Source organism: Streptomyces sp. NPDC050549 (assembly GCF_040655035.1).
In the GTDB taxonomy this organism is placed as follows: Bacteria; Actinomycetota; Actinomycetes; order Streptomycetales; family Streptomycetaceae; genus Streptomyces.
Genome location: NZ_JBFAJD010000015.1, coordinates 1 through 57,671 on the forward strand (window position 1 = coordinate 1; position 57,671 = coordinate 57,671).

The window sequence follows — 57,671 nt, forward strand, 5'->3', positions numbered from 1 at the left end:
ACGACCCCAGCGCCTTGGCGGCCCTGTTGAAGCTGCCGAGGTCGGCAACGATGACGAAACTGCGCATGAGGAGCAGACGGTCCATGGCGTTCCTCCGGTCGTCCACGGCACCGGCGTCCTCCGGAGCCGTGTCGAAGATGGGGCGATGCGGTCGGGCGTGGCAGGTCGGCGTGACGTTTACGGTTACTAGATCGATTCAGTAACCGTCATATGGCCTCGCCGGCCAGACCGCCGCTCACGTCGTTGACCACACGCGCACCCGCCTCGACGGCGGCCCGGGCCACAGGTGCGTGCAGGGTGTCGATGCTCGTGCACACGCCGGCCCGGGCAAGTGCGCGCACCACCGGGACGGTCCGGGCGAGTTGCCCTCCAGTCCGACGGGGTGCGCCCCCGGACGGATGGATTCGCCGCCCACGTCCACGATGTCCGCGCCCTGAGCCGCGAGCCCCAGTCCCCGGTCGATGGCGCGCCGGGGGTCGGCGTACGGGCCCCGTCGGAGAACGAGTCGGGCGTGACGTTGAGGATCCCCATGACCAGGCATCGGCCGGGCCGGGGCAGCCCTTCGAGTTCGGTGCGCGTTCCCGCCCGCCCGGCGTAGACGTCCTGCATGGTTGGCATCGGTGACAACCTCCTTGATCCCGCGTCCCGCCGCGAGAAAGGAATCCTAAATCGATTAGGTCGTCAGGTTACAGAGGAAAGCTAAATCGCTCTAGTGCCTGCGGGTGACTGTCTTCGCGATCGTCGGCACGCTCTCCCACGGGTGAACCACTCGACCACCCGACCGTGCGACGCCTCGCCCCCGGCAGAGCCCCCGATCTGCCGCCCCGCTCGGCCACCGCGAGTCCGGCCGGCAACGAGCGGCCACCTCGCCCGAACACGGCTGGAGACGCTCGACTCGGGCCCGCTTTATTCGGTTGCCGCTTCCCGTGCCCACCCTGCACCATGGGCGAGCCACCGGGAGCTGCCCGGTGCTCCACGAGAGGAGGCACGACCGTGACCACGACTGTCCTCGGCCTGCCCGCAGACCACCTCTCACCCACTTCATGGAGCACCTCCAGCGATGTCTCACGACGATCTCCCGCAGCACTCTCAACTCCCGGCGTTTCCTGACGACTTCAGCACCGACGCCCGCCGATCCGTCCCGCCGCCGGACGGACTGGGCGATGTCGACGACCGGTTCGTCTTCGACTTCCGTGTCTACGACGACGACCTCGCCGACGGCCGGCGCTGGTCGACCTGGCTCAGCGTCGAACCCCTCTGCCGAGGACCCGAGCCGCTCCCGGACTGGGTGGTGACCTCGCAGGGCGCGATCGACACCGATCTCGGCGTCCTCAAGACCGGCAAGGAGGCCGACGTCCACCTGGTCGAGCGCGCCGACCCGCTCGCGCCCGACGCCGGCGTGGTGATGGCGGCCAAGCGGTACCGCTCCCCCGAACACCGGTCCTTCCACCGCGCCGCGTCCTACACCGAGGGCCGCTCGATGAAACGCTCACGTGACGAGCGGGCCGTCAAACGCAAGAGCACCTTCGGCAGGCAGGTCGCGGCCGGCGAGTGGGCGGTGTCCGAGTGGGGCGCGCTGGTGCGGTTCTGGAATCTCGGACTGCCGGTTCCCTACCCCGTCCAGATCGACGGCACCGAGATCCTGATGGAATGGATCACCGTCGCCGCCGAGGACGGCACCGCCCAGACCGCACCCCGGCTCGCCCAGACCCGGCCCGCACCCGAGCTGCTGGCGTCGTACTTCGAGCAGCTCACCGACGCGCTCGCGACCATGGTGCAGAACGGTCTCGTGCACGGTGACCTCTCGGCGTACAACATCCTGGCGGCGGGCGAGCGGCTGGTGATCATCGACCTGCCACAGATCGTCGACCTGGTCGGCAACCTCAACGGGATGACCTTTCTCGAGCGCGACTGCGCCAACATCTGCGGCTGGTTCCGCTCACGGGGCCTCGATGTCGACGAGCACGAGCTGTTCGCGGAACTGATGGCGCACGCCTTCTGACCGAACCGGGCGACCTGCCGGCCTTCTCCGCACCTGCGCGATGGTCACGGCTTGCCCTGATCGGCCGGTTCGGCTTCGGGACATGCCGGCATCCGGCAGATCGAGCAGGCACCGCCGATGGCGGAGTCGTTGTCGCCCGGCAGCCCGGGCTGGCCGCCGCAGCGAAGAGGCCGGGGGCGGGACGCGGGTGCGGTATGAGCAGCGGGCGTCAACCGTCGTTCGCGCTCAGACGGAACCTACCGCTGCACCCGCGCCCACTTCTCGCGCCTTGAATCGTTGTCGTTTCTCTTGACCTCAGTTCGGAGGGGGAAATACGGTTCCGGCACTTGCGGTGATTGAAACGATTCACCATCCAATATCTGCTCACCCGTGACCAGTTGGGGCTGAAGAACCATGCACGAGACCCACCCGCAGCGCGGCGGCACGACGCGTCGGTCGGTACTGACGGCCGGTCTGACGACGGGCGTGCTCGCGGCACTCGGTCCGGCGGCGGGCGCCGCAGCCTCCGAGGCGGCACGCTCCAACGCAGATGCGCCCACGCCGAGTTGGTTCGCCCAACCGGCCACGTCGGTCCGGCCCAGGTTCCGTTGGTGGTGGCCGGACGGCCTGGTGGACCCGGCGGAGATCGCACGGGAGATCGACCGGATGGCCGACGCGGGATTCGGCGGCGCGGAGATCGCGGCCGTCCACCACAGCATCACCGACGCCTCCGTGCTGGACACCGCCCACCACGGGTGGGGAAGCGCGGCCTGGCGCGACGGTGTGAAGGCCGCGCTGCGGCAGGCCGCGCGCCGCGGGCTGACCATCGACCTCACCCTTGGCCCGAGCTGGCCCGTCGCCGTACCGGGAGTGACTCCCGACGACGACGCCGCGGTGAAGGAACTCGCCTACGGCAAGGCCGCGTTGACCGGCGGCGCGCCCTACGACGGTCCGGTACCGGCGTCCGTCCACCCGGCCGCCTCCGGTGTCACCGTGCAGAAGCTCTTCGCCGTACAGGCCGCCCGCGTCAACACCGCCTACTCCAGCGGCAAGGCGACCGGCCTGGACGCCGACAGCGTCACCGATCTGACCGACCGGGTCTCGGGCGGCAATCTGAGCTGGACCCCGCCCGACTCGGGGACCTGGGTGATCCTGTCGTACTGGCAGCGCGGCTCGGGCCAGCAGCCTGAGGCGGGACCGCACTCCTCGCCCGCCGCGTACGTCGTCGACCACTTCAGCGCGGCCGGGACCGCGGCCGTCACCCGCTACTGGGACTCCACGATCCTCGACTCCACCCTCCGCGCACTCCTCGGATCGGCGGGCGGCACCTTTTTCGAGGACTCCGTGGAGCTGGAGACGAAGGGGTTGCAGTGGACGCCGGACCTGCCCGCCGCCTTCCGCGAACACACCGGGCGCGACCTGCTGCCGTATCTGCCGGCCGTCGTCCTCGACAACGGCAACCAGGTCTTCGCGTTCGAGGCCCTGCTCACCCAGGAGATCCGGCACGACTTCTGGGAGACCGTCTCCGGCCTGTTCAACGAGCACCACCTCGGTGCGCTCAAGTCATGGGCACACGGCCACGGCATGAAGCTCCGCTCCCAGCCGTACGGCCTCCAGACCGACGCCATCGCCTCGGCGGCCGTCCTCGACGTCCCCGAGGGCGAGTCACTCGGTTTCAAGAACCTCGACGACTACCGCTGTCTGGCCGGCGGACGTGACATGGCCGGAAGCCGCGTCCTGTCCTGCGAGGCGGGCGCGTACGCGGGCGGCGCCTACAACACCACGTGGGACAAGTTCCTGCGCACCATGGGCGGCGCGTACGCGGCGGGTGTCAACCAGACCGTGATCCACGGCTTCTCCTACGCCACCGCACCGGGCGTCGGCTGGCCCGGCTTCGCCGCGTTCAGCCCGTACAGCGGGGCCCCGGGATACGGCGAGTCATGGGGGCCGCGGCAGCCGACCTGGCGCCACGTGCCCGACATCGCCGCCTATCTCGGCCGCGTCCACGAGGTGCTCCAATCGGGCACCGCCCGCGTCGACATCGCCGTCTTCCGGCAGACCGGCTACACGGCGACCGGCATCGGGGCGTCCTGGCTGACCTCGACGGGCATTCCGCTCGGCTGGACCCACCAGTTCCTGAGCGGACCACTGCTCGACCTGCCCACGGCCAGAGTCTCCGGCCAGCGCCTGGCACCCGACGGACCCGCCTACAAGGCCCTGTTCCTGGAAGGCGACTTCTTCTACGGCTCCAACCCCACGCTCGCCGTCGCCGACGCCCGCAGACTCCTGAAGTTCGCGCGCGCCGGTCTGCCCACCGTGCTCCTCGGCGCCTTCGACCAGGCGCTCACCCCGGGTCTCCCCGACAACGGGGAGCAGGCCGAACTCCGTTCCCTCACAGCCCAGTTGCTCGCCCTGCCGAACGTCCGCCGGATCACCGACAAGACCCTGGTCGGCGCGGCGTTCGCGGAACTCGGCGTGACCTCCGACGCCGTCCACTCCGTGCCGTCGACCCTGCTGAACGCCCACCGGGTCACCGACGACGCCGACTTCTACTACCTGTGCAACGGCAAGCACGCCGAAACCGTCAAACCGGCCGTCGCCCTCATCGACCACGACGTCACGCTGCGCGCCACCCACCGCAATGCCTCCGGTGCCGTCCCCTACCTGCTGGACCCGTGGAGCGGACGGGTCAGCCGCCTCGCCCAATACGCCCAGGACGGCGACGTGTTCACCTTCCGGGTGACGCTCCAGCCGGGCGAGACCCTCGTCGTGGCGCTGAGCGCCCCGGGGCTGTTCGGCGACCGCTGCGGCAGCCGTCCGCACGCGGTCGCCACCGACGCGGACAGTGCACTCTTCGCGGACGGATCACTGGCTGTACGCGCCTTCACGGCCGGGACCCGCACCACCACCCTGTCGAACGGCCGCAAGGTCACCACGAAGATCCCCGAGGTCCCGGCGCCGGTCACCCTCGACCAGTGGACGCTCTCCGTCGACGACTGGCAGCCCGGCAACACCACGACCACCACCACGATCGTCACGCACACCCTCACGCTCGACGCCCTGCTGCCGTGGTCGCAGCTCCCCGAACTGGCCGACGTGGGCGGCATCGGCCGCTACCGCACGACGCTCACGCTGCCGGACACCTGGACCTCCGGCACGGGAGCCCTGCTGGAGCTGGGCAGTGTCAGCGACACCTGCCGTGTCACCGTCAACGGGACACGGCTCGACCCCGTCGACCGGCTCAACCCCGTGGTGGACCTCGGCGGACAGCTGCACCGCGGCGCCAACAACATCGAGATCGAGGTGGCCACCCCGCTGTTCAACCGGCTTCGGGTCAGCAACGCCGCAGTGTTCGGCACGTCCGCGAGGCAGAACTACGGTCTGGTCGGGCCGGTCCGGCTGACGCCGTACGTGCAGCGGACGGTGGCCTGATCCCCGGCGCGGACGCCGCCGACTGCGCTGACCCCGGCGGCGCGGCTCCCGGCAGCCGTCGTGGAAACAGACGGCTGCCGGGGAGAAGCCCACGGCGTCCACGACGCCGGGCCCGGCGCGGGAAATCTCGTGCGATCGGGGGTCAGGGAGCGATCCCCACGCCGTCGATCCGGCTCCACGCCCGCTCCTGCTTCGCAGTCATGGCGGGCCAGGCGAGCCCGCCCGGCCGGGGTCGGATCCGGGCGGCGTACGGCGCGGGGTGGTAGGCCGGGGCGTAGAAGCAGCCGCTGCCGTACGTTCGGTCGAAGTCCGCGCAGGCAGCCGCGATCGAGCGTGGGGTCGGCTTGCGTCCATGACGCACCCAAGTGTCCAGCGCGGCAATCGAGTCGGCGTACTCGGAGTCGCTCAGCGCGCTGTGCTCGGCCTCGGTCGTGAAGGTCTGGACGAGGTTGCCGCCCCGGCCGGCCCCCTGGAGAGTGGCGCGGTAGGCCGCCTCCTGCTCGACGAAGGCGATCGGGTCGTCGATCGCGTGCAGATTGAGGACGGGGATGGAGACCTTGCCGGTCAGGTCGCTGCCGTAGGAGAGGTCGCGGCGCGCGGTGGGGTCGGCAGAGAACCGTTCGACGCCCGCGATGAGCGCCTTGTCGTCGTGCGAACCCGAGTACCACACGCCCCGGTTGCTGAAGGGGTTACGGCCGCCGAGCCGGGTCGACACGATGTCCCGGAACGTGAAGGTCGCGAACCGCAGATGTGACTCCAGCGAGCGCTCCGGAGTGCGGGTGACGGCGAGGATGTCGTCGAGGTGGCGCTGTCGCAGCGCGGTCCGCTCCGCGGGGGCGGAGGCGAATCCGGTGCGCTCCTGAAGGCGGGCGCGGAGTCCGGCGCTCGTCATGGTGGAGTCCGCGCGCAGCCCCTGCCACAGCGGGTACTGCGGTTCGCTCGGGCGGGGGTGGTTGTGGCAGTAGTACTGGTAGACCACCCGCAGGTCGACGCGGTAGTCGTAGCCGCGCGAACCGCCGCCGAGGACGCCGCTCGTGAGCAGCGCGCCGTCGTGAGCGGCTCCTGTGGGTTCGCTGTGCGAATTTGCCCTGCGAACGGTGATGCTGGGAACCGCCCCACTCGGGGACTACCAGTCGATCATTGCGTTCATAGTGTTCGCCTGCTCCACGCGAGACGTCCCGTCCGACCGGCACCGCGCCGGGCCGGGTCCGGACCGGCGCTGTGCGGCGGCCGGTCGCCGCAGCGCACCGCTCAGTTGAACATGCGCCAGGTGTACGTCACGCGGTAGTGCCCGCCGAAGCCGCGGTAGTCGGCGGATGCCGCCGCCGTTTCTGGCTTGCCGTCCCAGCGGCCGGTCAGTGCCGGGATGATGGTGCTGAGGGTCACGGGCGCGAACACGTCGTCCTCGACGATGCCCTTGAGTTCGTCGAAGGCCCAGCCGACGGCAGCGCCGACCGCCATGCCGATGAGGACGCCGAGCACTCCGCCCGAGGCGCCGATCGCCCCGCCGACGGCAGCGGCGAGATAGGCGGCCACCTTCGTCCTGACCATGTCGAGCAGCCGGTCGACGTAGGTGGCTAGCCCGCCGAAGTCGATCTCCGCGAGCACCAGCGTGACGAAGTACGACTTCGGGTAAGTGGTGCCTCCCTCGTCGAGGTTGAACCAGTGGAACTGCTTCGGCGGCGCGTACGTCTTGACGTCTCCGTCGTCGAAACTGCGCACGTCGAACGGGCTGATCTTCAGGGCGTCGCCGCTCTCGTCCACGCTGGTCCCTGCGAGAGAGATCTCGTCGGAGCCCAGTTCCGACGTCTCTGCCAGGCACTTCACACTGTGGATGCGCAGTTCCAGCTTGTGCAGCGCGGACGGTACGGCCGCCGCCCCCGGGCCGGCCTGCGGTTCCTCGGGGAGGAGGAACGGCAGCTTCTTCAGTTCGTCGGCCGGGAACTTCAACCGCTCGGGGAAGGGCATCCGCTGGATCTGCGCGTCGACCGAGGCCGGCGAGCGCAGGTCGACCCGGGCCAGGTCGCCCAGGCGTCGGGCCCGGCCCGCCACGTCCTTGAGGTCGGCGACGACCGAGTCCGCCGCCCGCTTCTTCTTGTCGTCGGACAGCCGGTCGAAGCGCTGGGCCAGCAGGTGTTCCGCGGCGCCCTTGTCCTCGGGCATCGGATACCTGGCGGGCTCGGCGTGGTGCGCGGCGACCTTCTCGGCGGCGAGCCTCAGCTCTGCAACGACCCGTTCGGCCACCGCCTTCACTTTGGCGTTCGGTATGTCGGTCACTATCTGGCTGGTGTTGTCGGCCATGACAGTCGATCCCCCGGTTGATTTCGTGTGGTTGGGATTCCTTCGCATTCCTCCGCCACGGCCCTCGGGCTCACGAGGTGCGAAGTTCCACCGACGCTACGGCGCGCGCCGGACCCGGCACCCCGGGTACGGCACCGGGGGTATCCCTAGGAGCGGGGTTCGGGCGCGCCGGCCAGCCGGGCCGCGAGACGGGTGCGGGAGTCCACGCCCAGCTTCGGGAAGATCCGGCCCAGGTGGTACTCGACGGTCTTGACGCTGATGACGAGTTCGCGCGCCACCTGCCGGTTGGTCAGCCCGGACGCCACCAGGCGGGCGACGGCACGCTCCTGCGGGGTGAGCCCCGCCAGGTCCGGCGGCCGCTCGTGCCCGGCGGCGGGGCGCAGCCCGCACGCGGCCAACTCCCTGTCGCAGCGCTCCAGATCGGGCTTCGCCTGCAGGGGTACGAGGAGGTCGCGGGCGCTCTGCAACTGCTCGCCCGCCACGGTGCGCTTTCCCGTTCGCCGCAGAAAACCGCCGTAGGCGAGGTGCAGCAGGGCCCGGTCGAAGGGGGCCTCGACATGGGCGGAGTGCCTGAGGCCCAGCCGGAAGGCGCGTTCGGCGGCTTCGGTGTCGCCACGCGCGGCCTCCAGCGTGCCGCGGGCGCGGGCGGCGACGAGCAGCGCCTCGTGATGACCGCGCCGGGCGGCCAGCACTTCGTACGGGGCGAGTATCCCTGCGGCGCGCTTCTCCTCGCCGAGGGCGGACCACGCGTCGGAGAGAAGGTCGGCCCACGGCACGGTTCCGGGCTCTTCGAGGGAGCCGCGCGGGCCGAGGGCGAGCAGCGGATCGAGGGCCACGGCGACGCCCTCCGGATCGCCCTGGGCGCGGGCCAGATACCCCTCGGCGAGCGCTGCCGCCAGCGCCGGACTCACATGATTGCCTCCGGCGTAGGCGCGAACCACGCACGCGTGTGCCTGCGCCTTGGTGAACTCGCCGCGTGCCGCGCACAGTTGGGCTGCCAGTGTCCTGCTGTGCAGGGCGATGTGCGGCTGATCGGTGTCGGCGGCGAGCGACAGGGCGAACTCGGTGTGGACGAGTGCGTCGTCCCAGCGCCCCACGCGATATTCGGCGGAGGCGAGCCCTGTCGCGGCGACCACCCGGAAGGAGGCGGCCCGCCCGCGACAGGCGCCGAACACCCCGCTCAAGTCCCTTACGGCGCCGGTGAGATCGCCGACGAACGGGCGCAGGTTCCCACGGCCCAGGAGGTGCTCCAGCTGCGCGGGGGACGCGAGGACCGGATCGGGCAGCGGGCCGAGCTCCGCCAGGGTGTCCGCGGCCCGTCCGCTCATCGCGAGTCCGATCAGGCGCAGGTAGCGGATCATGTCGGTGGCGGTGTCGTCCGGCGCGAGACGCAGGGCCAGATCCGCCCATTCGGCCATCTCGGCTCCGTGCGACATGCTGCCGTGCAGTGCGGCGAACTGCCCCGCGATCCGCGCCCCCAGCAGAGGCTCGGCCTGCGGGTCGCAGCGGTGCCAGGCATCCGTGAGCAGTGCCTCGGCGCGCCCCACGTCGAACAGGCTGAGCCGCCCCAGCAGGTAGCTGCGCCATCCGCCGGGCGCGAACTGCCGTATCCGTTCGGCAACTTCGCCCACGTCCGGTACGTCCCCCGCGAGCAGTCGGCACTCCACGGCTTCGAGCCAGCACCGCTCCCGGACCTCGGCGTCCGCGCTCAGCCGGGCTGCCGCCTCAAGTTGTCCCGCCGCGCCGGCCCAGGCGCCCTCGGCGGCGAACTTCCGCCCCAGCGAGGCCAGTTCGGCGACCAGCTCCTCGTCGGGGCCGACCGCCGCGAGCGCCCGGTGCCGTAATCGCTGCGCCTCGTCCGTGACGACGGCGGCGGCCCGCAGATGCAGCGCGGCTCTGCGCGCGGGACCGAGCCAGTGGTACACGGCGGCGTGCACGAGGGGGTGCGGGAACCGGATGTCCGGATCACCGGCCGCCTCGGCCAACAAGCCTGCGCGCACTGCCTCTTCGAGAGCTGCAAGAGCATCACCGCCGTCGGCGGCTCTTCGCGGGTTCTCGTCGGCCACCGTCCATGCTTCGGCGAGCCCGCAGTGCGCGCCGAGCACCGCCGCCGCGCAGACCAGGGCCTCGGTCGGCGCGGCGATCGCATCGAACCGGGCCAGCACCAGCGCGGTGAACGACTTGGGTACGGGCGGCGCGACATCGGTCCGCGCCAGCGCCTCCAGCAGCCCGGGGCCCTCCTGCTCCAGCAGGGCCCTGACGTGGAGGGGGTTGCCCCCGGTGTGCGCGTACAGCCGGTCGGCGGCCCTGGCCGTCAGCGCGGTTGTGCCCAACTCGGTTCCCAGTCGCCGCAGTTCGGTGGGCGCGAGCCCGTCCAGCCGGACCCGCACGACGTCGTCAGCGGTGAAGCACCGCCGCAGTCCGTCCGGCAGTCGCGCGTCGTCGATGTCCCGCACGACCACCAGCACCAGCACCCGGTCGGCCCGCAGCCGCCGTACGGCGAAGGTGAGCGCCTGGAGAGACGCGTGGTCCGCCCACTGGGCGTCGTCCACCACCACGACGACCGGTTCGGCCGCTCCCTCGGGCTCCTGGTCCGTCTCCTGTGCCTCGTCCCACGCCTCCAGCAGTTCCGCCCCGGCCGCCGAGGCGTCCGTCCAGCGGATCCGGGGCCGCAGCAACTGTGCCAGCACGCCGAAGGCCAGTTCGGACTCGGCCTCCTCTCCGGCGGCCCGCAGCACCTGCCCGGCACCGCCCAGGAAGTGACGTACGAGGGCGGTCTTGCCGATCCCCGCCGGGCCCTCGACGAGAACACGTACGGGGACGCCGGCCCGTGCCCGCTTCAGGGCGCCGGCCAGCAGCGCGAGGCTCTCCGCGCGTCCGACGAACACGCCCTCCGGCCCTGGCCCAACAGTGGGACCCGTATGGTCCACCTCGGCTCACCCCTCTCGGCCGCCCCCTGCGAGCATCGTCCTCAGGAAGGCGCGGGCAGTCCAGGTGCCGGACTCCCTGAGCCCAACAGGCCTGCCGAATGGGTGAGTTCGGCCAGCCTCACCGCCGTTCTCCCGCCCGTCGCCCTCCCGACGTCACCGGGGTGCGGGCAGCGGTTGCGGAGGGGCGTCCGCCTGTTGGAGTTCGGCGAGGATCTGGTTCTGGCCGGTGAGGAGTTCGGTGAGGATACGGCGCGCGGCACGCAGGAGATCGGCGACGTCTCCGCCGGCGAGTTCGTAGCGGACGGTGGAGCCCTCCCGCGTGGAGACGACGATCCCGGAGCGTCGCAGGACGGCCAGTTGCTGCGACAGGCTGGAGGGTTCGATCTCGATGTCGGCGAGCAGGTCCCGCACGGACACCGGACCGTGCTGGAGGAGTTCCAGGACCCTGATGCGCACGGGGTGGCCGAGCATGCGGAAGAAGTCTGCCTTGACCTGGTAGAGGGGGACCTGCATGGATGCTCGCTCCTTGCCGGGTTGTTCGACTGCAGCCGCCGGGATGTGGCGGTACCCGAGAGTGCCGCCACATCGCAGGCCGCCCTCGGAAGCCGATCCTTCACGTCTCGGTCCCCGCACAACCGCACATTGCGACCATACAGATATGGCGAGTTGAAGAAGTCTTCACATCATGGGCGTACGTGATTCCCGCATGCCGGGACGGGCTAGATCTCGATCTGTGCCTCCACGCGTTTGAGTTGGTGGCGGGCCATGGCCAGGTTCGAGCGGGCCTTGTCGAGCACGAGGTACAGGAACAGGCCGTTGCCGTCACGTCCGGTGATCAGCCGGATCAGGTGGTACTGGCTGTCCAGCGTGATCAGGATGTCCTCGATCTGGCCCTTGAGGCCCAGCTGTTCCATGGTGCGCACCTTGGCCCGGATCACATCCGTGTTGCCGGCCGCGGCGACCGTCAGGTCCAGGGTCTTGCTGCCGCCCAGCGTGCCCAGCGCCATGCCGCTGGTGTAGTCGACGACCGCTGCCCCCATCGCCCCCTCGATGCCGGCCATCATCTCTTTCAGCGACACTTCGACACTCGCCACGATGCCTCCCCTTGCGTTCCGTTGACTGCGGCGGACCGGCGCTGCCGACCGCCTCTCCGTCCGGACCGTACGCACGCGGCCCTCCCCCGCGGACAGTCTGTTCGAGACCGACTCCAGACGATCGAACAACGGCGCGACAGGATCTGTTGATGGACCGGAACTGCCGTGCCCGGTACGAAAGTTGACGGATCCCCGGTACGGGCCGCGTGCCGCGATCGGGCGACCCGCGAGCTTGGAGGGACCTTGATGTGTCGCTGCTCCGGGGGCACGCCTGCGCCGCGGCCGGCGCGTCCGCCGGGGGCTGGAGCCGGTCTTCTCCGGCAAGGTGCGGCTGAGAACGCGGGAGACGGGCGACTGGACCGCGCCGGCGTGCGCAGCGTCGCGAGAGCAGTGTCCGAGGCAGTCACCGCCGAAAGGCCCGACCGGCCCGCATGGCCGCCACCCGCCGATGGGCGGCGGTGTACTCTCCGCCCTTGGGCGCGCACGGGATCACCCACGACTGGCTACCGGGCAACGCCACACCGTCTCCCCCGCCCGGCCGAGATCCGCAAGCACCTGCGCCGGTCCCGGCCTGCGGCTAGCTCTGACCACATAGGTTCACCGGGCTGACGGTTCCGGCGGTTGGATCGGCCGCGAGGCGTTACCGTGCCTGCTCGCCCGTCGCGGCGTCACCTTCCAGCCCACCAAGACCTGGAAGGGGTCACCCGGACCGCAACGCCAAGCTCGACCGCATCGAGTACGTCCTGGCGCCTTCCCCGACCGCGTCTTCGCGTTCGACGAGTCGTGGTCGACAACGTCGTACGGCAGGGCCAGGTCGCCGACGCCCACAGCACCTCGCCGGACGTGGTGGGCAGCCGGGCCGTGATCGAACTGATCGGCAGCCACGCGATGTTGACCGGCACGGCGCTGCAGACGGTGGGCAGCAAGGGCCACGACGGCTTCGCGCTGGCGCGCGTGCTGGCGCAGCCCCCGGCCGCTCAGCTCTTCGGGGTGAGGTCGAAGGCGGGGTAGGACGGCGTGGACAGCCCGAAGCCGGACGACGGGTAGCCGGACGGTGCGGGGGACGCCGTGGGGATGCCGTTGTCGTCGCAGAGCTGGGGCGCGGAGGGCGCGAACACGTGGTAATCGACCACGCGCTTGGTCGGGAAGGTGACGTCGTCGCCGACGATCGTGTTGCCCGTGCTGATCTTGGTCGGCAGTTCGCGGTTCTTGAGCGGTGTGCCGACGTAGATCGCCTCCAGGAAGCCGTCGCAGGGGCCGGCCTTGGCCGAGGCGAAGCCCTTCGGCGGCTTCACGTCGTGGACCTTGCGGCCGTCGATGTGCAGTTCGGTGCGCTTGAGGGACTGCAGGGCGTAGTCGTAGTTCACCTCCCTCGAAAGCGGATCGGCGGCCGACGTGGCGCTGGACGGGCGGTAGTTGACACGCCAGTACTGGACCTGGACGGTCACCCGGTCGCACAGGGGCCCGTCGAAGCCGGGCATGGACTTGGGGAACCGGACCTCTCCCGGGCCCAGGGCGGGCGTGCCGACCTGCCCCCAGTCGACCCAGTCCACCGCCTTCGCCGTACTCCACTTCGCGTTCGGATGGCAGCCGGCCGCGTTCGTGGGGTAGACGTCCGACGGTTTGACCGCAGGGGTGGGCGAGGCCGTCGAAGGGGCGGTGGCCGGGGCCGCCGCGGTCGTCGTCGCGGAGGGGCTGGAAGCGGCGTCGTCACCGCCCCCGCCGGAACAGCCGGCGGCCGCCAGCACCGCCGCAACGATCATGGCCGCACGAACCCGTCTGTGCGCAGTGGCCATCCCGCTTTCCCCCCGTCCGCCCGATGGACAATCATGCTCCCAGGTGAAGTTGCCCGTCGGCCATGACGCAAAACTCACGTTTCGCGGGGTTCGAAGCGGGCGGCGGGTCCTCAGGGCGATCATCGCAAGGTAGATCATCGCGGCAGAGCGGGCCGGGAGGGTTTCGCAGTCGCGGGCCGGCGGCGGTGGTACACACCACCGCCGGCCCTCCGTAGAAAACGGGCAATGCACCCTGCACCGGTTCTGGCACCCGGACGACGTGTCAGTTCCCACCGCGGGACCGTCGGGAGAGCGCCGGGGCCGTACCACCCAGCCATCAGCAGCGCGCCGGCCGCCCAGGCGATCCAGCCGCCGCCGAATCCGGTGTCGGCCAGCGGTCCGGACCCTGCGGAAGGGCCGCCCGAAACGGAGCCGGACGCTCCGGCCGCGGAGCCGCCCTGCGCCAGCCGCAGGGTCAGCGCCGCGCTGCCGGTGGAGGCGTCGGGGTCGAGCCCCTTCATGACCTCCAGCGTGCGGACCTGGCCCGTGGAGACGGCCGGAGTACGGGGGCCGATGGCGACGGTGAACGACAGGACGTGCCTGTCCCCGGGGCAGGGTCGCCGAAGTAGCACTGGTAGGAGGACCGGCCCATCCGGGGGCCGGGCTCCGACCCGTCGTCCGTGGGCGGCGGCTGGCAGTTGTCCGGGATCTTCGTGGCCTTCGTGCCCGACGGCAGCTTGACGAGGACCGGGAGGAAGGCGTCGTCGTCGAGGAGGTCCTCCACCACCGCGCCTCCAGTGATCGGAACGGACGTCACCGCACATCCAAGCCACGACTACCAACCCGGCGAACCTACGCGGTCACAGCACCAGCCGAACCGTGCATGCCCCTGCCGACCTGTCACGACACCCGGAGCCCGCTGGAACCGGGAGGCCCGCGTGCCGTGTCCGCCCCTCTTGGCCCGGGCCGTCAGCCGGCCGCCCGTGTCGAGGAGACCGCCGTGCGGGCCGCGCGTTCGACCGCCGTGATGCCGCCTGCCATCGACGCGTTGCCGGCGGAGAGGACCGCGACGAGGTAGTGGTGCGTTCCCGAGGTGACCTCTCCGACGCTGTTGATGTCCCACAGACCGGTGGTGCTGCGTTGCAACCAGCCGTTCTTGAGCGCCCATCCCGAATCGGAGGCCGCGGAGACGCCCTATGACTGTCCGGCGGCGATGCGGGTCATCAGCGTACGGATGTAGGTCCGGGACGCCTCGGTCAGCGCGGAGCCGCTCGCGGACGAGGTTCCGCCGTCGGCGAAGACCGCCTGCAGCAGCCGGATCTGGTCGGTCGCCGTGGTCTGCGTGAGTCCCCACAAGCCACCGGCTCCGCCCACGGTCGAGGAGAGACCGAGACGCTTGTCCGCCGCCTCCAGGCCGGGTGCCTGGCCGATCCCGCGCCAGAGTGCGTTCGCCGCGTCGTTGTCGCTGTTCTCGATCATCGCCGTGGCCCGTGTGCGTTCCTGCTGGGTGAGACCGCGTCCGGCGTCCTGGGCCTGGAGGAGCAGCGTGGCGAGGATGTCGACCTTGATGATGCTGGCCGTGTCGTAGGGGACGTCCTTTCCGCGCACCTGAGGCTCCGAGGCGGGGTGGTCCAGGTCCAGCACCGCGGTCGTCACGCGTGCCGCACCCGTCGCGGTCGTCCGCGCGGTGCCCGCTCCGGAGCTCGTTGGCGTCCCGGTGACGGCAGCCGCGGCGGGACCGGCCGCGGCGGCCGCGAGAAGGGTGGACACAGCGCCGGTGAGGAGCGCCGCGCGGAGGCCGACATGCCTGCCGCGTCGGCCGAGCGTACTCGCGGTCGGCGTGGTCTGTCGGGGATTCGGTCGGTACGACATGGAGCCTCGGCGGTTCGGGGGCGGGGGCACAGAGCTGCGAACGTAGACGAGGCGGCCGTTCCGTGACGTGACCAGTGCCACGAAAGATACCTATAGGCACGATTTGTGAGGATAGCCACAACTCGCGGACCGCCCGGGATCGGGCTAGCGCCCCCACCAGCACTGCTTCGGACTACCGCCTCCCCCTCGGCCTCTCAGGACCTTCGGCTACTCGTCGGCGCGGACTGCGGCAGACGGGGAGCAAGGGCCGGCATGCCTGGAATCGTCAGGAGTGCGAGCGCCGCGAGGACGAACCATGGGGCCGCGCTCGACACCTCGGACAGAGCGGAGAACAGCAGTGGGGCTACGACTGTCGTGATCGCGAAGGAGTACTGGAAGACGGCCATGTGCCGCCCGCGGAGGTCAGCAGGCGCGGCATCGGCGGACAACGCGTTCGACACCGGAGAATGCATGAGCTGAGCCGCTGAATAGCACACGGCCACGGCGGGACACGGGACCCACAAACCTCGCGGCAACCAGAGCGAACCGGCCGTCGGGCACGCCCCCAAGGCCCACAAGACACCGGCCGGGCACAGCGAGACGTGCCGGGGCAGCGGGCGAATCAGGCGGACGACCTGCGTCTGGAGCACAGCTTGGACCACCGTATTCATGGCGCGCAGCGGACCGATCGCCCAGGTCGCGGACGGAGTCCGACGGTCGACGAACGGTGGGAGGCCATGCTGAGCATGAGGTCGCCCAAGGCGAACGCCGTGTTCAGCCCGACCAGGGCCACGCCCGCGACGATGATGCCGAACCGTCGCTCGCGGCAGTGCCGACCCGGCTGACGGTCGGACAAATCGCTGATCAGCGTGAAGGCGGAGGACCAGAAGGCCCGCTGCCCAGTGAGGCGATGGTCGCGGCGAGGAGAAGCACACCGGTGTTCCGGACCATGAGGTACCCCAGGAACCCCGCTGCCGGGAGCAGTTGCGCCACCAGCACGATCGGCTGGGGCAGGGACAGGGGATGAAGAAGCCGCTCACGACAGAATCGATCATCAGCACAAGGAAAACCGCGATCCCGGCCCTGCCCTGCCCTGCACACCGGGCGCCGGCCACGTGTCCGGGGACCCGCCCGCCGAACCAGCCACCGCGCAGTCCGTCTCCCCGAGCTTGTCAGGAATCCCCCTGCCTGCCTCGCGCGTGGGGCTGCCACTTCTGCCCCAATCCGTATGAGCCCACGGCGGAGTCGCTGTTCCGCTGCACGTGTTTCCGTGATCCGGGACCGGCAATCCACTGCGCACCGACTTCGGCAGACCCTTGCTCGAAAAAAGTCTGACCGGCAAGGCAGTAGAACCCCCTTCCGTGCACGTCTTTACGGGGGAACAAGGGAGGGCACTTTGAACGCCGACGATGAGCGCGAGTTCCGCGAGTTCGTGGCGGCACGGTCGAAATCGCTGCTGCAGACGGCCTACCTGCTGACCGGGGACTGGGAGCAGGGCCGCGACCTGGTCCAGACCGCGCTCGCGTCCACCGCCCGGCGCTGGTCGCGACTGCGCGACCGGCAGCAGCCGGAGACCTATGTGCGCCGGGCGATCTACCACGCCCAGATAGACCGCTTCCGACTGCTCAGTTGGGGCAAGGAGACCGTCACCGACACTCTGCCCGAGCCGCCCGCGCAGGCCGCCGACTGGGCCGACACCGTGGTCCAGCGGCAGGACATCATGGCCGCTCTACGACGTCTGCCCAAGCGTCAGCGCGCGGTGATCGTGCTGCGCTACTTCGAGGACCTGTCGGACCCCGAGATCGCCGAGATCCTGGGCATCGCCCAAGGCACGGTCCGCAGCCAGACCCACAAGGCCCTGACCGCCCTCCGCTCCGCCTTCGCCGAGGCGGGACCGGCGGCTGCTCCCTCCCCGTCCCCTGCCTCCGGAAGGAGCACCGTCGCATGAACGAGTCGGCCGAACACCCCCTGCGCCATGCCCTGCACGCCCATGTCCAAGAGAGCGGCGACGCCGCCGCCGGTCCTTACCTGGTCGCCCTGGCAGACGACGCGTTGCGGGTCGCCCGGCGGCGGCAGCGGCTGACCCGCGCCGGGGCCGGAGTCATCGCCGTCGCCGCGATCGCCACCGCCGGGATCGCCGTCGCGGACGGCGCGACCTGGGGCGCGCACCCGGTGCAGCCCGCCGTAGGAGGCGTCGGGAACGCCGAGCAGGCGGCCAGGCTCTCCATCCTGCCGGTCACGTCCGTCACGGAGCACGCCTGTGCCGCCGGCAGCGACGGCTACACCTTGCGCCTGCCCTCGATCGGCCCCGCGTCCTGCGTCCAGGTCGACCGGGCAGGCGGGATGACCGACGTCCGAGCCGTCTCCGCGAAGGCCCGCAGCAGCGCCGGCGAGTGGGAGGTCGTACTGACCCTGAGCTCCGCGGACCGGACCCGCCTCGCCGACCTCACCGGCACCATCGCCACGGCCCCGGCCCCGCGCAACGAACTGGCCGTCGTCATCGACGGCAAGATCCGGGACACGGCCTATGTAGCCGCCCCTCTCACCGAAGGCCGCTTCGCCGTCGTCGGTGGGCTCACCAGCGAATCCGCCCACAGCCTGGCCCTCCGTCTGGGAGCCCACAGGTGAGCCGGCAAGCCCTGTGGCCCGCGGCAGTACCCGACGCGGATGGTCGAGTAACCGCGGGTGGGCGGCTCGTGATGCACGCGGACCAGTACTCGAATGCTCCGGAGAGACGAACTGGCTTACGCGGCCGTACCGTTGGGACGTAGGTTGAGCGGCGGACACCGCACACCTCAGCCGAAGGACGAACGCTACCCATGCCAGACCAAGCAATGACGCCCGGACCGGCTGCACAGCAGAAGATCGACACATCGGTGCCGCACTCGGCCCGGATCTGGAACTACTGGCTGGGCGGCAAGGACAACTACCCCGTCGACGAGGAGGCCGGCGACGCGTACACCGCCGTCTTCCCCGGCATCGTCACCATCGCCCGCAGCAGCCGCGCCTTCCTGCGCCGCAACATCACGTACCTGGTCTCCGAGGCGGGCATCCGGCAGTTCCTGGACGTCGGCACCGGCCTGCCGACCGCTGACAACACCCATCAGGTCGCCCAGCGGATCGCCCCCGAGGCCCGGATCGTCTACGTCGACAACGACCCGATGGTCCTCGCGCACGCCCACGCCCTGCTCTACTCCACGCCGGAGGGGGTGACGGCCTACGTGGACGCCAACGTGACGGACCCCGACCGCATCCTGGCGGAAGCCGCCAAGACGCTGGACCTCAGCCGGCCCACCGCGCTCATCCTCAGCAACATCCTTGGCCATGTCGCCACCCATGACCAGGCGCGCTCCATTGTCACCCGGCTCATGGAGGCGCTGCCGTCCGGCAGTTACCTCTCCATCAACGACGGTTCGCGGGGCATCGACCCGGTCTTCGAGCAGGCCCAGGACGCCTACAACGAGAGCGGTGCCGTCCCCTACAACCTGCGCACCGTCGACGAGATCACGGCGTACTTCGACGGCCTGGAACTGGTGGATCCCGGTGTGGTCTCGGTCCCCCTCTGGCGCCCGGAGTCCGCCTCCCCGGCTCCGGTACAGATCGGCGAGCACGGCGGCCTCGCCCGGAAGCCGTGACACCCCGAGGCTGACTCCGAAGGCCGTACAGATCGATGTCGGCGGGGGCGCCGGTACCCGGTTCGTGCCGGGCCGGTTCCCCCGGCGGCTCGGAAAGCCGGACGGCAGTCGGTACCCCAAGCCGATCGGTCAGGTCAGGTCGAGGTGCGGTTCGAAGGCCCGCAGCAGGAGTGAGCGCATGCGGTCCGGCCGCATCCCGGTCGAGCCGGCGAGGATCTGCATCGCCAGGCCGTCGACCATCGCGGTGAACCGGTCGGCGAGGGCTCCGATGTCGGCCTCCGGTGACAGGTCTTCAGACCGGCACTCGTGCAGCAGGTCCACCACGACCCGGTACCAGCCCGAGTAGATCCGCCGCTGCGCGGGCCGCAGCCCGGGCTCCAGCATCGCCTGGTTCCAGAACTGGATCCATACCGACCACTCGTCGATGTCGTCGGCGGTGAGCGGGAGTTGGACCTCGATCAGGCGGCGCAGTTTGTCCCGCGCGGAGGTCGCCCGGCCGAACTCCTCGTCGAGCCGGGTGCGGAACCGCTGGGCGTAGTACTCCAGCGCCGCGTGCAGCGTGGCTTCCTTGCCGGGGAAGTGGTAGTGCACCGTCGCCGTGCTGGTCCCGCAGTAGCGGGCGATGTCCGAGACGCGCACGTTGTGGTAACCGCGGCGGGCGATGAGGACGGTCGCGGCCTCCAGGATCTGGTCCCGGCGTTCCTGTGCCGTCACCGGCTGCGCCCGGTCCCGCCCGGTGTCGGGCGGGAGTACGGGTTCCGGACCGGTTCCCTCGACGAGATACGCGGTGGAGACCCCGCACGCCTTCGCGATGGCGGCGATCTCCTCGTCCCGCAGCCGGCGCGTCCCGCGCAGCGCCTTGGACAGAGCGGTCGGGTCCATGCCGATCCGGTGGGCGAGTTCGCGCTGGGAGACGGCGGCGGCCCGGATCGCCGTACGGACGCGTTCCGGCAGATCGGCGGCGGTCGCGGCCGGCCGCTCTTCGGTGCTGGTCATAACCCGGTCAGTATGTCAGGCAAGGGGATTCACCCTGGATTTCGGGCACAGCCGTTCACCCCGGGTGGACGACGGTCGCCAGGGCGCCGATCACCTCGGCCGCGGCCCGCTCGCCCAAGGAGATCGCCCCGTCGATGTAGCCGTTCCACACCGAGGCGGTCTCGGTCCCCGCCCAGTGCACGAGCCCGGACGGCTCCCGTCAGCCGTCCCTGCCGTGCCGGGTCCAGCCGCCCGGGGTCACGAAGCACTCGTAGCCTCCGACGGTCCAGCCCTTCCGGGGCCAGATCCTCTCGACGTAGTCGACGGGCTGTCCGGCCCGGGGTCCGGCCACCGCGGACAGTGCGGCCAGCACCTCGTGGCGGCGCTCGGTGTCGGTTCCGGCGGACCAGCGGTCGAGCCGGTCGCCGTAGACGAAGGCGACGAGCACACCGCGCGAGGCGTCCTCCGGGGAGTTGTCGAAGACGACGCCGACCGGGCTGTCGCCGTGGAGCGTCGCGATGCCGGAGCGTCCCGCCGTACGCCAGAAGGGTTCCTCGCAGACGGCGTGCACCTTGGCCACCCGTCCCATCGGCGAGTGGCGCACCCAGCCGCGCCGGCCGACGGGGAGTACCGGGTGGAATGCGATCCGTTCGATCGCCGCCGGCGGCACGGCGACGACGGCTCGCCGCGCGCGGACGACGGCGCGGCCGGTGTACGCCTCCACGCCGTGCGCGGTCCGGTCCGGGGAGAGGACCGGTTCGCCGAGCCGGGCCCGTCCGCCCAGCGACTTCGCGAGCGCGTGGGCCACGGCGTCCGCCCCGTCGGAGAACCGGGCGTCCTGGGCGCAGCCGCGGGTCTCCATCAGCTGTTCGTAGCCGCCGCCCGAGGCCAGGTAGAAGAGCACGTGGAAGAAGGAGATCTCGCGCGGTTCGGCGCACCAGACGCCCTGGATCGCGAGCGCCAGGCGCTGGAGGGCGTCCGCGTCGTCGGTCTGCGCGCGGAAGAAGTCCTCGGCCGACAGCGCGTCGAACTCCGCGAACCGCGGGGTGGACCAAGGCAGTTCGAGGTCGACGGTGTGGGCGAGATCGTCGAGCAGGGCGGTTACGCGTTCGTACTCCTCGATGCCCGGTCCGGTGTCCGGTGCGCCGCCCTCGTAGTCGACGCGGGTGCCGTCGGCGCTGATCCCGACCTGTCGGCCGGTCTCCCAGGTCGGGAACGTGCGGCAGCCGAACCGGTCCGCGAGCGCGCGGTACCGTCGCTGGCTCGGCCCGGTCCACTGTCCTCCGTGGTCGATGCGCACGCCTGACGGGCTCACCTGGCTGAACACACGGCAGCCCACGCGGTGGTGAGCCCCGCGTATCCGGCGCCCACGACCACGACCTCGGTGGTCACGGCAGAAGTTTCGAGTGGAGTCACGCCGACTACCGCCCCGCAACATTGACTCACTAGTCAATAGACTCCACAAAATTGTGATCGAAGCCTTGACAGCACCTCCCGCCACAGCCGGTCCGACTCGCCAATCAGTCATTGCGTTTTCTTGTCGGCACCCGTAGAGCAGTAGATCGGGAGTGACAATGACCTCAGATTCGCAACTCCAAGTGCGCGAGGCCCGGACGGACAGGAGCCTGCGCTCCGGCGCGCTCTCCATGGCCACCAGCCTGATCCTCGCCGTGGCGTCCGCGGCGCCCGCCTACAGCCTCACCGCCACGCCGGCCCTCGTCGTCGGATACGTCGGCTTCCAGGCCCCGGCAGTGGTGGTGCTCGCCTTCGTCCCGATCCTGTTCGTCTCCTTCGGCTACGCCGCGCTCAACCGGCCCCGACTGCGGCACGATCTTCACCTGGGCCACGCGCTCACTGAACCCGAGCCTCGGCTTCCTCGGCGGCTGGGCGATCATCGCGTCCTTCGTCCTCGTGACAGGCAGCCTCGCGCAGGTCGCCGGACAGTACGTGTTCCTGCTGGCGGGCGCGGAGAACATCGGTTCCGATCCGGCGAACCGGCGGGTACTGCTTGCCGGACTCGGCTGGCTCGCGCTGATGACCCTCGTCTGCTACCGCGGTATCGAGATCGCGGCCGCGGTCCAACGCGCCCTGCTGTTCCTCGAGTTCGGCATGCTCGTGGCCCTGTCCGTCGTCGCGCTCGTCAAGGTGTACGCCGGCGACGCGCCGGCCGGGATCGGGCGGCCGAGCCTGTCCTGGCTCAACCCGCTCGAGGGCGCGTCCCTGAGTTCGTTCGTCAGCGCACTGGTGCTGATGCTGTTCATCTACTGGCGGTGGGAGACGGCGCTCACCGTCAACGAGGAGACCACCGACCGGCACCGCGTCCCGGGCCGCGCCGCGACCTGGTACACGGTCCTCCTTGTGGCCCTGTACCTCCTCGCCACGTTCGCCGCGATCTCCTTCGCCGGCATCGGCGACTCCGGGATCGGCCTCAACGACCCGGACAACTCCGGGGACGTCCTCTACGGCTTCGGCACCGCGGTGTTCGGGTCGAGCGGTTTCGGCTCGGTACTGTGGCACCTGCTGATCCCCATGGTCCTCACCTCGGCCGCCGCCTCGACGGAGACGACGGCGCTGACCCTGAGCCGCACCATGCTGCCGATGGGCGACCAGGGCGCCCTCCCCCGCGCACTGGCCCGGCTGCACCCGCGCTTCCGCATCCCGCACGTGGGCACGATCGCGGTCGGGGTCATCGGCGCGGTGGTGTACGTCGCGCTGAACTTCCTCGGCCACGGACTCGTCCTCGGCGACGCGGTGTCCGACTGCGGGGTGCTGACCGCCTTCCACTACGGAATCACCGGACTCACCTCCGCCTGGGTGCACCGCGCCGGGCCCCACGCCAGAGCGGCGCACGTCTGGCCGACTGTCGTCCTGCCCGCGATCGGCGGGGTCGTCCTGCTCGGCGCGGGCGCCTGGAGACTGGTGCAGGCGTGGAGCACGGCCCGTCCCCTCACCCGTGGTCACGCCACTGGTCGGGGCGACCGCATCCGGCGGCGCGTCGGTGCCGGGCGCACGGCTCGACGCGCTGACAGGTCCCGGTCGGCCCTCGCCGGCGCCGGTCGCGCTGTCCCTGTTCTCCGTACTGCCCGGTCCGTGCGCCCGTTTCACGGCGGCCCCCGGCACCGCGGTGCTGTGCCGACACTTCCTCAACGGCTTCGTCGTACCGCCCGCCGGCACTCACACCTTGGCCGGGCACCGCGACATCTTCTGACTCGCCTGCCTGTTCACCGCTGCCGTGGTGGGCACGGCTCTGGCCCGCCTCCTCCACGCCCGGGCGGCCCACCGCCGGGTCACCACCGGCGTGGTCGGGCGCTACGCACACCGGATCATGACCGGCGTGGTCCCTCGGCGGGCAATACCATCGCCCGGCCACCCACGGCGGCCCCGCAGGCAGTCCACCCGGTCGGGTGACGACCTGCGGCATCATGGCTGCTTGGCGGACCGATAAGTGCCGTTTCCGGGCTTCATGGCCAGATCCCTCTTATCGTGGAGCGACACAGTGACCATCGGCGTCGAAGCGGGCAGGCCATGCAGGATCCGGAGATCGACTACGCGGCGGTCTTCCGCGACCTGCCCGGCATGGTTGCGCTGCTCACCCCCGATCTTGTCTACCTCGACGCCAACGAGGACTTCCAGCGCCTGTCGGGACGCAAGCGCGAGGAACTGGTCGGCCGCTACATCTTCGACGTCTTTCCGGAGAACCCCAAGGACCCGGCGGCGGCCGGCATGCGCGAGACCCGGGAGTCGATGCTCCGCGCGGTGACCACCGGAGAGCGCGACACCATGGCCCTGCTCCGCTACGACATCGAGGACCCCCCGCTGTCCGGCCGGTGGGTGGAGCACTTCTGGAGCCCGGTCAACGCGCCCGTCCTCGGCCCGGACGGCGAAGTGATGCTGATCGTGCACCGGGTCGAGGAGGTCACCGAGTTCGTCCGGGGCTTCGGCGGCCAGGCCGACGACGGCCGGGCCCGGATACTGGAGGCCGAGCTGTACACCCGGGCACGTGAGCTGCAGCAGGTCAACGAGCGGCTGCGCACGGCCCACGCCCGCGAGCGCGAGGTGGCCCTCACCCTGCAGGCGGCGATGCTGCCCCCGCCGCGTCCCGTCGGCCACCACCGGGCGGCCGTCCGCTACCGGCCCGCCGTGGGAGGCCTGAACGTCTGCGGCGACTGGTACGACCTGGTCGACCTGCCCGACGGCGGAATGGCGGTCGCCGTCGGTGACGTCGTCGGACACGGACTGGCGGCGGCCTGTGCCATGGGCCAGCTGCGCAGTGCCCTGAGCGCGGCCTGCCGGGTCGCCGACGGGCCGGGGTCCGCCCTGGAGGCCCTCGGTCTGTACTCCCGGTTCGTCGAGGGTGCCGAGTCGGCCACCGCGGTCACGACGTTCATCGACTGGGACGACCACACGATCACCTACAGCTGTGCGGGCCATCCGCCGCCTGCCCTGCTCGCGCCCGACGGCACGGTGGCCTTCCTCGACCAGGCCACCGACCCGCCCCTGGGCGCCCAACCCGAGCATGTCGGCCGGGTGCAGACGAGCGTCCCCTTCGCCGAGGGCGCCACCCTGGTGCTGTACACCGACGGACTGATCGAGCGGCGTACGGAGGACATCGACCGCGGTCTGGCCCGCCTCGCCGACTCCCTCGCCCACCACCGGCAGGCGGAACCCGAGTCCCTGGCCGACGCCCTGCTCGCCGATCTGCTCCCCGCCGGGGGCAACACCGACGACACGGCCCTGATCGTTCTGCGTCTGTGACGGCACGTCGGTCGCGGGCAGGGGCCGTGGGTTTGGCCTGAACTCGTGGCCCGGCGAACCGCCCGCCGGCCCTGTGGCGCGTACGCGGACCGAGTACGGCCGGGCGCTTCGTCCGCCCGTTTCACGGGTGGCTTCTCCCAGCCCGTCCACAGCTTCCCCGGCCGATTGTCAGTGATCGCCGCTAACGTTCCGCATGTCGTCGCACAGATGTCGGGACGTCCCGGCTGAACTGTGCTTTCTTCGGGCTGTGTTGATGCGGAAGGCGGGGGCATCGTGGGTTGGCTGTCGGCGGGTGACGGGTACGAAGTCGCCCTGGTGGAGGGGCGGGTGGCGGCGCGTGCCACCGGGGGCCGGGCAGCGGGACGGCAGTTGAAGTCCCTGCCGCGCGCACTCAAGGACCACCCGGAGGTGGACCGGCTGCGGCGATTCGCCGAATGGCTGGATCGGCACGCTGCCGGGTGCGTCGCCCAGGTCGACTCCTGGATGGTGTCGTCGCTGCCCGTCCCCACCGGCCTGCTGGTCCGGGTGTGGCCGGACGAGGCCTGGCAGTCGGCCCTGCGCGACCTGGCCGTGGTCGGCGACGACCCCGACGAGGTCGGCTTCCTCCGCGGCACCACCGAGGACGGCGAGCTGCGGGTGGTGAACCTCGACGGCGAGACGGTACGGCTGTCCCCGCGCACGGTGACCCTGCCCCACCCGGTGCTGCTCCCGGACCTCGACGACATCCGGGAGTTCGCGGCCGAGTTGGGCATCGTGCAGCGCGTCGAGCAGATCCACCGGGCGACCTGGCAGCGCCCCGACGAGCTCGCTCCCAAGGCCACCGAGATACGGGAGTTCGCCGGCGGCTCGTTCCGCTCCCGCTTCGCCCTCGCCGCGCGCGCCAGTTCGCTGGGCTATCGCGTCTCCGGCGGCTACTCCACGGCCCGGGTGCGCGACGGCGGGCGCACCGTCGAGGCCTCCGTGTGGATCGGGGAGCCGTACTGGGAGGACACGGTGGAGACGGGGAGCCTCAGCTGGCAGGACCAGGACGGCCGTGCCCTGCCGTTGCGCGAGGTGGGACCGGTGGCCTGGTCCGAGGGGATGCGGATGGCGGCGGCGCTGTACGCCGGGCGTGACATCGAGGAAGGCAAGAACGCATGAGCGGGGGGACGCAGGTGTCGTACGAGGAGATGCTCGCGGCGGGGGCGGTGCTGCCGCCGGACGCGGAGGGCGCCGGTGAGCGGGCGGTGCCGCTGACGGCCCGGACCTATCGGCATCCGGGTCTCGACGACCAGGTGGTGGTGCGGCTGGTCGCCGGTGAGCTGGGCGCGGCGGAGGACCTGGCCGCCGGTTTCCTCGGCCTGGAGCAGGATGCCGAACCGGCCGTCGTGGGGCTGGGGTTGCGCCAGTCGCTGGGCTTCCCGGAGTGGGTGCTTGTGCACCACCCGGAGGACGGACACCACGCACTCGGTGTCGTACCGGACCTGGAGCGGGCCGCCCGGCAGGCGAAGTCCCGGCCCAAGGCCGCCCTGGACGCCTACGTGGAACTCGGCGCGCGGCTGGCGGCCTCCGTCCCGCACTTCCTGCCGACCTTCTACGAACAGGCGGCCCGGGTCTTCCTCGCCGAGGAGAACGCCACCTACGCGGCCCAGTTGTTCACCCGGGCCCGCAAGGCCGAGGCGGAGCACGGGCTCGTCATCGAGGAGGACCGTCTCGACGCGGTGTTCCTGGAGTTCGCGCTGGCGGGCGCGCTGCCGGTGAAGGTGCTGTCCTCCTACGGCAGGGAACTGGCCGCGCGGGTGCCGGCCGAGGAGGCGCTGCGGCGTTTCACCCGGCTGTGTCTGCGCCGTACCGCGGGCGGTCTGCCGCCGTCCGCGCAGATGGCGGGCGACCTGCGCAAGCTGGCCCGCGCCGCGGGGCGGGACGCCGACCTCGCCGAGCAGGACTACCTGTCCGAACTGCTCGGTCTGCCCTCCACGCTGCGTGCCGCGGCCGGCTGGTGGAAGGGCCACCGTGCCGCGCTGGTGGCACTGGCCGCGCGTGACCGGCAGGTGCGCGGCACTCTGCTGGACATGGTTCCGGCGGGCTACGACGACGAGATGCCCGCGCTGTGGCTCCAGGTGCTGGAGGACTCCGGTGCCACGGCGGGGTTGTGGGATGCGGCCCTGCCCGAGGAGGAGCGTCCCCGGGACGGCACGGCGGGCTGGCTGGAGCGCTTCCTGACGTTCCGTGAGCGGGCCCGGTCCTGGCGCGGCTCGACCCGGATGCCGCGGCTGTACCCGCTCGTGGAGCGGACGGCGGACCGGCTGCGGGCCGAACTCGCCGCGTCCGGCGGCGCGTTGAAGGTCACCCACGACATCGACCTGATCGACCTGCTGCTGTCCCTGGATGTTCCGGTGGCTGCTCCGGAGCGGGACCGCGCCCTGCCGCTGGAGCAGTGGGCGTCGGGCGACGGGCACCGGGATCTGCTGTTCCTGGGTGCCGACGCCCGGTTCCACGGCGTCTTCCTGAAGGGCGCGGACCGCTTCGGCGACAACGACGCGGGCATGCGGGCCATCCGGCTGCTCGCGCAGTCGCCCGGCTGCCGTCCGCTGCTGGCCCGGTGGGTGCGCACGGTCGTCGAGCGGTTCACCGCGGTCGGTCTGCCCCAGCTGCCCGACGCGCTGGCCCGTCTGAAGTGGCTGCCCGCCGAGGCGCTGGCGCTGGCCGAGGCGGAGGTACGCGAGGCGGCCGCCACCGATCTCGCCCCCGTGCTGGCGCGCACCCTGCGGGCAGGTCTCTTCGACGAACTCGGCTGGCCCGCCTGGGAGGAGGCGGCGGCCGAACTCGTCCCGAGGAATCAGGTGGAGGACCTGCTCGTCGCCGACGCCTGGCCCCACCTCGTGGTGGCCGGCGAGGCGCAGGCCCGCGTGATCGGCGCCGAGGGCACGCTGCTCACCCACGATCTGCGCATCCCGTCGGGCGACCGGTACGGCGATCCCGGCTTCCATCATGTCGACGGCGAACTCCTCGTCTACTGGAACAGCCGAAACGACGGCCTGCGCGGCTACTGGCACACCCGTGCCGACCGGGTCGAGAAGCTCGAGGGCCCGCGCGGTACCCGCGGCACCGAAATGGACTGGTACAAGGGCAACTTCCCCATCACCCTGCCGCTGCCCGGCGGTGGCCGGGCCACCGGCCGGGGTGTGCTGCACGCCGGGGACACCACCGTGCCCGAGGAGCGACCGCTCCTCTTCGACGGCTCCAACTACTGGGTCTGGCACGCGGATTCCGAGGACCCGGAGGCGCGTGGCTGGTACGAGTACGACCCGGCCACCGGCGAGCGCGGACGCATGAGCCGACCAGCCTTCCTGGCCGACGGGCTGCGCGACGCACCGACGGGCAGCAGCTTCGCCGGGGGTCGACTGCGGCCCTCCCCCACGACCGGCGCCGCCCCCGCCTCGGCACCCGTCGGCGGCCTTGTGGGCCTGCGCAGGCTGGAACTCCCCGACGGCTCCACGCGGGTCGAGGATCTCGCCGGGCACACCCTCACGCTGCCCGCCGAGGCGGGCCGGCCGTACACGCTGGTGATGTTCCCCGGAGCGGAGCGGCCCACCGCGGTCGTGCACAACGGCTGGCAGCTCGATCTGGTCGACGCGGACGGTGTCGTCACCGCCTGGGCGAAGACCGACCGGACGGCGGGCGTGTTCGGCGAGGGCACTCTGCTGCTGCCGCCGATGCAGTACTGGGAGTGCCTGACCCCGCGCGACCCGGCGGGCTCCACGGGACTGCGCCGCATCGACCGGGACACCACCGCCGCCCTGCTGTCGGCCGCCGCCGACAGGGAACCGGAGGCGCTGCCCGCCGCGATCCGCACGCTGCTGCACGTCACCCACCCCGCTCTGCTCGCGGGCATCGCCGGGGTCGTGCGGTACGCGGCGGCCCAGCAGGCGGTCCTGGACGCGGCGGCGACCCGGCTCACCCTGGCCCTGGAAGGCGGAGTGGCGGACGAGGGTCCGGCCGGTCCGACGGACAGCGTGCTGCGGGACGCGATGAGCGGTCTCGGCGCGTCGAACGGCTACTGGTGGAACCGCGACGACCAGGCCGACACCGTCTTCCGTGCCCTGCGGGTGCTGACCCGTGCCGTCGGCGCCACCGGCGTCGTACCGGGGCCGTCCGATGGCCGGCTCCACCTCGACGGGCCCGAACTGCCCGTCGGACAGCCGGAGTTGCACACCCTGCTCGGGCGGGTGACGGCTCTCGCCTACCGGGCGGCGGCCGGTACCACCGCAGACGAGCACCGCGAGGCGCTTGGGCAACTGCTGGCCGGATTCGAGCAGTTGGGGCTGGGCGGGCGCGAGCTCTGGCGCTCGGTGACCCTGCACCTGGACGCGCACCGGCTGCGGCCGGCCCCGGGCACCTGGCGGGAGGGCTCCTGGAGCGGGCTGCTGCCGCTGGCGGACGGCGCCTTCGTCGCGGTGACCGGCCACGGGTCCCGGGACGACGACGGCTGCGACTTCACCGGTCTGTTCCACGATCCGGCAGGACGGTTTGCCGCTCCGGAGCCGTACAAGGTCCTGGCCTGTGACCCGATCGGCGAGGACGGACAGCCGGGCCGGCTCGGTGTGTTCCTCGCCGCGCTCGCCGAGCGGGGTCCGGCACCGTGGTTCCCGGACGCGGCCGAGGAGTTCGCCCGGCTGACCGGTGTCACCGAGACCATGGCCCGGCTCGTCGTCGCCGGGCTGCCTGGAGTCGACGGCTACGAGCGCGCCTTCCTCACCACCCAGGCGCGCAATGTGATCGGGGTGAAGGTCGCCCCTGCGGCGGTCGCCAAGGACGAACTGCGCGCCCTCGACAGTGCCGTCCGTGCCGCGGTCGTGGCCGCGCTGCTGCCCGCCGACCCGGTCCGGCTGTGGACCGAGGGCCCGGACGTGGCGGCGGGTGCCGCGGTGTGGAACAGCAGGCTCGGCAAGCGTCCCGCCATCCCCGAGGACCTGCTCAGCGACGCCATCCGCGCCTTCAAGCACGCGCCCTGGCCGGTACGGGAAGCACTGCCCGCGCTGCTGGACCCGACCCGTGCCCCGCAGCTCAGCCGGGATCTGCGGTGGGAGGTCAACGGCGACCGGGTGCGGCCGGTCGGCAACGACTCGGCCGGGTTCACCACGCAGACCCTGGTCGGTTCGGTCGGCCTCGCCGCGTGGCTCGCCCACCGGCTGCCGGCAGGCGACCCGATCCGCGCCGCGCTGCCACCCGCGCTCACCGCGGTGCGCCAACGCCTGGCCGCCCCCGGACTGATGCTCGACCTCGGCCCGTACATCAGCCTCCCCGCGTTCCGGAAGACGGCGGGCACGCCCACGGAGACCGGTCCGGGATTCGAGCGCTACGGCGCCGTCGTCCTCGCCACCCATGACGACCAGCCGGCCCCGGCCATCCGTGTCGACCTCCTCGACGAAGCCGGCCAGGACCCCTATCTACCCGCGACCCGCGTCGACGACCAGCCGTTCCCGGCCGAGGTCGCCCTGCGACTGGTCCGCGACCCCCGGTTCGCGGCCCTCCTCGCCGACCCCGGCGAGCCGATCGCGGGCGAGTGGGACAAGGACGGCACCTGGTGGCCCCAGCACCCGGGCCACTCCGTGCCCGACCTGGTCGTCGAGGCGGCCAAGGAGTGCGGCCTCGGCGAGGACGCGGCCACGCTGTATCTGATGCTGCTCGCCATGCCCGACCCGACCGACCGCACGACGGCCCGGTGGACGGGGTGGAAGCCGGCCCGGCTCAAGGCGGCCCGCGCCGAACTGGCCGCCACCGGCCTCGTGGTCCAGGCCACCCGGACCAGGGCCGGCCGCTCGCTCTTCCTGCCCGGCGGCTGGGCCGAACAGCCCTCCCCGCGCGTTCCCCTGGAGCGCTGGAAGCTGCCGCTGTTCGACCTCGTCGACGGCGATCACACGCCCCTCGGCGTGATCGTGCCGGCCGAACCGGTCGCGGACCTGTACCGCAGAGCCTGGCAGCGGGTCCGGGAGGGCGACGCTCCCCGGTTCGAGGAGCTGAAGGTACGGCGGGGCCGCCGCCGCTGACGAACGCCTCGCACGGGGGCGCCCCGCACTTCCCCGGGCGCCCCCACCCCACTGACGACGAACAGACCTACCCAGCAAGGACGTTCATGACCCTGACCGACACGGCGACGGCCCTGCCCGACCGGCAGACCCGGCCGGCCGAAGAGCGCCATGCCACCGAACTCGCCTTCCTCGCCGCCCACGACGAGGGCCCGCGTCCGCCCGGTTGGCAGCTGACGCCCCGATCCGTCATCACCTTCGTGTGCGGCAGCGCCGGCGAAGCCCTCAAGCTCCCCGAGCCGCACGAGACACTGCCCCGCGAACTCGTCATAGCCCCCAAGTTCGTCGGCGAACGCGCCCTGGTGGAGCGGTGCGTGGTCACGCTCGCCGGAGAACGCGGACTGCTGCTGGTCGGTGAGCCCGGCACGGCCAAGTCGATGCTCTCGGAGCTGCTGGCGGCGGCCGTCTGCGGCACCAGCGCGCTGACAGTGCAGGGCACCGCGGGCACCACCGAGGACGCCCTGCGCTACGGCTGGAACTACGCCCTCCTCCTCGCCCAGGGCCCCACTCCCCAGGCCTTGGTGGACTCGCCCGTGCTCAGCGCGATGCGCTCGGGACTGGTGGCGCGTGTCGAGGAGATCACCCGCTGTCTGCCCGAGGTGCAGGACGCGCTGGTGTCGATCCTCTCCGACCGCCGGATGAGTGTGCCCGAGCTGTCCGGCACGGACGAGGCGCAGGTCGCCGCCGCTCCCGGCTTCACCGTCATCGCCACCGCCAACCTGCGCGACCGCGGTGTGTCGGAGATGTCCGCCGCGCTCAAGCGGCGCTTCAACTTCGAGACGGTGCATCCGATCGCGGACGTCGACGCCGAGACCGCGCTCGTGAAACGACAGGCTGTCGCGGCCGTCGAGCGGGCGGGCGCCGCCTTCGACGTCGACGACGCGGTGCTCGACGTCCTGGTGACCGTCTTCCGCGATCTGCGGGCCGGGCGTTCGGCCGAGGGCTGGGACGTGGAGCGTCCGGGCACGGTGATGTCCACCGCGGAGGCGGTGCAGGTCGCGGTCTCCCTCGGGGTGGCCACCGCCTACCTGCCCGCCGGGGACCCGCTCGACCTGGTGCCCGGCCATCTCCTGGGCGTGGTCCGCAAGGACGATCCCACCGACCACGCACGCCTGTTGGGTTACTGGGACGGCCCGGTGCGCCGCCGTGCCGAGGACGGCTCCGCGACCTGGCGCCGCCTCTGGGACCTGCGGGAGAACCTCCGGTGACGATCGCTCAGGACCCCAGGGCCGCGCTCGACGCCCTGGCCGACTCCGTGGTGCCGTACCTGCTGGGTGTACGCCACCACAGCCCGGCGCTCGCCGCCGCCGTGCCCGCGCTGCTGGACGCGGCCGGCGCCGAGGTGGTGTGCGTGGAACTGCCGGTGGACTTCCAGCCGTGGCTGACCCATCTCGGCGCCCCCGGCACACTCGCGCCGGTCGCGCTCGCGGGTGCCGGTGCCGACGGACGGCTCGGCTTCTACCCGTTCGCCGACTTCTCGCCCGAACTCGCCGCGGTCCGCTGGGCTCGGGAGCGGGGGGTGGAGGTCGTCTGCTGCGACCTTCCGATGGCCGACGCGCGGTGGCACACGGTGGTGCCCGAGCGCGCCGAGGTGGACGACCGGCCGACGCCCACCTCCTTCGCGCAGGCGCTCACCGCGGCCGGGACCGGCCGTGACGGGGACGACCTGTGGGACCGCAGCGTGGAGGTCCTCGCCCCCGGCTGCGCCCCCGAGTCACTGCGCCGGGCCGCCCTGGGCGTCGGCTGGGCGCTGCGCCAGGACGCCGAGTCGTCGGGCGGTGTGCCCATGATGGACCTGGCGCGCGAAGCCCATATGCGGGAGACGATCGCCCTCGCGGCGAACGGCGGACGCCGCGTCGCGGCGGTGGTCGGTGCCTTCCACGCGTCGGCGCTGGCTGAGGAGGCGAGCCGGCAGGGGCAGGGGGCGGCCGGCTCGGCGCTCCCGGCGGAGCCCCCGTCCGTCGTCACCTCCCTGGTCCCGTACGCGTTCGATCTGCTCGACTCCCGGTCCGGCTATCCGGCCGGGATCCGCGACCCGCGCTGGCAGCAGGCGGTGTTCGGCGCGGCGGGCGATCCGGAGCTGCTCTACGACGCCGCCGCGCGGGCCATCACGGGAGTGTGCCGGGAGTTGCGCGCCGCCGGGCACACAGCCGGGACCGGCGAGGCCCGCGAGACGCTGCGGGTGGCCTGCGACCTCGCCCGGTTGCGCGGGCTCCCCGCACCGGGCCGGGGCGAGGTGCTGGAAGCACTGACGTCCGTGATGGGGCAGGGTGAGCCGCTCGGCCGGGGCCGTGCTCTCGCGCGGGCCCTGGAAGTGGTCCTCGTGGGCACCGACCGGGGACGGGTCGCGCCGGGCACCCCGCGCTCCGGGCTCGGCCCTTCCGTCGAGGCCGAACTCGCCGCCCTGCGTCTGCCCGGCCCTGACGACCCCGCTCCGCGTGAACTGCGCCTGGACCCGCTCCGCTCCGCCCTCGACAACCGGCGCGAGATCCTCCTCAGGCGGCTCGACGTGTGCGGGGTGGGATACGGCGAGCCGGTCGAGGTGGCCGGTACGGGCGACGCCGCCGCGCTCACCACGCGGTGGCGGCTGGCGTGGGTGCCGTCCGTGCCCGTCCGGCTGGACCTGGCCGGGGTGCGGGGCGTGACCGCCGCGCTGGCGGCCGAGGGAACGCTGCGGGAGACCTTCCGGAGGGAGTCGGCGGAGGGCGGCCCCACATGTGCCCTGGTCCTGACGGGGCTTCGGGACGCCGCCCGCTGCGATCTGCCCGTCCTGGTCGCCCAGCGGCTGGCCGAGGCCGCGGAGGTGCTGCCCGCCTCCGCGACGCTCCCCGAACTCCTCACCGGACTTGACCTGTTGGAGGCGCTGCGCCGGGACCATCTGCCCGGCACCACGCCCGAGTCCCGGCAGGCCGCGCGTGTCCTGGCCGCGGATCTGCTGGAGTCGGCGGTACGGTCTCTGCCGGGTCTGGCCGGCAGCGACGACCCGGAGGAGGCCGCCGCGCTGGTCGCCCTGGCCACACGCGCCGCCGGCCAACGCCTGGGACTGCGCATGGACGAAGCCCTCGGCGGACTCGCGTACATCGCCTCGCCCCTCGTCCAGGGAGCCGCTCTCGCCTGCCGGGTCCTGCTCGACCTGGACGACGCCGACGCTCTCGGCACACGGGCCGCCGGTTGGATCGATGCCGCCACCGCCCCCGCCGGACGGCACGCGCTGGCACGCAGACTCGCCGGACTGCTGACCGGGGCCGCACCACTGCTCCAGTCGGCGCCGACCGCGCTCGATCCCTTGCTCGACCGGGTCGACTCGCTGGGCGACCAGGCGTTCCTGGACCGGCTGCCCGCCCTGCGCGGAGGCTTCGACACGCTGTCGCCGGCAGGCCGTGACCGTCTGCTGAACACGGTCACGGAGCGACTGGGCGACCGTCTCGACCTGACGCTGTCCGCATCGCCGCGTCTGCTGGCCCTGTGGGCGGCGGCGGACGCGGCGGGTCGCGCGGCGGTGGAGGCCCTGCGGGCGGCGCCCTCGACGCCCGGGCCCACCGAGGCTCCGGCACCCTTGACCGCCGCCCCCCGTCCAGCGCCGGTGCCGGATCCGTCCATCGATGACGAGCTCCGTCTCACACCGACGGACCGGTGGCGTCTGCTCCTCGGCAGGGAGAGCGACAAGTTGTCGGCGGGCGCCCGCCGTTACGCGCACGCGCTCGACGAGCTGTACGGCAGGGGCCGCGGCGAGGGCTCCTCGGACCTGGGCCGGGACAGCGGTCCCGGCGGGCAGGGCGCCTCCTTCCCGACCGCGCGTGAGTGGTCCGAGGAACTCCAGGCACTGTTCGGTGCGGAGGTGCGCGAGGAGGTTCTCGCCCGCGCCGCCGATCAGGGGCGCAGCGACGTACTGGCCGAGCTCGACCCCGAGTCCGTACGTCCCTCGGTCGATCTGCTCTCATCCATGCTGTCGTTGGCGGGCGGGATGCCCGAGCAGCAGTTGGCCCGGCTGCGCCCGCTGGTGCGCCGGCTGGTCGACGAGCTGGCCAAGGAGTTGGCCACCCGGATGCGGCCCGCTCTGAGCGGACTGGCCACGCCTCGGCCGACCCGCCGTCCGGGCGGCCGGATCGACCTGCCGCGCACCCTGCGGGCGAACCTGGCGCATGCCCGCAAGAGGGCCGACGGCAGCACCCTGGTCGTGCCGGAGCGGCCGGTGTTCAGCACCCGTTCGCGCAAGGAGGCGGACTGGCGACTGATCCTGGTGGTCGACGTGTCCGGGTCGATGGAGGCCTCCGTGATCTGGTCGGCGCTGACCGCCGCCGTACTGGGCGGAGTGCCCACGCTCAGCACACACTTCCTGGCGTTCTCGACGGACGTGATCGACCTGACGGACAAGGTCGAGGACCCGCTGTCCCTGCTGCTGGAGGTGCGGGTGGGCGGCGGCACGCACATCGCGGCCGGTCTGGCCCAAGCGCGTTCCCTCGTGACCGTACCCAGCCGGACCCTCGTGGTGGTGGTGAGCGACTTCGAGGAGGGCTATCCACTGGGCGGACTCCTGGGCGAGGTGCGGGCCCTCGCGAGTTCCGGGGTGCATCTGATGGGTTGCGCCGCTCTGGACGACTCCGGTACCCCGCGCTACTCCGTGCCGGTGGCGCAGCAACTCGTGGCGGCCGGGATGCCCGTGGCCGCCCTCAGTCCTCTCGCCCTCGCCCGCTGGGTGGGCGAACGCCTCCGCGGAGAGACCCGATGAACCCCGAACTGCCCCCGGTGGCGCCCGAGGTGGCCGCTGCCGCCGTGGAGGCCCTGACCTCCCGACTGCGCAAGAAACTGGACGCCGCGATCGAGACGTATGCGGCCGCGCCCGTCACCGTCGAGGGTGCCGTGCGGCGGGTGCGGTGCGGTGAGGACGCGGAGGTCGTCCTCACGCCGGGTCCTTCCTTGGCGGTCACGGACACCGGGGAGGCCGTGTGCAGTTGTCTGCTGGCCCCGAGGTGCCTGCACCTCGCCGCAGTGCTCGGCGCGTGTCCGGTGGCCGACGCGGAGACACCCGTGGCCCAGGAGGGCGAGACCGCTGGGGAGGTCGAGTCGTCGGCGCAGGACACCGTCCGGGCCGTCGTCGGTGCGCCCGGGCCGGACACCGCCGCGTCAACGCCGCAATCGGGCCCCACAGAGGCGCAGTTGACCGCTGCCCGCTCGCTGTGGGCCGCCGCGGCTGCCGTTCTGGCCGCCGGGGTGCCCGCTGCGGGCGCGGTGGCTCAGGCGGAGGTGCTGCGCGCCTCGCACACCGCGCGCCTCGCCGGGCTGCACCGCGCGGAGGCGGCGGCGCTGCGAGTGGTCCGCGGCCTGCGGGGCGCACGAGCGCGCCATGACGGGCACCGGCTGGCCGACCTGGTCACCGATCTGCGTGAACTGCTGTTCACCACTGGTCTGTTGGCGGCAGCCGATCCGGCGCCGGCGCTGGTCGGAACGGCCCGCCGAAACTACCGGCCGGAGGGCGCGCTGCGTGTGCACGGCGTGTGCCGGGAACCGGTGATCTCCGCAACCGGTTACGGCGGGGTGGTCACCCACGTCATCTCCGACGACGGGAGCTGGTTCACCGTCGCGGACGTGAGACCGGGAGGTCCCGCCCGTGCGCGTGGCGCCGCCACGGCCACGGTCGCGCTCGGTTCGGGCAGCGTCGACCATGCCGGGCTCTCCCGGGGCGGGTTGCTGATCTCGGGGGCGACGCTGTCCCCGGACGGCCGTCTCGGCGCCGGTAAGGGAGTCCGGGCGACGCCGGTCGCGGGCCGGTCCTGGACCTCGCGCCCGTTGGCCGCGCTGTTCGCGCGACCGCTCGCCGAGGCCGTCGCCTCCCGGCTCGGGAACGCTCCGGTGAGCGATCCGGAGGGGGCCGAGCGGACGGCCGGTGAGCTGATCGGCTGTGATCTGGTCATCGTCGGAGTGGTCGACCAGCAGTTGCTCGCGCAGGAGTTGGTCTCCGGTCGGCCGGATCCGGCCGGCCTGCTGATCCGGCTCCTGCCGGCCAACGGTCACCCCGACCTCGCCCACACCGCGAACCTTCGCCGGCTGGCGTCCCGTCCCGGGCTGCGGCTGCGCGTCGTCGGCCGCCTCGACCCCGATCGCGCGGCTGCGCTCAGGCCACTCGCCGTCGGCCCAACGCCGGAACCGGACGAGACCACGGCGACGCTGCGGCTGCCCGCGGCGTGGCAGGGCCATGCCGATATGGGCTACGACCGTATCGAAGGCAGCCATCTGCCGCCCGCCGACGCTCTCCCGGAGACGGCCGGACTCCCTCGCGTCCCGTCCGACCCGGTGGCCGAGGCGCCGTTGTGGCGACTGCGGCGGCTGGTCGAGGTCGCCGTGTCCGGTGGGCGCAGGGCTGCCGCCGAGCCCGCGCGCGACGGCGACCGGGCCGGGGCCGTCGTAGCGTTGCGGCGGGCCGGTTTCCGGACGGCCGCAGATCTGTCGCACGCGCTCGCCGCGGAGGCGGACCGGCGTGGGCGGGATGTGTTCGGCCGCACCGAGGAAGCCGACCCGGACGGGTACGCGCGCGCCTGGCTCGCCGCCGCCGTCTACCTGGCCGGTACCGAGCGGGCGCTGGTCCGGGCCACCTGGGAGCCGCCGGACGCGACCTGACCGCAGGAACCGATTCCCCGGGCGGGCGCCGACCGTGGGGGACGGCGCCCGAACCGCTCTTCGGTCTCCCTTTCCTGACGCCTGTGCCGCCCTCAACTCCCGCTTTTCCGTGGGCAGTTCCCGTTGGACTCCACGGCGCAGGCCGAACGGCGCGACAACGAAGGCGACGGCCATGATCACGCCCATGCCGAGGAGAACCGAGCGGGTGGCCTCGGCCACGCCCAGCCGGACGAAGTGCGGAATGGAGCCGGTGCCACCGCTGCCCTGCCCCGAACTGAGCTGAGCTGAGCTGAGAGATGGACTTGGCCTCCCGGCTCGCCGCGTCGTGGCCCGTCCCCTGCGCGATCAGGGACTGGGTGATCCGTGACTGCAGCACCGAGGCGAAGATCGTGCCGAGGACGGCCAGGCCCAGGCTGGAGCCGTAGTTGCGCACGGTCTGCGTGACGCCGGTCGCCTCGCCGTAGGAGAGCTGGGGCACCCGGTTGACCGCGTCGGTGTTGGACTGTCCCAGCATCAGCCCCATTCCCGCGCCCGTGAGCACGATGCACCACACGATGCTGCTCTCGCTCAGCCCTGTCACCCGGTCCGCCCACAGGAAGTAGCCGACGCAGGCCAGTACCACGGGGCGTTTGGCGCCGATCCGGTCGAGCACCCGTCCGCCGATCTGCGCGGCACCACGAAGCCGAGAAAGAAGTAGAGCAGGTCGAGGCTGGCCGCGGAGGCCTTCTTCCCCAGGGCGACCTCCGCATAGACGCTGGTGAAGAAGAACATGGGGACGAAGGCCGCCATGGCCACGCCCAGGACGATGTTCTGCACGAGGAAGGCCCAGCCCCGGAAGAGGTCGAGGTCCAGCAGCGGATGGGCCGTTCGCCTCTCTGTGAGGACGAAGACCACGAGCAGCATCAGGCCCACGACGACGGTGCACAGCCAGGTCGCCGCGGAGTGCCGGCCCCACCGATAGGACTGCTGGAAGCCGAAGATGCTCAGGCCCACGCCGGCCACGATGAGTGCCAGTCCGCGGTGGTCCATCGGGGCCGGCCGGTGCGGGGTGTGCGGGCGCGCCATCTCGATGAGTACGAGCGCCACGACGGCGACGGGGATGTCGACCCAGGAGATGGCCCGCCGGGTCCACTGCGTCAGCCAGCCGTCGAGGATCGGTCGGACCGCGGTGAGACCGCCCGCGATTCCGAAGAAGGGGGCGAGCGCCTTGCCGCGCTCCTGCAGCGCGTAGGAGTTGACCACGATGGCCAGGGCCGCCGGGTACATGAGCGCTCCACCCGCTCCCCGGAGGGCCCGCAACGCGATCAGCCATCCCTCGGCGCCGCCCTTGGGCGTCAGCCCGCACAGTGCGGACGCCGCGGCGAAGACGACCACCCCGAGGGTGACCATGCGCCGGTGACCGACGGTGTCGGCCAGCCGTCCTCCGAAGGCGAACAGGGCGGCCATGGCCAGCAGGCAGGAGTTGACGGCCCGCTGCACGCCGGTGAAGCCGTCGGGACGACGACGAGGTTCAAGATCCGGGCATCGGTGTCCTTTCGGGTGTCTCCACTACCCTCGCTGACGCTCATCGTCACCGGCGGGCGCGATTCCCGCATCCGTCGGCCCGGCCGGCGTCCACCCCGGATGGACGCCGGCCTGACCGCACCGACAGGTGGGAACGGGCACGATCCGTCACCTGACGTCGACGAAGTCTCCTGTCGCCGTGGACGGGCCGGTGGTGGGGGTACCGGTGAAGACGAAGCGGAAGTAGCCGTCGGCCTTGGCCTTGGTGGTGGTCTTCAGCGTGCCTCCGACGCCGCTGGTGACGGTTTTCAGGGTGGTGTACACGGAGCCGCCCTTCTTACGGAACTGCAGTTGGACCGGCCGGTCCTGGTAGCCGGTGTAGGTGCCGGTGTCCCAGTTGGCGCGGGTCAGTTTCCCGGTGACCGTGATCGTCCTGCCCTTCTTCACCGGCTCGGGCGAGGCATTGACCGTCACCTTGGCGTACCGCTTGAAGTTCGCTGTGCCGGCCTCGTCGATCTCCGTCCACTCGTCCGTGGAGTCCTGCGCCCCGGCGAGCACCTTCCAGGCTCCGGCGAGGCCGTTGTGGTCGAAGTCCCGGGCGGCGTCCACACCGAGGTTCACCTTGCACGTGGAGGTGGTCGGGTCCGTCGGCGACACCGCACACGCTCCCGTCGGCGGGTACAGCGGGAGGACGCCGTCGGCGTCGTCCGTGTTGGGGCCGTGCCACAGGTAGGCCCAGGAGGCGACAACACCCTCGGGGTCGTGGGCCGTCCATGTGATCGTGACGGTCTTTCTGGTGGTCAGGCCGAGCACGATGTCCTTGCCTCCGTTGACCACGACGTTCGAGAACGTGGTGTCGTCGGCGGCTGTCGTGTCCGCCGCCTGGGCGGTGGCCGGCAGCATCGATGCGGAAAGGGTGGCCGTCAGGAAGGTGACGGCGAGGGCCGGGCGGATGCGCATGGGGTCCCCCCTCGGGACGGTGGGTCCGCCGCCTCCCCGCGCGACGGACCTGATGGTGTGTCATTCGGTGGCTAGACCCATGAGGGCCGGTCACGGTTGCCCCTGGGGTCTCGCGGGCCGCCCTCCTTCCTGATGTAATAGGTGAACCACGAATGCATTACTTACATCAGGAGGGGTTTTGTCTTTCAGGAACACGGCCGAAGCCGTGGCGGCGTGGGCCGACGGCTGGGCCCTTTCACGTGGCGCGGCCGAACCGGCGCCCTGCTCCTGGGGTTTCACCATCGATGTCGGTCTGCCCCGGCACGTCATGCGCCACGTCCTGACCACCGCCGACGAGCCGACCGTCCGCGAGATCACCGAGAACGCCACCGCCCCGGACGTCCGGCTGAAGGCGTTCCTGGCACCGGAGACCCTCACCCCCTGGCTGACACCCGGCTGGTCCCTGGCAGCCGGTCCCGGCTTCCTGATGTCGGCCCCACTGCACTCCTCCCGCACCGACGTCCCCGACGGCTACCGGCTGCGCACCTGGAACCGCGCCGGCGTGACCCGCGTCCTGGTGCGCACCGCGGAGGGCGCCTTCGCCGCGCGCGGTCAGATCGCCGTCACCGGCTCCACCGCCGTCGTCGACCAGGTGGAGACCGACCCGGCCCACCAACGCCGCGGCCTGGGACGCCTGGTGATGGCCACGCTCGCCAGTGCCGCTGCCGGACAGGACGCCGCAGTCGGTGTGCTGGGCGCGACGCCGGAGGGCCGGGTCCTGTACGAGCGACTCGGATGGCGCGTCCTGGCACCCCTGACCAGCGCCGTGCGAGGCCCGGACCCGCTGGACGCGTGAGCGCGGTAGGGACGCCCACGCTGCCCTGTCTCTCGATCAGTCACACGTCAGTGTGGGCATCCCCCAGTCGCCGTGGTCGTTGCCGTTGCCGTCGCCCGCGTCCCCGACCTTGAGGTCGAGTACCTGGGCGCCGCTGACGTCGACGTCGATCGACAGCGCGGCCTGTTTGCCGCGGAGTGTCGGGGTGGTGACCAGGTTCTTGCCGTCGGCGATCACGGAGAACGTCACAGTGCCCGCGCCGTTCGTTTCGTCGTCGACGCCGACGGACGCCGTCAACCGCGAGCACTGTCCGGCGAGGTACAGCTCGACGTCGCTCACGGAGTTGGTGCCGAGGCCCTTGGCGTAGCCGACGCCCGCGATGGTGATCGGGCGGCCGTCACCGGCCGCCTGCTCGCCGACGCTGGTGTCCCGTTCCACCGGGCCCCACCCGTTGGTGGACGACAGGAACGGCAGACCACTCACGTCGCTCTGCCCGGCGGGCGGAGCCGGTGGGATTCCCCGGACGATGCGCTCGTCGTCACCGACGGCCTGCCGTCCGTTCTGCCGGTAGTGCACCGTGGTGGTGAGTGCCGAGGCCGATGGCAGCGTTCCGGCCGGGGGCTGGATCTGCCAGGTGAAGGTCGCCGAGGTGCCGGGCCGCAGACGCTTGACCGACACGGGGCCGGTGGCAGTCACGCTCCAGCCGTCCGGCGCCGAGAACGACGCCGTCAGTCCGGAGGCGGACTGCCGGTCCTTCGGCACCCGGACCGTCGTCCGGGCGGTGAAGGCCTGTCCTGGCTGGGCGGTGTCCGGCACGTCGAGGGTGACGTCCGCTCCCGGGCGCTTCGGCATTGCGTAGCCACTGGCGTCGTAGCGCGGGCTGTCGTTCTGTGCGACGCGCAGGGAGGAGGCGTAGCTGCCGTAGTCGGTCAGTGAGACCTTGCCGAGGCCACCGGTGCTGCCGTCGAGGTTCCACACGGCGATGGCGATGCTGTTGTGGCCGTTCGGGTTCAGGATTCCGTTGGGGACCGGGAAGGTGTGCTGCGGGCCGAGGTAGTTGACGTAGTTGCCGACCTGCCAGCCGTTCACGAAGATCGTGGCGCGGTACTTGCGTGCCGGGTCGTCGGTGAACGTGAGCCCAAGTGACGTGTCCTGACCGTGCGGCAGGTCCAGCCTGGCGTCGGTGCGGTACCAGGAGACACCGGGAGTCGTGTCGGTCGTCGGCAGGGACACGCGGTTCCAGTCGGCGTCCGGGTAGCCCGGCAGGGACCAGCCGGCCCGCTCGCCGTAGAGGCCGCCCGTCGACAGCGGACCGCGGACCGTGTCCTGGAGGTCCTCGCCACCCCGTACGCCCTGGATGCGCCAGGTGACGGACGTCAGCGGCGCGCCGACGAGGGAGGCGCTGGTCAGGCCGCGCGCGGCCTTGTTGCCGTTGGTGGAGTTGTAGTCCTCCTCGTGTCCCATGTTGACGGTGAGCACCGAAATGACGTTGTCCCCTTGGGACTTCACCGCACCGGCCGGGAAGGAGAAGTCTCCGCTGCCCGTGGTGGAGCTGCCCAGGAAGGTCCCGTTGAGCCAGACGGAGAACGCCTGCGCACCTCCCCCCGAGTCCGAGACCAGATGGATGCCGGTCTCCTTGCCGGTGGCGCGGAAGCGGCCCCGGTACCACGTGTTGCCGGTGTGGAACCCGTAGTCGTCGGCGTAGAGCACCGGCAGCGAGTTGACGCCGGAAACGCTGTTGGTGGTCGCCTTGTCGGCCACCTGCCAGCTGGTGTCGTCGAAACCGGGAGCGGCTTCGGGCGACTCCTCGGCGTGCTTCCAGTTGGTCAGTGTCGGCAGTTGCACCGGGGCGGCCACCGGTATCTTCCCGGTGAGACTCCCCGTGTCGCCGGCATGGGCGCCCAACGCCCTTCCGTTCCAGGTGACTTGGGCGGCGGAGGTGAACACCTCGATGTCCTTGTCGTCGGCGTTGTCGCCGGTGAGTGCCACGGTGTGGCCACCGCTCAGGCTGGTCGCCGTCCGCAACAGGTGGGTGCCGCGCACGAGCACCGGGCCGCTCGCCGTGTCCTGACGCCAGAAGGTCTCCGCCGTGGCCTTGTCGCCGACCAGGAGGAGGAGCGGGCGCTTTCCGTCGCCGCTGATGCTGATGCGGATCAGGCCCTTGTGCGTGTAGTTCAGGCGGAGGTCACCGGTGGACGGGTCCCAACTGGTCGCCACCGTCCCGCCGTTGGCGGTCACGGTGGGCTCGGTGGCGTAGCGCAGGACCGTCTCGCCGTCGCTGCCCTCGTCGCCGTAGAGCACGGCGACGTCCCGGGCCCCGATGGTCGCGCTGGTCATGATCTCGGAGGTGGTGTACTGCAACTGGGCTTCGCCGAGGCGATAGTTGGCCACGATCACGTGGGAGTCACGTCCGTCGAGGGTGATCGCGGTGCCGGGCTGCTGGGGCACGACCGGGTAGGTGGGCTGCGCGGCGGAGTCGCTCGTCGGTACGTCGATGGCGTCCACGGCCACGTAGTTGTCCGTGGATCCCGAGCTGTGGGTCCCGGCGACGACGATCTTCAGCGTGTGCGCGCCGGGCGGCAGGCCGGTCTTCTGGAAGAGCACCGCCTGGGTCTCGCTGCCGGAGTCGTCGACCGTCGCCGCCTTGGTGCCGTCGAGGTAGACGTCGGCGTTGCCGTGGTTGTTGGTCTTCGAGCCGATCCAGCGGATCGCGGTGCCGTCGAAGGGGACGGTGAGCGAGTCGCCGGCCGTCTTCGAGAACGACTCGGTGTGTTTGTAATCGCCGCCGGTGTAGCTCGTGTTGGCCACGTGCGACCACGAACCGGCGTACTGGAGCGCGGAGTCGGGGTCGTCCCAGGTGTAGGTGGTGTCGGCGGACGGCACGGCGTTGAAGTCCAGGGAGATGTGAGTCTTGTCGACCGCGGTCGAGGTGGAGTTGCCGTGCCGCAGGACGTGGAACTGGGTCTTGGTGTCGGGGTTCATCCGGGCCGTGTCGACGACCGCGGAGTCGTCCGGCGGTGTGGCTCTGATCGCCTCGGTCTTGGTCAGCGGGGCGACCGACTGGGTGAAGTACCCGATGAGCTTGTCCTCGTAGTACTTCGGGTCGAGCTGGCGGGTCTCCCGGATCGCGGCCCCGTAGTCGTACGACGTGTAGTTCTGCGGCATGCCGAGCCAGCCCCAGTTGGTGCCGCCGTAGGTCATGTAGAAGCTCTGCGCGGTGGTGCCGACGGCGATGTTCTGTTTGTAGAAGACGTCGGCGAACTGGTCGTTGATGAGTTGGGCGCACTTGTCGTAGCCGGGTCCGCCCCAGGGGTCGAAGGCGCCGCCCTGGAACTCCGGTGAGTAGAGCGGTTTTCCGGCCGGGTGGTCGTAGCTGATGTCGGGGACGCCGTTCCACTTCGCGGGGTTGGAGCAGTCGAAGCCCTGCGGGTAGGAGTCGGGGCCGTCGACGTCCAGGGCGCCGGTACCGGAGTTGAAGGTGCCGTTGTTGTTGCCGGTCAGCGGGACCGTGATGCCGTCGGCGCGGGCCTTGTCCTCCAGGTGCTGCATGTAGGAGCGGCCGGCGGCCGAGCCGTTGTAGTACTCGTTCTCGACCTGATAGGCGATCACCGACCCGGTGCCGTTGGTCAGTTGGTGGCGGGCGATGATCCGGTCGATCTGCGTCAGCCACTCGTCCGCGTACTTCAGGAACTGCGGGTCGTCGCTGCGGTTGTTCCCGGCCTTGGTGGTCAGCCAGCCGGGCAGTCCGCCGCTGTCGACCTCCGCGTTGATGTACGGGGCGGGGCGGGCGATGACGTAGAGCCCGGCTTCTTGGGCCATGTCGAGGAGCTTGTCGACGTCCCGCACCCCGGTGAAGTCGTACACGCCCGGCTTGGGCGAGTGGTAGCCCCAGTCGAAGTACAGGGAGGTGGAGTTGAAGCCTGCGGCCTTCATCTTCTGGAAGATGTCGCGCCACAGGTCCTGACTCGGGAGCCGGAAGTAGTGGAACTCTCCGGACCACAGGTAGGTGCGCCTGCCGTCGACGAGGAACGAGTAGCCGTCGAGCGTCACGGTGTGCGCCTGCGGACTGACGACGGGCGTCTGTTCGCCCACGTCCTGCGCCGCAGTGGCCGGCGCGGTCATGCCCGCCGCGAGGGCGAAGGTCGCGGTCGCCGCGAGGACCGCCCTCCACCACCGGCGTCGACCGGGTCTCGCACCTACTGAACCGTTCCGACTACCCCGCACGGCGGCCTCCAGACCGACTGGGCGAACAGCATCAAACAGACTCAGGCAAAGTCGAACAGTAAGGGTGTGCAGGGCGCACCACAATGGGGCGGGAGAAGACAATTGAGAGGCCGGTTCCCGGGCTCGCGTCCGGGAACCGGCCCGGCGTCATCAGGACCGCCCGTGCCTCAACTGCCCTACTGGCCGAAGCCGTACGCGAACAGATGGTCGGCGCCCGACGAGCCCGTCACCGGCAGCGTGATCGACGCGACCTGCTTGGACGCGTCCAGCGGGACCTTCGTGGCGAAGACGTATGCCTTCACGTTGTCGCGGCCCCCGCTCCCGGTGTTCCGGTAGGGAGTCGTGACGGCGGTCGTGTCCCCCGGGAGGGGCTGGCTGCCGCCCCCGTTGAGCGTCCAGTCCGAGAAGCCGATCGTCGCCTTCGAGGTGGTGCCGTCGGTGTAGGTGACGGTCACCGTGCCCGAGACCCCGCTCCCGTCGGTCGGCGCGTTGGTCGCGGTGCCCAGCAGACCGAGCGACGCGCCGGACGCGCCGGACGGCATCGGGATGGTCTGGCCGGCCATCTCCAGGTTGTCCAGCTGCCCGGACGTCACCGTCGGCCAGGTGTAGGAGATGCCGTCGGCGGTGACGGTGGACCCGCTCGTGACGCCGGCCGTCGCCAGCGCGTTCTGCGAGAACGCCCAGCCACCGTTGTCGAATCCGCCCGAGAAGGAGGTGCCGTCGGGGTAGATGCCCTCGTTGGTGTCGTACGGCCACAGCGCGCCGGCCTTGGCCACGGCCACGCGGAGGGTCGCCCCGCTCAGTGCCGTACCGGTGCTGTGGTCGGCCAGCGCGAAGGTGACCGGGTAGGTTCCCTCGCTCGCGCCCGCCGTCACCTTGACCTTCGCTTCGGCACTGCCCGTGGCGGGTACCGTCAGCGAGCCGGACGAGGTGTCCAGGGTGACGCCGGAGGGTGCCGTCGCCCTCCAGTCGACCGTGACGGCCGTACTGCCGAGGTTGGTCAGGTCGAGGGTGCCGTCACCGGACGCACCTGGCTGGAGCACCAGGCCGTCGCTTGAGGGGCCGGTCGCGGCCAGCACCCGCCCGCCGCCCGTGGTGTCCGAGGGCGGCGCCGCCGAAGTGTCGGACGCCCAGGCCTTGTTGGGCGCGGTGCCGAGTGTGAAGTCGAGCGTGCCCGCGCCCTGGAACTGCTGGTAGCTCAGCCAGGAGCTGTTCCACGCCTTGCCCTTGACGGCGAGCGTCTGCACGTACGGCGCGTCGGGCGCGGCCTGCGGAGCGTTGATCCCCACGGTCTTGCCGCTGCCCAGGGTCACCTTGGCCACCGGGAACGCCGGGCTGCCGAGCGCCAGGGTGTCCGTGCCCGGGGTCTCCGGGTACATGCCGAGCTCGGACCAGACGTACCAGGAGCTCATCGCGCCGAGGTCGTCGTTGCCGAACGAGCCGACCGGCGCGTTGAAGTACAGGTTCTGCTGGGCGTCGCGGACGGCCGCCTGGGTCTTCCACGGCTGGCCCGTGTAGTCGTACTCCCAGGGGATCTCCACACTGGGCTCGTTGCTCAGGTCGGCGTCGGTGTTGCCCGGCTGCGTGATGTTGTCGAGCAGGCTGTCCAGGTAGGACGAGTACGCCGTGTCGCCGCCGCGTGCCTGGATGAGCTGGCGCAGGTTGAAGGGGACCATCGGCGTGTACTGGGCGGAGGTGCCCTCCACGAAGCCGTTGGAGGTGCCCGGGGTGAAACCGCCGGCGAACTGGCCGTCCTTGTTCTTGGCCTGCATGTAGCCGGTCTGCGGGTTGAAGACGTTCATCCAGTCCTGGGCGCGGGTGGCGAACTTCTCGTAGACGGATGTGTTGCCGAGCGACTTCGCGAAGGCGGCGATGGCGTAGTCGGCGGAGTCGTACTCGAGTTGGGTGGAGACGGGGCCGTAGAAGTTGCAGCAGTTGTAGTCGTTCTCGTCGAGCGGGAGGTAGCCCTTCGCGTCCCGTACGGACTCTCCGGGGCGGTCGTTGTTCGGGACGGTGGCCTCGTGCTGGAGGGCGGCGAGTGCCTTGGCCGTGTCGAAGTTCGTCGCACCGAAGGCGTACGCGTCGGCGATGATGCCCGCGGCCGGGTCGCCGACCATGACGTAGCTCTCGCCGTTGTTCGAGGCCCACTTGGGCAACAGGCCCGTCTGGTCGTACCCGTTGAGCATCGAGGTGACGACGTCACCGGCGACCTTCGGCTCGACCAGCGCCATCAGCTGCGTCTGGGAACGATAGGTGTCCCAGCCTGAGTAGTTGGCGTACTGGGCCTTCTGCCCCTTGGCCAGCGGGTGGATCTGGTTGTCCATGCCCATGTACTGGCCGTTGTCGTCGGAGAAGACGTTCGGGTGCAGCAGGGCGTGGTAGAGCGCGGTGTAGAACTGGGTCTGCTGGTCCGCGGAGCCGCCGCCGATCTGAAGCTTGGTCAGCACCTTGTTCCAGGCGTCGTGGTTGGCCTGTTCGACGGCGGCGAGATCCCACTTCTTGATCTCGGTGGACAGGTTGTTCGCCGCTCCGGCGTCACTCGTGTACGAGATGCCGACCTTGGCGTTCACTGTGGTGTTCGTGGTGGTGTCGAAGGTGAGGTACATGCCGTTCGCGCCGGTGGTGGGCGGCTGGGCGGCAGCGGATGTCTGCGGTGCAGCGCTGGATGCCGGGGACGGCGTACCGGAGTGCTTGTTCGCGCTCGTGTGGATCGTCGGGGCCGGCTTCGCCGGGACGGTGAAGTGCCTCTCCTTCAGCGGCGCCGACCTCGCCTTCTGCGGGGCCGCTTGGACCTTGCCGGCCTTCAGCGACTTCGCGTCGGGAGTGATGGTGCCGCCGACCCAGGTGCCGCTCGCGGCGAACGGCCGGTCGAACTTGATGTCGAAGTGCAGCGTGTATCTGTTGGCGGCGCCGCAGAAGTGACCGCTGTCGATCGCGCCACTGATCTCCTGGTTGTTCACGACCTGGACGCGGGTCCCGTCGATCTGTGTGGCACCGCCGCTGAGCTTGAACAGCAGGTTCGCCTGCTGCCCCGCGGGGAAGGTGAAGCGGCCAAGGCCTGCGCGGGTGGTGTCGGTCAGCTCGGTCTTGACGCCGTTCGCGTCGGTGACCCTGTAGTAGCCGAGGCCCGCCTGCTCGTCCGTGTGGCTGAAGCCGGCGGACGTGTTGCCGAGGTCGCCCGACAGTGCGCCGGTCATTGGCAGGACGGGCAGGTCGCCCGCGACGGGGCAGCCAGGGCCCGAGATGTGGGTGAGGCTGAAGCCGGAGATCTTCTTGTCGTTGTACTCGTAGCCGCCGCCGTCGGGCCGGTCGGGCGTCGTGTCCGGACCCCACTGGACCATCCCGGCCGGCATGTCGGGGCCCGGGAAGGTGTCCACCGCACCGGAGGTGCCGATGAGGGGGTTGACGAGGGACGCGGGATCCGTCACCACGGCCGGCGTCGCGCCGCTCGCGGCATACGCGTCGCCCACTGCCGGCAGTGGCAGAACAGCCATGCCCAGGACGCAGAACAGGGCCGAATATCGGCGGGATCTCTTGCGGTCGCGTGGCGCAGCTGAATGTCGGGGTCTCACCATCGGTTGCCTCCGCAGCAATTCGTGCCTGGCACAACAGGTGCCGACGCACCGAGATCCCGGAACGCCGACGACAGGCAACAGTCCCGGTCGCCCCCGACGGCCTGACAACGTTGCCATGCACGAGTGTCGAGTGAAACGTGTGTGCTGATGGCATGTCAACGAGGCCAACGGGACTTTCTGAACGCGAAGTTCACCTAGAGGCCTGTGCGGCGACGGCGTACCAGGGTGATGCGAGGGTTCCGGAACAGCCAGGCCCATCTTGCCCATACGCGCAAACTGCTTCGCAAACACGTCGGGCCGACGGCTTGTCCCTCGACGCGGTCGCACAACCGTAGGAGCGGCAATGGTTCCGGCAAGAATCTCCCAGCACTGGGTCATCCTGACGCCATGGGACGCCCATTCCCTTGTTCGGGTACGGCTCTTCGATCGCGCTGGCGCCCGTGTTGGGATCCGAAATGGAAAAGGCGGATCGCCGAGGTCGGTCGTAGGCCTCGCAACGCACTCGCCGGAGACGACGCTCTGCACGACGAGGTGAAAGTGGTGCGTGAATTCGAAACCGATGTCGAATAACGCGTTCGGGTGCCGGTGACGCGCCCGGTGTGCCGGGGAGGAGCGCGGTCGGCAGCGCGGTCAGGGTGTCGATGAGCCGGCGGGTGACGCTCGGTGCGAGCACGGGCTCTCCGCCGACGGCCGCGTGGAGGGCGCGGACGAGGTCGTCGGGACGGCTGTTCTTCAGCAAGAAGCCGTCGGCGCCCGCCCGAAGGGCCGCGTGCACGTACTCGTCCAGGTCGAACGTGGTGAGGACGACGACCCGCGGCGCCGGTCCCGGCCCCGGCCAGTCGCCGACGATGCGCCGGGTGGCCTCCACACCGGTCGTGCCGGGCAGCGTCGTCAGCCTCCCGTGGACGATTCCCTCGGCACGGTCACGGGTGCTCCTCGTCGGCTCTCGCGAAGCGCGCCTCTACGGTCGCGACGGCAACGGAGACGGTCAAGAGGCCTACGACGAGCGGCAGTCCGACGGGCACACCGGTCAGCGATCCGGCAGTGCCGTACCGGCGGAGCGGACGTGATCTCCAGGGCCGCGCCCCAGATGAAGACCTGACCGCGCGCTCCGCCCGGTGCGTACTCCGTGCGGGCCGCGAGGGTGGAGGCGAAGAAGAAGGAGTTGAGGATCCCGGTGAGGGCGTAGGCCGCGACGGACACCGCGAAGGCGGGGCTCACGGTGACGGACGCCCAGGGCGAGGCAGCGCATCAGCTGGTCCGGTTCACCGGTGAGAGGGCGGGCCATGACGGCTGAGGACCCGGTGAGACTGCCGACGCCGTAGGCGGCGGTCAGCAGGGCCGCGGTGGCCGGCTCGGTGCCGAGGATCCTCGTCAGGCCGACGCCCATGGTGAGGTAGACGGTGCGCCGGAGTCGGCCCGTGCGGTCCGCCGATGGCGGGCGGTCGGCCGCCGATACCGCCGGTCAGCAGCGGTCCGCGGGCCCCGGCCGTGGCCAGCAGCAGCACGGCCGGTACGACAGGTGCGTGACCGTACGTCAGTACCCCTGCGGTCAGCGCGGTGGCGTACAGCAGACAGGCCGCCCCGATGACCTTGCGGCGGTCCCGGGCGAGTCCGAGCGACCGGGGCGACGAAGGGGCCGACCGTGGATCAGGCGGACCGGCTCCGGGGAGTCGGGCTGCTGGCTCCCGGTGTCCACAGCGACGCGCTTACACAACGCGACAACGCAGGCGTGCATCTCATCTCGGGTATCCCCGACCAGTTGGCCGACTTCGCCCGTCTGACAGCCACCGCGGTTCTCGACACCTGGTCCGCCGCCGGCGTCCTTCAGCAGGTGCCAGGGGATCGCGGGAGATTTCTGCCGGTGGCGATCCGCGTGCTGCTGAGCTGTCCTGATCGGCCCGCGCTTGCCAGGGTGAGGGGCATGACTCCGGGTTTCAGTGGTGAGGTCGCCGAGTTCTACGCGAAGTACCGTCGGGGCTATCCGCCCCCGGTCGTCGAGGCTCTGCGGACAGCCTTCGCGCTCAACGCCGACGACATCGTGCTGGACCTCGGATGCGGCACCGGCCAGCTCTCTCTCCCGCTCGCTTCCCGGGTCCGTTCCGTCATCGGCATGGACCCGGAACCGGACATGCTGCGGCTCGCCGGGGAATCGGCCGCGGGGCAGGGCGTGCGGAATGTGACATGGGTACTGGGCGGCGACAGCGACGTCCCCGCGGTGGGGGCCCTGGTGGGGCGGGAATCCCTGGCGATGGCGGTGATCGGGCAGGCCCTGCACTGGATGCGGCACGAGGAGCTGTTCCGTACCTTGGCGCCCCTGTTCCGTGCCGGCGGAGGTGTCGCCGTGGTGGCCAACGGCACACCCTTGTGGCTACAGGATTGCGCCTGGTCGCAGGCGCTGCGGTCCTGCCTGGAGGATCACTTCGGCAGGCGGCTGGAGGCAACGTGCGGGACCGCCGCGCACGACCGGCGCCGATACGCGGAAGCGCTCCGTACTGCCGGATTCACGAATGTGCGGGAGACGGTGATCGACTACGGCGACGAGCTGAGCATCGACGAAATCATCGGCGGCGTCTACTCCGCGATCCCCGCGGGCAAGCTGCCCGGGCAGGAGGACCGGCCGGCGTTCGCCGAGCGGATTCGCCGGTCGCTCCCGTCCGGCCCGTATCTCGAAAGCGTCCAGGTCTCCGTACTCGTGGGCCGGGTGACCTGATCGGTCCCGCACCTGGCAGAGCAACCGGCACGCCTTCAGCGGACGTGCCTCGCGACCCCATTTCGCTCAGGTCGGATCAGGTCCGGCAGCTTGAGCTCAGGACGCTCGATCGCTACCGGATGTTTGACACCGGAGACGCGGAAGCCGTTGCTGTGACCGCTGATGCCGATCTCTCCCGAGGCGGCCGTCCCGAACACGAGGCCGGGGACGGAACCCGCGATCACGAGCCCACGCACAACAATGGCGCCGGTGAACGCGAGGACGACAACTCCCGCAACGAGGACACCCAGGCCAACGCCTGCCGTTGCCGGGTGCGCGTGACGCTGTGCTCGGCAGAGGTCAGTTCCTTGCCACACCGCCTGCAGGTCAACGATCGCCGAGCGGCCGGAAGCCCGCCGTCGGGCCGCACGATCTCCCACGGGAATCGCGCGTAGTCCCACGCCAGGGTGGACACTCCGAACTCCCTGCCTTACATGGTCAGTTACCAGCTGATGGCACATCGTCCCGGGGGCGGGATCGTACGGCCAACGAGTCAACTCCCGGCTGCCGCACGCCTCTCCACCGTTCGACCCCCTCGACACGCGCAGGGGCTCACACGACACTCCCGTGATGTTCCATCCCACCCCTCACCCCCACAACATCCGAGGTCAGCGCGGTGCAGTGGTCCTCACCAGGGAGTTCGTCGGAAGTCCTGCGCGGGGTCCGGCGCCCGCATAGCGTGCGGTGACCAGGACCGCTCCCCGCGTTCTCGCGGTCGGCACCTGTTGGGGCCCACGACCCACTAGGAGATCTTGGAATGTCCGCCGACAGCTCCGAGTTACACCCGCTGCGCCACCGGCCCGCACGACACGCCTCCCCCATCCCGCCCTCGCCGCCACCCGCCGCGCACAGCAACAGCAACTGGCGGTCGGCACGGGCCCGTTCATGGACCGGACCCCACCGCGATCTACGGCTTCTGCGCCGGGCCTGCCGCCGGCAGCGACGCGTCGCCGCTCTCGCCGCACTCGGCTACTTCGCCGTCTTCCTCACCCTCACCGTCGCACTCCCCTCGGTGATGACCGCCCCCGCCCTCGGCGGCCTGCCCGCCGGACTCTGTCTGGCGCTGGTCCAACTCCCCGTCACCTGGCTGGCCGTGCTCTTCTACGAGTACACCGCGCGGCGCCACGTCGACCCTCTCGCCCGCCGGGTGCGCCATCAGACGCCGCACCACCGCGACGAGCAGGTCCTGTCGTGACCGACTTCAAGGGCGCCGCACAGTCCTGGTCACTCGTGGCGTTCTTCAGCGTCGTCACCCTCACCCTGCTGCTGTGCGTGGTCACCGGCCCCGACCGCGACGACCTCGACGAGTTCTACACCGGCTACCGGTTCCTCTCCCCGCTGCGCAACGGCCTGGCCATCGCGGGCGACTACATCTCGGCGGCCACCGTCCTGACCGTCGGCGGCATCATCGCGCTCTGCGGCTACGACGGTGTCGTTCTGGCCCTGAGCACCCTGCTCTCCCTGCTGCTCCTGATGTTCCTGCTGGCCGAACCCCTGCACCACACGGGCAGGTTCACCATGGGCGACGTACTCGCCCGCCGGATGCCCGGCCGCGCGGTGCGCATCACCGCGTGCGCCGTCACCCTCGCCGCGCTGGTGCCCATGATGGTCGTCCAGCTCGCCGGTGTGGGACAGCTGTTGGCCTACGTCCTCGGCTTCTCCGACAACACCATGCGCACGGGCTGCGTCGTCGGGGCCGGGGCGCTGATGATCACGTATGCGGCTCTCGGAGGCATGCGCGGCACCGCACTGATCCAGATCCTGAAGACCGTGATCCTTCTCGGCTCGGGTCTGGTCGTCGCCGCGCTGATCCTGCACACCTTCGGCTGGAGCCCGCCGACCCTGTTCCGCACAGCCGCACACAACAGCGGGGCCGGCCACAACTACCTGCGCTACGGGCTCCAGTTCGCCGGCGGACGGCACCCCGCCCTCGACATGGTCAGCACGCAGTGCGCCATCGTGCTCGGCGGTGCGTCCCTCCCCCACGTCACCATGCGCATGTACACGGCCGGCAGTACCCGGCAGGTGCGCCGTGCGATGTCGTGGGCCGTGTCGGCGGTCGCGCTGTTCATCGCCGTCATGACCGTGGTCGCGGTCGGCGCCACCGCTCTCATCGGCGCGAAGACCATCACCGCCGCGGATCCGCGCGGCTCCACCGCCTATCTCCTCGGGGCGCGCGCCGCGTTCGGCACCGACCTCTCCCGTCCGGAGAGCCTGCTGTTCACCACCGTCACCACGGCCATCTTCCTGACCCTGCTGGCCTCCGTGGCCAGCATGACCCTGGCCTGCGCCAACTCCCTCGCCCACGACATCGCCGCCCGCCCCGACACACCGCCGCTGCACGAAATGGCGCTGGCCCGCCTGTCCGCCCTGGCCGTGGGCATTCCCGTGATCGGCCTGGCCGTACTCGCCCAGCACCACAGTCTCCAGCCCCTCGCCATCCTCTCGTTCTGTCTGGGTGCCTCGGCGATCGCCCCGGCGCTCCTCTACAGCCTCTTCTGGCGCCGCTACACCCGCGCCGGCCTGCTGGCCACGCTCATCGGCGGCACCGTCAGCGTCCTCGTCCTCCTGCCCGGCACCAGCCTCGTCTCCGGCACCCCCCAATCGGCCTTCCCCACCGCCGACTTCAACTGGTTCCCCTTCACCACGACCGCCCTGGTCTCCGTCCCGGCCGGGTTCCTCAGCGGCCTCGTCGCCACCGTTCTGTCCCGCAGAAGGTCCAACACGCGGGCACGCAGTCGCTACGAAGCCATCGAGCCCGTCCTGCTGGCCGGACCGGCGTACCCCAAGAACGGATGACAACGCGCCGACGACACCGGACCGAAGCCGGGGGCCGGGGCCCCCGGCTCGTCACAACCTGTCAGCCGGCGGTGAACCGGCGCAACGCGTCCTGGGCACCGTTGAACCGGTCGTGGTCACCGACCGTCTGCCCCGACGACGTGTACTGCCACATCGTGTACGCCGACCAGCCCGCCGGAAGCGCCCCTACCGACGAGGCGTACCGGGCCACCCACAGGGGGTTCGTGGCACCGAATCCCCGGTAGCCACCGGTGCAGTTGCTCCACCAGCTGGTGGATGTGTAGATCACGGCATCACGACCGGTACGGGCCTTGTAGCGGCTCAGGAAATCACCGATCCAGGTGACCATGCCGCTCGCCGACTTGCCGTAGCAGGAGTCCCCGTAGGGGTTCCATTCGATGTCGAGTGCCCCCGGCAGCGTCCGGCCGTCGCCCGACCAGCCCCCACCGTGATCCACGAAGTAGTCGGCCTGCGCGGCTCCGCTGCCCCCGTCCGGTGTGGCGAAGTGGTAGGCCCCGCGGACCATGCCGACGTCGTACGCACCCTCGTACTGGTCCTCGAAGTACGGGTTCCGGTAGGAGGTGCCTTCCGTGGCCTTCGTATAGGCCCACCTGGTACCGGCGCTCCACAGGCCGGTCCACGCCACATCACGCTGATAGCTGGAGACGTCAACGCCCTCGGTCTGCCCGGCCCGCTCCTCCGGGGACACCGCGCCGGTCCTGCCGCTCGTCCCGTCGTGGGCCAGGACGCCGATGCCCATGTAGGCACTGCCCCGCGCGGGTCCGGGTTCGGCCGTGGTCGGCGCGGGGGCCATACCGGTCACAGTGAGGAGAAGGCCGGACACCACCACGGCCACGCGCAGTCGGGAAAGCCCGTCCCAGGTTGATATTCGTCGTCGCATACCGCCTATACGAACCGCAACCGTGCCGCATCGCACGTCATGTACCGCCAAACTCGCCCGCACCCCGTACCGCGAGGCGTCCGTGGTCCCGGCGTACGGCTCGACGAGGGTGAGGCCGCCGACGAAGCCGTACGACGACGTGATCTCCTGGATCGAGGCCGACCGGGGAAGGTTCGCCCGCACAGGACTGGAGTGGTGGAGAGCAGTGACGAACGAGCATGACCTGGACGACGCGCTTCGGGTGGCCGTGGAGCTGGCCGCGTGGGCATCGGAGACGATCCGCGGCGGGAACGGAGGGGCCTCGGGCCCGGTCCGGCAGAAGGCGGGCCCGGCCGACATCGTCACGGACACGGACGAGGCGGTGGAGCGGCACGTACGGTCGGTGCTGCGGCGCGAGTTCCCCGGCTGGGGGATCGACGGCGAGGAGTACGGCGTCGAGGAAGGCGCGTCGGACGCCCCGCACTGGGTGATCGACCCCGTGGACGGAACCACCAACTACGCCCACGGGCTGGGCTGGTGCTCCTTCTCGCTGGGCCTCGCGCGGCCGGACGGCTCTCCTCTGCTGGGCCTGGTCGCGGACCCGTGGCGGGGCGAGGTGTTCACGGCCGTACGAGGCAGGGGGGCGCACTTGAACGGCGTCCCGATCCACGCGGCGGACCACACGACACTGACCGGCCATGTGTTCATGACGGAGTGGGCGGCGCACGCGCACTGGCCCGGCCTGGACTCATTGCTGGCCCGGCTGGCCGACCGGCACTGCACGGCACGCGTGATGGGCTCGACAGCACTGTCCCTGGTGCAGGTCGCGGCGGGCCGGGCGGCCGCCGCCGCGATCGGCGAGTTCCACCCGGTGGACGGTCTCCCGGCGCTGCTGATCGCGACGGAGGCAGGGGCGGTCGCGGTGCCCCAACTCCCGTCCTACGACGAGCCGTTGCTGCTGGCCGCGCCCGGAGTCGCGGCGGAGGCAAGGGAGTTGTGGCGGTCGACGGTCAGTCCCTCGGCCCCGGGACAGTGACGACGACCTTGCCCTGCGGATGGCCGTTCTCCAAGTGTCGGACGGCGTCGGCGGCTTCGGCCAGCGCAATGGTGCGGTCGACCACGGGAGCGAGATCCCCCTTGTCGATGATCGCGTTGAGAGTCAGGTGGTCCGCACGGCGTACGACCGCGAGCATGCCCCGGAGCTTCCGGCTCCCGAGCAGCGAACGCAGCCCCATCTCCAGGCGGATGCCCGCGTCGGCGAACCAACGGCTCCCGCCTTCGCCGCCGACCCGGACGAGGGTGCCGTGCGCAGTGAGGACGCCGCGCAGGAGCGAGACACCGCGGTTGCCCGCGGCGTCCAGGACGATGTCGTACCGGCGCGGGCGGTCGGAGCAACGGCATCACCGCCAGCGCGGCGAACCCGCTCAGGAACATCACCGCCGCGAAACTCGCGGTCGCGGCCAGATACGTACGGGAGAACAGCCCGGGCGGAGACGGGCGCGAAGGTACAGGCGCGACGGCTGCGGCACGGCGACGTCGGGTCACGGACAGCAAGGTATGCACCAACTCGGGGTATGGCCAACGTATTTGATCCCGGCAGGCAGGATCACGGACGCGACCCGGCTGTCAGACCGAAGCGCTCGGCTGCGCCGCCGCGGTCAGGACGTACTGGAGGCGGCGGGCCGCGTTGAGGTGGTCCGCCGTCCAGATGATGCGGACGGCGGTGGCCGTGGCGCGTCCGTCGTCGTCGCGCAGGTCGCGGCGCAGGGAGTCGACGAGGCGCGCTTCCTCCTCCGGATTGCGGGCCGACGGGACCGGTACGGCGGCGTGTCGGCCGAGGCCCGCGGCGAGGTCGCGGTACCAGTCGGAGAGCCGGACGACGGTGTCGAGGAGGATCAGCCGGGCCTCGGAGCGGTCGGGCTGGATCTGTTCGTCGCCGCCGTTGCGCTGCCACAGTTCCAGCACCGCGTCCGCGGCGAGGCGCAGTCCTACGATCCCGGTGACCAGGGTGGTCATGTCGGAGAGCCGCACCGGCTTGGCGCCCCGTTCGGCGAGGTAGCTGCGGAAGGCGTCGTCGAGTCGGCGGGCCGCGGCGGCCGCCTGCCGGCTCGCCTCCAGCGGTGCGTCGGTCGGCAGACAGCCGATGCTGCAGCGACTGGCCGCGTACTCCACCGCGTCCGCGAGATAGCGCGCACTGGCGTCGTACGCCGCGGACAGCGCCCGGTCCACGGCGACCCCGGCACCTCGCGGCCAGAAGAACAGGCCCACCAGCACACTCACCGCACAGCCCAGGGCAATGTCCTGGATCCGCAGCAGCACGATGTGCCAGTCGGGGTCCTGACCGATGTTGAACAGGATGACCAGGGTGACGGTGAAGGCCGCCTGTCCGGCGGCGAAGGAGATGGCTGCGGGGGCGATTCCGGCGACGAGCACGGCGACGGGGAGCAGGAACCAGAGCAGGGTGCCGTGGTGACCGATGAGCTGGAGCAGCCCGACCCCCACGAGTGAGCCGACCAGGGTGCCGCCGAGGGCACGCAGCGCGTTCTGCCCCGTGTTGAGCGCGTTGGAGCGGAGCACAGACAGGGTGCCGAGCAGTACCCAGAAGGAGTGCTGGACCCCTGTCGCGTTCGCCAGCGCCACCGCGATTCCGAGCCCGAGCGCGCCCCGGAGGCTGTTGTGCAGCCACACCGAGCGCGGCTCCAGGTGGGCGGCGGCGCGTTCGACGGCCGAGCCCAGCGGCTGGGCCAGTGCG

Annotated in this window: 33 protein-coding genes and 10 pseudogenes (1 of these 43 running past the window's edge); 23 read left to right on the forward strand and 20 right to left on the reverse strand. The window is 71.2% G+C overall.

Annotation, left to right across the window (positions count from 1 at the left end; genetic code table 11):
- Both AB0I51_RS22355 and AB0I51_RS22360 read right to left on the reverse strand, forming a co-directional pair.
- Positions 1-85, reverse strand: an 85-nt coding sequence (locus AB0I51_RS22355) for a LysR family transcriptional regulator (protein WP_362978006.1), incomplete at its 3' end; no start/stop codon positions are given.
- A gap of 136 nt (positions 86-221) precedes the next feature.
- Positions 222-531 (reverse strand): annotated as a pseudogene (locus AB0I51_RS22360) (dihydropteroate synthase); the annotation flags it as partial.
- Between the two features lie 529 nt (positions 532-1,060).
- On the opposite strand from AB0I51_RS22360, the gene AB0I51_RS22365 reads away from it, so the two are divergent.
- Complete coding sequence (locus AB0I51_RS22365; protein ID WP_362977708.1) at positions 1,061-2,002, forward strand: RIO1 family regulatory kinase/ATPase; 942 nt, start codon at positions 1,061-1,063, stop codon at positions 2,000-2,002.
- A 393-nt stretch (positions 2,003-2,395) separates the two neighbouring features.
- On the forward strand, positions 2,396-5,413 hold the full coding sequence (locus tag AB0I51_RS22370) for a glycosyl hydrolase (protein ID WP_362977710.1): 3,018 nt from the start codon (positions 2,396-2,398) through the stop codon (positions 5,411-5,413).
- A 142-nt stretch (positions 5,414-5,555) separates the two neighbouring features.
- Here the strand turns inward: AB0I51_RS22370 and AB0I51_RS22375 are convergent.
- From AB0I51_RS22375 to AB0I51_RS22395, 5 genes and pseudogenes are all read right to left on the reverse strand, one after another.
- Positions 5,556-6,470: pseudogene (locus tag AB0I51_RS22375) on the reverse strand (hypothetical protein); the annotation flags it as partial.
- 194 nt (positions 6,471-6,664) lie between these two features.
- On the reverse strand, positions 6,665-7,714 hold the full coding sequence (locus AB0I51_RS22380) for a hypothetical protein (protein WP_362977712.1): 1,050 nt from the start codon (positions 7,712-7,714) through the stop codon (positions 6,665-6,667).
- A gap of 146 nt (positions 7,715-7,860) precedes the next feature.
- Positions 7,861-10,602, reverse strand: a complete 2,742-nt coding sequence (locus AB0I51_RS22385) for an AAA family ATPase (RefSeq protein WP_362977714.1) — start codon at positions 10,600-10,602, stop codon at positions 7,861-7,863.
- A 195-nt stretch (positions 10,603-10,797) separates the two neighbouring features.
- A complete protein-coding gene (locus AB0I51_RS22390; protein ID WP_362977716.1) occupies positions 10,798-11,157 on the reverse strand; it encodes a metalloregulator ArsR/SmtB family transcription factor in 360 nt (119 codons plus the stop codon).
- 206 nt (positions 11,158-11,363) lie between these two features.
- Positions 11,364-11,738: a hypothetical protein gene (locus AB0I51_RS22395; protein ID WP_362977718.1), complete on the reverse strand. Its 375-nt coding sequence runs from the start codon at positions 11,736-11,738 to the stop codon at positions 11,364-11,366.
- Between the two features lie 625 nt (positions 11,739-12,363).
- On the opposite strand from AB0I51_RS22395, the pseudogene AB0I51_RS22400 reads away from it, so the two are divergent.
- Positions 12,364-12,444: pseudogene (locus AB0I51_RS22400) on the forward strand (IS630 family transposase); the annotation flags it as partial.
- A 74-nt stretch (positions 12,445-12,518) separates the two neighbouring features.
- A pseudogene (locus AB0I51_RS22405) lies at positions 12,519-12,749 on the forward strand (hypothetical protein); the annotation flags it as partial.
- Here AB0I51_RS22405 and AB0I51_RS22410 read toward each other — a convergent pair.
- Together AB0I51_RS22410 and AB0I51_RS22415 are read right to left on the reverse strand one after the other, a co-directional pair.
- Positions 12,716-13,501, reverse strand: a complete 786-nt coding sequence (locus AB0I51_RS22410; RefSeq protein WP_362977720.1) for a hypothetical protein — start codon at positions 13,499-13,501, stop codon at positions 12,716-12,718. The pseudogene AB0I51_RS22405 and the gene AB0I51_RS22410 sit on opposite strands and share 34 nt — an antisense overlap.
- A gap of 981 nt (positions 13,502-14,482) precedes the next feature.
- A pseudogene (locus tag AB0I51_RS22415) lies at positions 14,483-15,385 on the reverse strand (serine hydrolase).
- Positions 15,386-16,760: 1,375 nt separating this feature from the next.
- On the opposite strand from AB0I51_RS22415, the gene AB0I51_RS22420 reads away from it, so the two are divergent.
- From AB0I51_RS22420 to AB0I51_RS22430, 3 genes are all read left to right on the forward strand, one after another.
- Complete coding sequence (locus AB0I51_RS22420; protein ID WP_362977722.1) at positions 16,761-17,312, forward strand: SigE family RNA polymerase sigma factor; 552 nt, start codon at positions 16,761-16,763, stop codon at positions 17,310-17,312.
- Complete coding sequence (locus AB0I51_RS22425) at positions 17,309-17,992, forward strand: hypothetical protein (protein WP_362977724.1); 684 nt, start codon at positions 17,309-17,311, stop codon at positions 17,990-17,992. Before AB0I51_RS22420 ends, AB0I51_RS22425 begins: the two co-directional genes overlap by 4 nt.
- A gap of 191 nt (positions 17,993-18,183) precedes the next feature.
- The gene (locus AB0I51_RS22430; RefSeq protein ID WP_362977726.1) at positions 18,184-18,999 is read left to right on the forward strand and encodes an SAM-dependent methyltransferase; all 816 of its coding nucleotides are present in this window, start codon (positions 18,184-18,186) and stop codon (positions 18,997-18,999) included.
- A gap of 129 nt (positions 19,000-19,128) precedes the next feature.
- Here the strand turns inward: AB0I51_RS22430 and AB0I51_RS22435 are convergent, their stop codons facing one another.
- A complete protein-coding gene (locus tag AB0I51_RS22435) occupies positions 19,129-19,995 on the reverse strand; it encodes a TetR/AcrR family transcriptional regulator (protein WP_362977728.1) in 867 nt (288 codons plus the stop codon).
- A gap of 55 nt (positions 19,996-20,050) precedes the next feature.
- Positions 20,051-21,622 (reverse strand): annotated as a pseudogene (locus tag AB0I51_RS22440) (FAD-dependent oxidoreductase).
- A 206-nt stretch (positions 21,623-21,828) separates the two neighbouring features.
- On the opposite strand from AB0I51_RS22440, the pseudogene AB0I51_RS22445 reads away from it, so the two are divergent.
- From AB0I51_RS22445 to AB0I51_RS22485, 9 genes and pseudogenes are all read left to right on the forward strand, one after another.
- Positions 21,829-22,821, forward strand: a pseudogene (locus AB0I51_RS22445) (APC family permease); the annotation flags it as partial.
- A 106-nt stretch (positions 22,822-22,927) separates the two neighbouring features.
- Positions 22,928-23,269: pseudogene (locus AB0I51_RS22450) on the forward strand (hypothetical protein); the annotation flags it as partial.
- 230 nt (positions 23,270-23,499) lie between these two features.
- Positions 23,500-24,729: a SpoIIE family protein phosphatase gene (locus AB0I51_RS22455; protein WP_362977729.1), complete on the forward strand. Its 1,230-nt coding sequence runs from the start codon at positions 23,500-23,502 to the stop codon at positions 24,727-24,729.
- 273 nt (positions 24,730-25,002) lie between these two features.
- Positions 25,003-25,869: a DUF4132 domain-containing protein gene (locus tag AB0I51_RS22460; RefSeq protein ID WP_362977731.1), complete on the forward strand. Its 867-nt coding sequence runs from the start codon at positions 25,003-25,005 to the stop codon at positions 25,867-25,869.
- Complete coding sequence (locus AB0I51_RS22465; RefSeq protein WP_362977733.1) at positions 25,866-30,758, forward strand: DNA-binding protein; 4,893 nt, start codon at positions 25,866-25,868, stop codon at positions 30,756-30,758. Before AB0I51_RS22460 ends, AB0I51_RS22465 begins: the two co-directional genes overlap by 4 nt.
- 86 nt (positions 30,759-30,844) lie before the next feature.
- The gene (locus tag AB0I51_RS22470; protein WP_362977735.1) at positions 30,845-32,005 is read left to right on the forward strand and encodes an AAA family ATPase; all 1,161 of its coding nucleotides are present in this window, start codon (positions 30,845-30,847) and stop codon (positions 32,003-32,005) included.
- Positions 32,002-35,526 (forward strand): DUF5682 family protein, encoded by a 3,525-nt coding sequence (locus AB0I51_RS22475; RefSeq protein WP_362977737.1) that lies wholly within the window; start codon positions 32,002-32,004, stop codon positions 35,524-35,526. Before AB0I51_RS22470 ends, AB0I51_RS22475 begins: the two co-directional genes overlap by 4 nt.
- The gene (locus AB0I51_RS22480) at positions 35,523-37,412 is read left to right on the forward strand and encodes a hypothetical protein (protein ID WP_362977739.1); all 1,890 of its coding nucleotides are present in this window, start codon (positions 35,523-35,525) and stop codon (positions 37,410-37,412) included. The genes AB0I51_RS22475 and AB0I51_RS22480 overlap by 4 nt, the downstream gene beginning before the upstream one ends.
- Before the next feature lie 296 nt (positions 37,413-37,708).
- Entirely contained in the window at positions 37,709-37,837 is a 129-nt protein-coding gene (locus AB0I51_RS22485; protein ID WP_362977741.1) for a hypothetical protein, read from the forward strand.
- A 151-nt stretch (positions 37,838-37,988) separates the two neighbouring features.
- Here the strand turns inward: AB0I51_RS22485 and AB0I51_RS22490 are convergent, their stop codons facing one another.
- Positions 37,989-38,891: an MFS transporter gene (locus AB0I51_RS22490; protein WP_362977743.1), complete on the reverse strand. Its 903-nt coding sequence runs from the start codon at positions 38,889-38,891 to the stop codon at positions 37,989-37,991.
- A gap of 192 nt (positions 38,892-39,083) precedes the next feature.
- Positions 39,084-39,875, reverse strand: coding sequence for a hypothetical protein (locus AB0I51_RS22495; protein ID WP_362977745.1), 792 nt, complete (start codon positions 39,873-39,875; stop codon positions 39,084-39,086).
- A 178-nt stretch (positions 39,876-40,053) separates the two neighbouring features.
- Here AB0I51_RS22495 and AB0I51_RS22500 point away from each other — a divergent pair, with 178 nt between their 5' ends.
- The gene (locus tag AB0I51_RS22500) at positions 40,054-40,710 is read left to right on the forward strand and encodes a GNAT family N-acetyltransferase (RefSeq protein WP_362977747.1); all 657 of its coding nucleotides are present in this window, start codon (positions 40,054-40,056) and stop codon (positions 40,708-40,710) included.
- Positions 40,711-40,746: 36 nt separating this feature from the next.
- On the opposite strand, the gene AB0I51_RS22505 is transcribed toward AB0I51_RS22500, so the two are convergent.
- From AB0I51_RS22505 to AB0I51_RS22515, 3 genes are all read right to left on the reverse strand, one after another.
- Positions 40,747-44,811, reverse strand: coding sequence for a beta-galactosidase (locus AB0I51_RS22505; protein ID WP_362977749.1), 4,065 nt, complete (start codon positions 44,809-44,811; stop codon positions 40,747-40,749).
- Positions 44,812-45,089: 278 nt separating this feature from the next.
- Positions 45,090-48,407 carry a lectin gene (locus AB0I51_RS22510; protein WP_362977751.1) on the reverse strand — a complete coding sequence of 1,106 codons (3,318 nt, stop codon included), beginning with the start codon at positions 48,405-48,407 and terminating at the stop codon, positions 45,090-45,092.
- 271 nt (positions 48,408-48,678) lie between these two features.
- Positions 48,679-49,356, reverse strand: coding sequence for a response regulator transcription factor (locus AB0I51_RS22515; protein WP_362977753.1), 678 nt, complete (start codon positions 49,354-49,356; stop codon positions 48,679-48,681).
- On the opposite strand from AB0I51_RS22515, the gene AB0I51_RS22520 reads away from it, so the two are divergent.
- The 5 genes from AB0I51_RS22520 (at position 49,286) to AB0I51_RS22540 (ending at position 54,039) form a co-directional block, all read left to right on the forward strand.
- On the forward strand, positions 49,286-49,558 hold the full coding sequence (locus AB0I51_RS22520) for a hypothetical protein (protein WP_362978026.1): 273 nt from the start codon (positions 49,286-49,288) through the stop codon (positions 49,556-49,558). The two genes, AB0I51_RS22515 and AB0I51_RS22520, sit on opposite strands and share 71 nt — an antisense overlap.
- A gap of 662 nt (positions 49,559-50,220) precedes the next feature.
- Complete coding sequence (locus tag AB0I51_RS22525) at positions 50,221-51,201, forward strand: methyltransferase domain-containing protein (RefSeq protein ID WP_362977755.1); 981 nt, start codon at positions 50,221-50,223, stop codon at positions 51,199-51,201.
- A gap of 44 nt (positions 51,202-51,245) precedes the next feature.
- Positions 51,246-51,635: a hypothetical protein gene (locus AB0I51_RS22530; RefSeq protein ID WP_362977757.1), complete on the forward strand. Its 390-nt coding sequence runs from the start codon at positions 51,246-51,248 to the stop codon at positions 51,633-51,635.
- A gap of 362 nt (positions 51,636-51,997) precedes the next feature.
- A complete protein-coding gene (locus AB0I51_RS22535; protein ID WP_362977759.1) occupies positions 51,998-52,435 on the forward strand; it encodes a DUF485 domain-containing protein in 438 nt (145 codons plus the stop codon).
- Entirely contained in the window at positions 52,432-54,039 is a 1,608-nt protein-coding gene (locus AB0I51_RS22540; RefSeq protein ID WP_362977761.1) for a cation acetate symporter, read from the forward strand. Before AB0I51_RS22535 ends, AB0I51_RS22540 begins: the two co-directional genes overlap by 4 nt.
- 61 nt (positions 54,040-54,100) lie before the next feature.
- On the opposite strand, the gene AB0I51_RS22545 is transcribed toward AB0I51_RS22540, so the two are convergent.
- Complete coding sequence (locus AB0I51_RS22545; RefSeq protein WP_362977763.1) at positions 54,101-54,853, reverse strand: lysozyme; 753 nt, start codon at positions 54,851-54,853, stop codon at positions 54,101-54,103.
- A 292-nt stretch (positions 54,854-55,145) separates the two neighbouring features.
- Between AB0I51_RS22545 and AB0I51_RS22550 the strand changes: the two genes are divergently transcribed.
- Positions 55,146-55,955 (forward strand): inositol monophosphatase family protein, encoded by an 810-nt coding sequence (locus tag AB0I51_RS22550; protein WP_362978008.1) that lies wholly within the window; start codon positions 55,146-55,148, stop codon positions 55,953-55,955.
- Here AB0I51_RS22550 and AB0I51_RS22555 read toward each other — a convergent pair.
- The 3 genes and pseudogenes from AB0I51_RS22555 to AB0I51_RS22565 form a co-directional block, all read right to left on the reverse strand.
- A pseudogene (locus AB0I51_RS22555) lies at positions 55,930-56,289 on the reverse strand (zinc-binding dehydrogenase); the annotation flags it as partial. The gene AB0I51_RS22550 and the pseudogene AB0I51_RS22555 sit on opposite strands and share 26 nt — an antisense overlap.
- Positions 56,290-56,308: 19 nt before the next feature.
- A pseudogene (locus tag AB0I51_RS22560) lies at positions 56,309-56,464 on the reverse strand (MFS transporter); the annotation flags it as partial.
- Between the two features lie 81 nt (positions 56,465-56,545).
- A protein-coding gene (locus AB0I51_RS22565) for an FUSC family protein (protein ID WP_362977765.1) crosses the window boundary here: on the reverse strand, positions 56,546-57,671 show its end. It continues 1,169 nt past the right edge of the window; 1,126 of the gene's 2,295 nt are visible here — the last part of the coding sequence; its start codon lies off the right edge, out of view — the gene reads right to left on this strand; it ends in the stop codon at positions 56,546-56,548.

Excerpts from the sequence above, each read along its gene's own strand:
- AB0I51_RS22365 (WP_362977708.1), top strand. The coding sequence starts at position 1,061 with ATGTCTCACGACGATCTCCCGCAGCACTCTCAACTCCCGGCGTTTCCT.
- AB0I51_RS22370 (WP_362977710.1), top strand. The coding sequence starts at position 2,396 with ATGCACGAGACCCACCCGCAGCGCGGCGGCACGACGCGTCGGTCGGTA.
- AB0I51_RS22380 (WP_362977712.1), bottom strand. The coding sequence starts at position 7,714 with ATGGCCGACAACACCAGCCAGATAGTGACCGACATACCGAACGCCAAA.
- AB0I51_RS22390 (WP_362977716.1), bottom strand. The coding sequence starts at position 11,157 with ATGCAGGTCCCCCTCTACCAGGTCAAGGCAGACTTCTTCCGCATGCTC.
- AB0I51_RS22410 (WP_362977720.1), bottom strand. The coding sequence starts at position 13,501 with ATGATCGTTGCGGCGGTGCTGGCGGCCGCCGGCTGTTCCGGCGGGGGC.
- AB0I51_RS22425 (WP_362977724.1), top strand. The coding sequence starts at position 17,309 with ATGAACGAGTCGGCCGAACACCCCCTGCGCCATGCCCTGCACGCCCAT.
- AB0I51_RS22430 (WP_362977726.1), top strand. The coding sequence starts at position 18,184 with ATGCCAGACCAAGCAATGACGCCCGGACCGGCTGCACAGCAGAAGATC.
- AB0I51_RS22435 (WP_362977728.1), bottom strand. The coding sequence starts at position 19,995 with ATGACCAGCACCGAAGAGCGGCCGGCCGCGACCGCCGCCGATCTGCCG.
- AB0I51_RS22455 (WP_362977729.1), top strand. The coding sequence starts at position 23,500 with ATGCAGGATCCGGAGATCGACTACGCGGCGGTCTTCCGCGACCTGCCC.
- AB0I51_RS22465 (WP_362977733.1), top strand. The coding sequence starts at position 25,866 with ATGAGCGGGGGGACGCAGGTGTCGTACGAGGAGATGCTCGCGGCGGGG.
- AB0I51_RS22470 (WP_362977735.1), top strand. The coding sequence starts at position 30,845 with ATGACCCTGACCGACACGGCGACGGCCCTGCCCGACCGGCAGACCCGG.
- AB0I51_RS22480 (WP_362977739.1), top strand. The coding sequence starts at position 35,523 with ATGAACCCCGAACTGCCCCCGGTGGCGCCCGAGGTGGCCGCTGCCGCC.
- AB0I51_RS22485 (WP_362977741.1), top strand. The coding sequence starts at position 37,709 with ATGGACTTGGCCTCCCGGCTCGCCGCGTCGTGGCCCGTCCCCTGCGCG.
- AB0I51_RS22495 (WP_362977745.1), bottom strand. The coding sequence starts at position 39,875 with ATGCGCATCCGCCCGGCCCTCGCCGTCACCTTCCTGACGGCCACCCTT.
- AB0I51_RS22505 (WP_362977749.1), bottom strand. The coding sequence starts at position 44,811 with ATGACCGCGCCGGCCACTGCGGCGCAGGACGTGGGCGAACAGACGCCC.
- AB0I51_RS22510 (WP_362977751.1), bottom strand. The coding sequence starts at position 48,407 with ATGGCTGTTCTGCCACTGCCGGCAGTGGGCGACGCGTATGCCGCGAGC.
- AB0I51_RS22535 (WP_362977759.1), top strand. The coding sequence starts at position 51,998 with ATGTCCGCCGACAGCTCCGAGTTACACCCGCTGCGCCACCGGCCCGCA.
- AB0I51_RS22545 (WP_362977763.1), bottom strand. The coding sequence starts at position 54,853 with ATGGCCCCCGCGCCGACCACGGCCGAACCCGGACCCGCGCGGGGCAGT.